Annotated in this window: 53 protein-coding genes (2 of these 53 cut by a window edge); 22 read left to right on the top strand and 31 right to left on the bottom strand. The window is 64.5% G+C overall.

The features are described from left to right. Together BMX78_RS03815 and BMX78_RS03810 are read right to left on the bottom strand one after the other, a co-directional pair. Positions 1 to 285 carry the 5' portion of an alternate-type signal peptide domain-containing protein gene (locus tag BMX78_RS03815; protein WP_091417087.1) on the bottom strand. The gene continues 258 nt to the left of window position 1, outside the view, so the window shows 285 of its 543 coding nt (coding positions 1–285); its start codon is at positions 283 to 285; its stop codon lies beyond the left edge, outside the window. A gap of 209 nt (positions 286 to 494) precedes the next feature. Then, on the bottom strand, positions 495 to 1889 hold the full coding sequence (locus BMX78_RS03810; RefSeq protein ID WP_170850674.1) for a sensor domain-containing phosphodiesterase: 1395 nt from the start codon (positions 1887 to 1889) through the stop codon (positions 495 to 497). 355 nt (positions 1890 to 2244) lie between these two features. Here BMX78_RS03810 and BMX78_RS03805 point away from each other — a divergent pair, with 355 nt between their 5' ends. The 4 genes from BMX78_RS03805 to BMX78_RS03790 all read left to right on the top strand — a co-directional run bounded on the left by BMX78_RS03805 (position 2245) and on the right by BMX78_RS03790 (position 7451). Further along, complete coding sequence (locus BMX78_RS03805; RefSeq protein ID WP_091416591.1) at positions 2245 to 2751, top strand: SRPBCC family protein; 507 nt, start codon at positions 2245 to 2247, stop codon at positions 2749 to 2751. Between the two features lie 343 nt (positions 2752 to 3094). Beyond that, positions 3095 to 4183 carry an EAL domain-containing protein gene (locus BMX78_RS03800; RefSeq protein ID WP_091416588.1) on the top strand — a complete coding sequence of 363 codons (1089 nt, stop codon included), beginning with the start codon at positions 3095 to 3097 and terminating at the stop codon, positions 4181 to 4183. An 87-nt stretch (positions 4184 to 4270) separates the two neighbouring features. Beyond that, entirely contained in the window at positions 4271 to 6727 is a 2457-nt protein-coding gene (locus tag BMX78_RS03795; protein WP_091417084.1) for a sensor domain-containing protein, read from the top strand. Between the two features lie 40 nt (positions 6728 to 6767). Then, the gene (locus BMX78_RS03790; protein ID WP_139204868.1) at positions 6768 to 7451 is read left to right on the top strand and encodes a hypothetical protein; all 684 of its coding nucleotides are present in this window, start codon (positions 6768 to 6770) and stop codon (positions 7449 to 7451) included. A 331-nt stretch (positions 7452 to 7782) separates the two neighbouring features. Here BMX78_RS03790 and BMX78_RS03785 read toward each other — a convergent pair whose 3' ends face one another. Beyond that, positions 7783 to 8010, bottom strand: coding sequence for a hypothetical protein (locus tag BMX78_RS03785; protein ID WP_139204867.1), 228 nt, complete (start codon positions 8008 to 8010; stop codon positions 7783 to 7785). 148 nt (positions 8011 to 8158) lie between these two features. On the opposite strand from BMX78_RS03785, the gene BMX78_RS03780 reads away from it, so the two are divergent. Continuing rightward, a complete protein-coding gene (locus BMX78_RS03780) occupies positions 8159 to 8635 on the top strand; it encodes a hypothetical protein (protein ID WP_139204866.1) in 477 nt (158 codons plus the stop codon). A 280-nt stretch (positions 8636 to 8915) separates the two neighbouring features. Here the strand turns inward: BMX78_RS03780 and BMX78_RS03775 are convergent, their stop codons facing one another. Further along, a complete protein-coding gene (locus BMX78_RS03775; RefSeq protein ID WP_091416577.1) occupies positions 8916 to 9698 on the bottom strand; it encodes a response regulator transcription factor in 783 nt (260 codons plus the stop codon). Between the two features lie 952 nt (positions 9699 to 10650). On the opposite strand from BMX78_RS03775, the gene BMX78_RS03770 reads away from it, so the two are divergent. The 6 genes from BMX78_RS03770 (at position 10651) to BMX78_RS03745 (ending at position 16339) form a co-directional block, all read left to right on the top strand. Further along, on the top strand, positions 10651 to 11460 hold the full coding sequence (locus BMX78_RS03770) for a hypothetical protein (protein WP_139204865.1): 810 nt from the start codon (positions 10651 to 10653) through the stop codon (positions 11458 to 11460). Between the two features lie 48 nt (positions 11461 to 11508). Then, positions 11509 to 12132, top strand: coding sequence for a hypothetical protein (locus BMX78_RS03765; RefSeq protein WP_091416573.1), 624 nt, complete (start codon positions 11509 to 11511; stop codon positions 12130 to 12132). Between the two features lie 292 nt (positions 12133 to 12424). After that, positions 12425 to 13081 (top strand): AfsR/SARP family transcriptional regulator, encoded by a 657-nt coding sequence (locus BMX78_RS03760; protein WP_286138765.1) that lies wholly within the window; start codon positions 12425 to 12427, stop codon positions 13079 to 13081. A 42-nt stretch (positions 13082 to 13123) separates the two neighbouring features. Then, complete coding sequence (locus BMX78_RS03755; RefSeq protein WP_091416568.1) at positions 13124 to 14707, top strand: alpha/beta hydrolase; 1584 nt, start codon at positions 13124 to 13126, stop codon at positions 14705 to 14707. A gap of 34 nt (positions 14708 to 14741) precedes the next feature. After that, complete coding sequence (locus tag BMX78_RS03750) at positions 14742 to 16070, top strand: S8 family serine peptidase (protein WP_091416565.1); 1329 nt, start codon at positions 14742 to 14744, stop codon at positions 16068 to 16070. A gap of 38 nt (positions 16071 to 16108) precedes the next feature. After that, complete coding sequence (locus tag BMX78_RS03745; protein WP_091416562.1) at positions 16109 to 16339, top strand: hypothetical protein; 231 nt, start codon at positions 16109 to 16111, stop codon at positions 16337 to 16339. Positions 16340 to 16377: 38 nt separating this feature from the next. Here the strand turns inward: BMX78_RS03745 and BMX78_RS03740 are convergent, their stop codons facing one another. The 10 genes from BMX78_RS03740 to BMX78_RS03695 form a co-directional block, all read right to left on the bottom strand. Beyond that, positions 16378 to 18240: a DNA/RNA non-specific endonuclease gene (locus BMX78_RS03740; RefSeq protein WP_091416560.1), complete on the bottom strand. Its 1863-nt coding sequence runs from the start codon at positions 18238 to 18240 to the stop codon at positions 16378 to 16380. 128 nt (positions 18241 to 18368) lie between these two features. Continuing rightward, positions 18369 to 20432 (bottom strand): DUF8189 domain-containing protein, encoded by a 2064-nt coding sequence (locus BMX78_RS03735; RefSeq protein ID WP_170850673.1) that lies wholly within the window; start codon positions 20430 to 20432, stop codon positions 18369 to 18371. After that, on the bottom strand, positions 20425 to 20808 hold the full coding sequence (locus BMX78_RS03730; protein ID WP_091416554.1) for a hypothetical protein: 384 nt from the start codon (positions 20806 to 20808) through the stop codon (positions 20425 to 20427). Before BMX78_RS03730 ends, BMX78_RS03735 begins: the two co-directional genes overlap by 8 nt. A 174-nt stretch (positions 20809 to 20982) precedes the next feature. Further along, positions 20983 to 22179, bottom strand: a complete 1197-nt coding sequence (locus tag BMX78_RS03725) for an ROK family transcriptional regulator (protein WP_170850672.1) — start codon at positions 22177 to 22179, stop codon at positions 20983 to 20985. Between the two features lie 34 nt (positions 22180 to 22213). After that, positions 22214 to 23374 (bottom strand): glycerate kinase, encoded by a 1161-nt coding sequence (locus BMX78_RS03720; protein WP_286138764.1) that lies wholly within the window; start codon positions 23372 to 23374, stop codon positions 22214 to 22216. Next, the gene (ggh, locus tag BMX78_RS03715) at positions 23371 to 24705 is read right to left on the bottom strand and encodes a glucosylglycerate hydrolase (protein WP_091416548.1); all 1335 of its coding nucleotides are present in this window, start codon (positions 24703 to 24705) and stop codon (positions 23371 to 23373) included. The genes BMX78_RS03720 and ggh overlap by 4 nt, the downstream gene beginning before the upstream one ends. After that, positions 24706 to 25785, bottom strand: coding sequence for an ABC transporter ATP-binding protein (locus tag BMX78_RS03710; RefSeq protein ID WP_091416545.1), 1080 nt, complete (start codon positions 25783 to 25785; stop codon positions 24706 to 24708). 70 nt (positions 25786 to 25855) lie between these two features. Next, on the bottom strand, positions 25856 to 26713 hold the full coding sequence (locus BMX78_RS03705) for a carbohydrate ABC transporter permease (protein WP_091416544.1): 858 nt from the start codon (positions 26711 to 26713) through the stop codon (positions 25856 to 25858). Next, positions 26710 to 27603, bottom strand: a complete 894-nt coding sequence (locus BMX78_RS03700; protein WP_091416541.1) for a carbohydrate ABC transporter permease — start codon at positions 27601 to 27603, stop codon at positions 26710 to 26712. Before BMX78_RS03700 ends, BMX78_RS03705 begins: the two co-directional genes overlap by 4 nt. Continuing rightward, the gene (locus BMX78_RS03695) at positions 27603 to 28943 is read right to left on the bottom strand and encodes an ABC transporter substrate-binding protein (protein WP_091416538.1); all 1341 of its coding nucleotides are present in this window, start codon (positions 28941 to 28943) and stop codon (positions 27603 to 27605) included. The genes BMX78_RS03700 and BMX78_RS03695 overlap by 1 nt, the downstream gene beginning before the upstream one ends. A 324-nt stretch (positions 28944 to 29267) precedes the next feature. Between BMX78_RS03695 and BMX78_RS03690 the strand changes: the two genes are divergently transcribed. After that, positions 29268 to 30083 (top strand): MBL fold metallo-hydrolase, encoded by an 816-nt coding sequence (locus BMX78_RS03690; RefSeq protein WP_091416537.1) that lies wholly within the window; start codon positions 29268 to 29270, stop codon positions 30081 to 30083. 27 nt (positions 30084 to 30110) lie between these two features. Here BMX78_RS03690 and BMX78_RS03685 read toward each other — a convergent pair whose 3' ends face one another. From BMX78_RS03685 to BMX78_RS03675, 3 genes are all read right to left on the bottom strand, one after another. After that, complete coding sequence (locus BMX78_RS03685; RefSeq protein ID WP_091416534.1) at positions 30111 to 31058, bottom strand: DUF6454 family protein; 948 nt, start codon at positions 31056 to 31058, stop codon at positions 30111 to 30113. A 131-nt stretch (positions 31059 to 31189) separates the two neighbouring features. Next, complete coding sequence (locus tag BMX78_RS03680) at positions 31190 to 31753, bottom strand: hypothetical protein (RefSeq protein ID WP_091416531.1); 564 nt, start codon at positions 31751 to 31753, stop codon at positions 31190 to 31192. 195 nt (positions 31754 to 31948) lie between these two features. Continuing rightward, positions 31949 to 33031 carry a glycerophosphodiester phosphodiesterase family protein gene (locus BMX78_RS03675; protein WP_091416529.1) on the bottom strand — a complete coding sequence of 361 codons (1083 nt, stop codon included), beginning with the start codon at positions 33029 to 33031 and terminating at the stop codon, positions 31949 to 31951. A 386-nt stretch (positions 33032 to 33417) separates the two neighbouring features. Here BMX78_RS03675 and BMX78_RS03670 point away from each other — a divergent pair, with 386 nt between their 5' ends. Next, positions 33418 to 34290, top strand: a complete 873-nt coding sequence (locus BMX78_RS03670) for an AraC family transcriptional regulator (RefSeq protein ID WP_091416527.1) — start codon at positions 33418 to 33420, stop codon at positions 34288 to 34290. 81 nt (positions 34291 to 34371) lie between these two features. Here the strand turns inward: BMX78_RS03670 and BMX78_RS03665 are convergent, their stop codons facing one another. From BMX78_RS03665 to BMX78_RS03640, 6 genes are all read right to left on the bottom strand, one after another. Then, a complete protein-coding gene (locus BMX78_RS03665) occupies positions 34372 to 35721 on the bottom strand; it encodes a glycoside hydrolase family 32 protein (RefSeq protein ID WP_091416524.1) in 1350 nt (449 codons plus the stop codon). A 30-nt stretch (positions 35722 to 35751) separates the two neighbouring features. Further along, the gene (locus tag BMX78_RS03660) at positions 35752 to 37116 is read right to left on the bottom strand and encodes a glycoside hydrolase family 172 protein (protein ID WP_091416521.1); all 1365 of its coding nucleotides are present in this window, start codon (positions 37114 to 37116) and stop codon (positions 35752 to 35754) included. Positions 37117 to 37148: 32 nt separating this feature from the next. Further along, positions 37149 to 38033, bottom strand: a complete 885-nt coding sequence (locus BMX78_RS03655) for a carbohydrate ABC transporter permease (protein WP_091416518.1) — start codon at positions 38031 to 38033, stop codon at positions 37149 to 37151. After that, a complete protein-coding gene (locus tag BMX78_RS03650; protein WP_139204864.1) occupies positions 38026 to 38982 on the bottom strand; it encodes a carbohydrate ABC transporter permease in 957 nt (318 codons plus the stop codon). Before BMX78_RS03650 ends, BMX78_RS03655 begins: the two co-directional genes overlap by 8 nt. Continuing rightward, positions 38979 to 40283, bottom strand: a complete 1305-nt coding sequence (locus tag BMX78_RS03645) for an ABC transporter substrate-binding protein (protein WP_091416512.1) — start codon at positions 40281 to 40283, stop codon at positions 38979 to 38981. Before BMX78_RS03645 ends, BMX78_RS03650 begins: the two co-directional genes overlap by 4 nt. 69 nt (positions 40284 to 40352) lie before the next feature. Beyond that, positions 40353 to 41369 (bottom strand): LacI family DNA-binding transcriptional regulator, encoded by a 1017-nt coding sequence (locus BMX78_RS03640; RefSeq protein WP_286138788.1) that lies wholly within the window; start codon positions 41367 to 41369, stop codon positions 40353 to 40355. A gap of 218 nt (positions 41370 to 41587) precedes the next feature. Between BMX78_RS03640 and BMX78_RS03635 the strand changes: the two genes are divergently transcribed. Continuing rightward, entirely contained in the window at positions 41588 to 42169 is a 582-nt protein-coding gene (locus BMX78_RS03635; RefSeq protein ID WP_091416505.1) for a hypothetical protein, read from the top strand. On the opposite strand, the gene BMX78_RS03630 is transcribed toward BMX78_RS03635, so the two are convergent. Continuing rightward, a complete protein-coding gene (locus BMX78_RS03630; RefSeq protein WP_091416502.1) occupies positions 42166 to 43167 on the bottom strand; it encodes a LacI family DNA-binding transcriptional regulator in 1002 nt (333 codons plus the stop codon). The two genes, BMX78_RS03635 and BMX78_RS03630, sit on opposite strands and share 4 nt — an antisense overlap. A 1052-nt stretch (positions 43168 to 44219) precedes the next feature. Between BMX78_RS03630 and BMX78_RS03625 the strand changes: the two genes are divergently transcribed. The 4 genes from BMX78_RS03625 (at position 44220) to BMX78_RS03610 (ending at position 47008) form a co-directional block, all read left to right on the top strand. Next, positions 44220 to 44957 (top strand): glycoside hydrolase family 16 protein, encoded by a 738-nt coding sequence (locus BMX78_RS03625; RefSeq protein ID WP_286138763.1) that lies wholly within the window; start codon positions 44220 to 44222, stop codon positions 44955 to 44957. 127 nt (positions 44958 to 45084) lie between these two features. Then, positions 45085 to 45951 carry an SGNH/GDSL hydrolase family protein gene (locus BMX78_RS03620; protein WP_091416498.1) on the top strand — a complete coding sequence of 289 codons (867 nt, stop codon included), beginning with the start codon at positions 45085 to 45087 and terminating at the stop codon, positions 45949 to 45951. 122 nt (positions 45952 to 46073) lie between these two features. Beyond that, a complete protein-coding gene (locus BMX78_RS03615; RefSeq protein WP_091416495.1) occupies positions 46074 to 46388 on the top strand; it encodes a hypothetical protein in 315 nt (104 codons plus the stop codon). 353 nt (positions 46389 to 46741) lie between these two features. Beyond that, positions 46742 to 47008 (top strand): hypothetical protein, encoded by a 267-nt coding sequence (locus BMX78_RS03610; RefSeq protein WP_211482542.1) that lies wholly within the window; start codon positions 46742 to 46744, stop codon positions 47006 to 47008. A gap of 100 nt (positions 47009 to 47108) precedes the next feature. Here the strand turns inward: BMX78_RS03610 and BMX78_RS03605 are convergent, their stop codons facing one another. From BMX78_RS03605 to BMX78_RS03590, 4 genes are all read right to left on the bottom strand, one after another. Then, complete coding sequence (locus BMX78_RS03605) at positions 47109 to 47723, bottom strand: copper resistance CopC family protein (protein ID WP_091416489.1); 615 nt, start codon at positions 47721 to 47723, stop codon at positions 47109 to 47111. 88 nt (positions 47724 to 47811) lie between these two features. Further along, positions 47812 to 48489, bottom strand: a complete 678-nt coding sequence (locus BMX78_RS03600; RefSeq protein WP_091416487.1) for a hypothetical protein — start codon at positions 48487 to 48489, stop codon at positions 47812 to 47814. 4 nt (positions 48490 to 48493) lie between these two features. Next, a complete protein-coding gene (locus BMX78_RS03595; RefSeq protein WP_091416484.1) occupies positions 48494 to 48871 on the bottom strand; it encodes an ArsR/SmtB family transcription factor in 378 nt (125 codons plus the stop codon). Beyond that, positions 48831 to 50132 carry an MFS transporter gene (locus BMX78_RS03590; protein ID WP_091416482.1) on the bottom strand — a complete coding sequence of 434 codons (1302 nt, stop codon included), beginning with the start codon at positions 50130 to 50132 and terminating at the stop codon, positions 48831 to 48833. Before BMX78_RS03590 ends, BMX78_RS03595 begins: the two co-directional genes overlap by 41 nt. 131 nt (positions 50133 to 50263) lie before the next feature. On the opposite strand from BMX78_RS03590, the gene BMX78_RS03585 reads away from it, so the two are divergent. Next, entirely contained in the window at positions 50264 to 50776 is a 513-nt protein-coding gene (locus BMX78_RS03585) for a peptidase (RefSeq protein WP_286138762.1), read from the top strand. Positions 50777 to 50806: 30 nt separating this feature from the next. On the opposite strand, the gene BMX78_RS03580 is transcribed toward BMX78_RS03585, so the two are convergent. Beyond that, positions 50807 to 51205 (bottom strand): DUF7793 family protein, encoded by a 399-nt coding sequence (locus tag BMX78_RS03580; protein WP_091416479.1) that lies wholly within the window; start codon positions 51203 to 51205, stop codon positions 50807 to 50809. A 500-nt stretch (positions 51206 to 51705) separates the two neighbouring features. On the opposite strand from BMX78_RS03580, the gene BMX78_RS03575 reads away from it, so the two are divergent. Together BMX78_RS03575 and BMX78_RS03570 are read left to right on the top strand one after the other, a co-directional pair. Next, on the top strand, positions 51706 to 52332 hold the full coding sequence (locus tag BMX78_RS03575; protein ID WP_091416477.1) for a TetR/AcrR family transcriptional regulator: 627 nt from the start codon (positions 51706 to 51708) through the stop codon (positions 52330 to 52332). Further along, the gene (locus tag BMX78_RS03570) at positions 52329 to 53933 is read left to right on the top strand and encodes an MDR family MFS transporter (protein WP_091416474.1); all 1605 of its coding nucleotides are present in this window, start codon (positions 52329 to 52331) and stop codon (positions 53931 to 53933) included. Before BMX78_RS03575 ends, BMX78_RS03570 begins: the two co-directional genes overlap by 4 nt. Here BMX78_RS03570 and BMX78_RS03565 read toward each other — a convergent pair. Both BMX78_RS03565 and BMX78_RS03560 read right to left on the bottom strand, forming a co-directional pair. After that, positions 53893 to 54660, bottom strand: a complete 768-nt coding sequence (locus tag BMX78_RS03565; protein ID WP_091416471.1) for a YcnI family copper-binding membrane protein — start codon at positions 54658 to 54660, stop codon at positions 53893 to 53895. The two genes, BMX78_RS03570 and BMX78_RS03565, sit on opposite strands and share 41 nt — an antisense overlap. 13 nt (positions 54661 to 54673) lie before the next feature. Next, positions 54674 to 55192 carry an Hpt domain-containing protein gene (locus BMX78_RS03560; RefSeq protein ID WP_286138761.1) on the bottom strand — a complete coding sequence of 173 codons (519 nt, stop codon included), beginning with the start codon at positions 55190 to 55192 and terminating at the stop codon, positions 54674 to 54676. Between the two features lie 169 nt (positions 55193 to 55361). On the opposite strand from BMX78_RS03560, the gene BMX78_RS03555 reads away from it, so the two are divergent. After that, positions 55362 to 55707, top strand: the beginning of a protein-coding gene (locus tag BMX78_RS03555) for an acyltransferase family protein (protein WP_285249828.1). It continues 854 nt past the right edge of the window; the window shows 346 of its 1200 coding nt (coding positions 1–346); its start codon is at positions 55362 to 55364; its stop codon lies beyond the right edge, outside the window.

The following is a 55707-nucleotide window of genomic DNA, read 5'->3' as shown; positions in this document are numbered from 1 at the left end:
TGACAGGTTGGCTGCGATGTTGTCACCGTCCAGGGTGATGTCTACGGTCTGGGTGTAGGTGAGCGTGTCCCCGGGGACTATCTGGTAGTTATTGATGTTGGGAATGGTGATGGGACCATCCGCCGCTGCAACTGTCCACACGCCTTCGCTTGCGACCAGGTTGAGATCACCCGATGCAATGGTGCCGACCTCGGCGTTCTGCTGGACATTCCATACGGCCAAAGTGCCGCCGCCACCGATCAGCAACATCACGCCTGCAGCGGTAACGATGGCGCCCTTAGTCATTTTGTTCAAAGTACTTGTCCCCTCAAAAGTTACGGAATTTCCGGATACACATCATGCTGGTGCACGTTTCACAGGTTTCCCGGCGGTACTTACCAAGGAAAGTCTCAGGAAAAATCAAGGGAAAACCTGCGGAATCAGCGATTAAAGAAGAAAACCCGTGCTCTCAGCGCCACAGCCAGGCCTCTTTGGAAGCCGAGTGGCAGCGTTGGCTACGGAAGATTGGGTTGCTCTCTTGACTGACTGGAGGGGGTGTTGTTTGCGCCAAGCCCGGACCACCGGTTCCATTCCTCGACAGCGACGGTGGGCCGGCCCAGCATATAGCCCTGGGCTGCGGTCATGCCCAAATCGCGTACTGTAGCCAGTTCAGCTTCGGTTTCGATTCCTTCGGCGATCAGGGAAGCGCCGATCTCTGCCGCGAAGCCGACCATCGCCGCACCCAAAGCTCTCAGACCGGCATCAGCGTTGATTCCCGCGATGACCTCCCGGTCGAGCTTGATCAGCTCCGGCTTCAGTTCGACGATGTGGCGCATTGACGCGAACCCGGCACCGGCATCATCTATTGCCACCTTTAAGCCCCCGCAACGTAGCGGTGTCAGGGCTTCCCCGAGTTGACCGTAGTCGGTCACTTCATGATGCTCGGTCAACTCCAGCACGATCCGGCCCAAGGGAAGGCCACAGGTCTGCAATACGCCGGTTACCCGGCTATCAAGACAGGCACGGGGTGAAAGATTGACCGCCACATAGAGATCTTCCGGTAGTGACGCTGCGGCGGACAGGGCCGATTGCAGTGCAACGATTTCCAGGTCCACTCCCAGCCCGACAGAGGCGGCTTCAACAAACCATGCCTCCGGTGAAATCCCGGGATCCTCAGCACTCAGGAACCTGGTCAGCGCCTCGGCCCCAATGACCCTGCCGGTGTCCAGCGCACGGATGGGTTGGAACGCTGTCAGGAGAGTTCGGGAGGTGAGCATGGCTGCAACTCCGGCGCGGGCTTCTTCGGCCGCAACGGCAGTGGCCTCAGGTACATCCAGGGCACGGGTGGTGCCCTCGAAGCCACAAACTTGCCCCTGACCGTCAAGGATTGGCCTGCCCGAGACCTCAACGAGGACCCGTCCGCCGTCCCGGTGTCGGCAGACGGTCACGAGACCGGACCATGATGCGTCAGGAGCCTCCAAGCTCGCCCTGTTCTGCAGGGCCTGGGCCAGGTCATGAGGTTCAATAAAATGACTGAAGTGCCGGCCCACGATTTCGGAGGGCTCATACCCGATAAGTTCGCGGGCCATCGGACCGGAGAAGGTGAACCGGCCATCCGGGCCTATCGTCCACAACCATTCCCTGCTGGTGGCAAGCACAGCACCCAGAAGGCGGGACGTTCTGGAGGCGTTGGAGCGTGCCCGGCTCTGCCTACGCAGCAATGCCCACACCAAGTAACCTGCCACCAGCAATACCCCAACTGCCAGCACACCCATGCCCCAAGGCTCCCTGATCACGACCGCCGGCAAGGCAAGTGCGAGGACCACCCCGGCCAAGGAACACGAATACAACATCCACCATCGCGACATGAACGGCCACGACCAGGGTGCCAGCCCGTCAGGAACTGTCATGGGGGACAAATGTTCCTTCGCCCCGTGGGGTCGACCGCCCCTTGTGGGCCCCAGCATCAGTGGCGCCTCAGGTGGTTCCCGTTTCGGTCCAGTGCTAGCGGTCTTCGGTTGAATGCGCAGAGGCATCGGAACGTTGCGAAAAGACCGATTGCTGTGGCTGCTGATTGGAGCCATGGTTCCCCCCGGAGACCAAAACTACTGCTAAGAGCTTACATAGTGCCACGTCAACGCCCGTCATGCTTCCGGCCCGTTTCAGCCAGATGTGATGGTTTGGGCCCAAGATTGCTTCTGGAAATGCTGCCAATGTTTGTTCTGCTGCTTTGTTGTCACCGCTCGTAATGAAAGAATTCCAACCATGGGTCCTTGGTTTGAACGTCAGAAGGCGACGGCGCCTGCAGTTGCAGACTCCATCCACTATGTCTCCGCGGTGACCGTCATTAATGCCTCCCGCCAGCAGGTCTGGGATTTCATCAAGCCGCCCGAAAACAGTGTTTTCCTGTCCCCTGATGTTGTTCGCGGTTTCACGGCTCCTGGGCATGAGGGGGCCGGTGAACTCCAGATTTTCATTTCCGTGCTCGACGGCGTGGAACATGTCTCAGCATTGGAAGTCGTGCAGGAGATCCCACACGAACTTGCTGTAACGAGGTCCGTGGGTGGCGACGATCCGGCAGCACGGGGGCGAACAAGCCTGCAGATCGGTGACGACGGTGCGACGACGCTGCTCGAACATGGCCAATACTTCACCTTGCCGGGCGACGCGGCCGGATGTTTCGAGCAATATGAGCGGCACTACAAGCACTTTTGCCGACAGTACGTCGAGCGGGTAAAAGTATTCCTTGAGCAGTCACAGGTGGGCATCTGATGCTCTTCACGACGGCTTTGCCTGCTTGCGTCCCGTGAAATGACAGGTGCCTAAAGCTGATGGCCCAGTTTTCAGGTTCGGGTAAGAACAGACAAAATTTCGGTCATTACTCTCGTTTAGTTCATTGCAGCACTGTCCCTGACACGGCACTGGAGACCGTGATCGGCCGGGCCAAAGTCCTGCTGCCGGACAATAATGCAGACAATAAGGGAATTTTGATTCTTTCTGGTTGTATTCTTTGTTCAAGCTGATGCTGCGCTTGCAAATTCTATGAGAGAGAAGTGCGGATTAGGCCAAGGTGCCGGGCTCAGCCGGCGCCTCCAAACCAAAAAAGGAATAGCCGATGTCTAGGGATGAGTTCGCTCTCCCAGCGTTCACCGGCGCAGAAGAAATGCCGGGCCTGGGGGGACCTGATTCGACGCCACAGGCGGCAGAGAATATTTCGCTGCGTTCTCAGGTGATGGAGCTGATTGACGATGTCCTCTCTGACCCTGATCCGGCGGGCGAATGGGCCAGAGTGCAGCTGCGGAAGCTTCTGGCCTCATATCCGGACAACCCCGAACGAGCGTTTCTTGAGCATCTGATCGGGACGCGGAAGCACGGCACCGGGCAGCAATCTCTTCCTGGCGGCGCGGGCCGGGCCCCTGCCGGTCGTCTAGTTATTCATGGCACTCAGGATCCCGGAATGACGAAGAGGATCGAGTCGGTCCTGGGCAGCAGGTTGTTGCTGACGGCGTTCCAGCCGATCCATGAATTAACGGAAGGAAGAGTCGCCGGCGTTGAAGCCCTCACACGCTTTGTCAGCAGCGACGGGGCCGACGCCGACATTTGGTTCCGGGAAGCCGACGCCGTAGGCCTTGGCCTCGAATTGGAGATAGCAGCACTGCAATGCGCCGTAGCAGCGGGGCGGATGGTGCCTTCCCACCTCTTCGTCGCATTCAACCTGACTCCCGCAACTTTGATTGAAACCCGAGTTCAGGACCTGCTCCAGAACTCCGGATTGGCGATGGACAAGATCGTCATTGAACTCCGGGGCCAGGCAACTGACAAGCAGTGGGACTGGATCATCCGGTGGGTGAAACCACTGCGTCGAATGGGATTGCGGGTAGCGGTCGATGGTTCCGGATCGGGCTTCACCCCTGCGGAACGGATTCTTAGCCTTCAACCCGACATCATTAAACTCGATCGTACATTCATCGATGGGATCCTCGAGGGACCAGATCCAGATGAGCCGGCCGTCGTCGGCCTGGCCCGGGAGGTTGGGGCCGTCCTGGCGGCCGAAGGTATCGAAACACAAACCGAACTTGCGGCGGTGATTGACGCTGGCCTGACTGCAGGCCAAGGCTACTTGATGGGCCGGCCGTCGGTGCATCCGCTGGACTGGTCATCGTGGGTGATCCAACCGAACGCAGGGGTGACCGTTGAGACATAGTGACAGTCCAGCGCGCTCCGCCGTCAGCCGGCAGCAACTGAAGCGATGAACGAGTGGGCCGGATCGGGGACAACTCGAGGGGAGCAAATGGCGCAAGGACAGGATGACCTGTTAACGCAGTCACTGCTGCTCGATGAGATCGGCCAGTCTGTGATCGGGATGGACAGCAAATGGCGGGTTACTTACTGGAACCGCGCTTCAGAGCGTTTATACGGGTTCGCTGCCTCCGAGGTGCTGGGAAAGACGCCCCTTGATCTGGGTGTCGTCGGTCATTTTCAGACAGCTGGGCCGGGGCCGACGGGTGAGGAAATCGCCGAGCGGGTAGCCCTTGGCAAGGACTGGTCGGGCGAATTCTGGGTGCGGGACCGGGCCGGCAGGGAGTTCCCGGTCCATGGAACCATCAGCCCGATCAGGGGCCGGCATACCGTGCCGGTGGACATCGTGGCCATTTCGAAGGACATTACCGACCGGAAATATACTGAGGCTATGCTGCGCCGGCTCTCAGCGATGGTCGAGTCCTCCGGGGATGCGATTATTGGCGCTGACATGGATGGAAATATCACCAGCTGGAATGCGGGCGCTGTCAGGATGCTCGGCTGGAGCGCGCGGGAAGCAGTCGGGCGAAGGCCTGATCTCTTCACGACCCGGGCGCAAGAGGACGCCGATGAGCGCGTGGCTGAACGGATCCGCAGCGGCGTCTTCGTCCCCGGCCTGGAAGCACGGTGGCGGCGTAAGGACGGGTCATTCATCGATGTGGAACTGACGGTGTCCCCGGTGTACGGGCAGGACGGGAATCTGGCTGGAGCTTCCGGAATCGCCAGGGACATCACCGAAATCAAACGGTTGCGGTCAGAAGCTGCCGCGGAACGCCGCCGGCTGCTGGCAGCCCAGGAGATGGCACATGTGGGCAGCCTGGAGTATTCGGTCGCTACAGGAGCCACGTGGCATTCGGAAGAGTTCGCCCGCATCGTGGGTCTGGGGTCCAAAGATTCTTTGTCACGGGAATGGATGTTGGCGCGGACCCACCCTGAGGATAGGGACCGGGTTCGGCAGGTGTGGCGGAGCTTGTACGCGGGTTCGGGATTCGCGGACATCGAGTATCGAATTGTCAGACCTGATGGAGGGCAGCGGTGGATGCATTCGAGAATTCGAAGCGTGGATGATCCGGAGGGGAAGCCCCTGGAGTTCCTGGACACGGTCCTGGACATTACCGATCGTAAGAAGGCCGAGCAGGTCCTGGAGTGGCAGGCCCGTCATGACGCCCTGACCGGGTTGCCCAACAGGTACCTGATTACCGAGGTACTTCAGGACTTCCTTGACCACGGTTCGCGTCCGGCGGTGATGTTCGTTGACATCGACCGGTTCAAACTGGTCAATGATGGCATAGGCCATAGTGGCGGGGACACGATCCTGATGCTCCTTGGTGAACGTCTGATGAAGGCCGTCAGCGCGGGCGACACCGTGGGTCGCTTCGGGGGTGATGAATTCATCATCGTCTGCGAGAACAAGGGCATGCGCGCCGCTCAGGTCTTGGCAAGGCGCGTGCGGGAATGCATCAGGGCGCCGTTTGAGGTCGAAGAGCGGAAGATTTTCCTCAACGTCAGCGTCGGCATCGCCCTGGCCGGACCCGAGGACACAGCAGAGTCCATGCTCGGCGGTGCGGATACCGCGATGTACCGGGCGAAATCGGCCGGCGGTGATGCGTCCGTGGTCTACCACTCTAGGATGACTCGACGGGCCACCGGGCGGTTGGACCTGGAATCTGACCTGCGGCTGGCCTTGGACCGGGGGGAAATGCGCCTGGACTACCAGCCGATCATCAACCTGGTCACGGAGACCCCGCTCGGGTTCGAGGCGCTCCTGCGTTGGGACCACCCCGACCATGGCATGATACCCCCGGACACGTTCATTCCCGTCGCGGAGGAGACGGGCCTGATCGTTCCGGTTGGCGCCTGGGTCCTTCAGGAAACCCTGCGCCAGGTTCAGCAGTGGCGTGACCAAGTGGAGGGGGCCGCGAATCTCTCGGCGGCGGTGAACATCTCTGGGCGTCAGCTGGTGGCGCAGGATTTCCCGGACATCGTGGAGGCGGCAATCCTGGTCTCCGGCATAGATCCGGCAGCGGTACATCTGGAAGTGACAGAAACGGTTCTCATGGACGAGCCGGACCTGCCCAGGGAAACCCTGCAGCGTCTTGCGCGTCTGGGTGTTGGCCTTTCCATCGATGACTTCGGAACCGGCTACTCGTCGCTGAGTTATCTCAAGTGGCTTTCCGCCCGGACGTTGAAAGTCGACCGGACCTTCATTCAGGAACTCGGAGATGACCCCCACGGGGGCACAGTCATCGAACTCGTCGTGGGTATGGCGAAAAGCCTCAAACTCGACGTCATCGCCGAAGGCGTTGAAACCCTCTCCCAGCTCAATGAACTCCGGCGGATGGGCGTGACCCGGGCCCAGGGTTACCTCTGGAGCAAACCGATTCCCTCAGAACGCGTCCCGGCGTGGTTGAACGGAAGGTTACGGAAACCGGCACAACAGCCGCTGTGACGCCTGATTCTTATCTCATTGAAGAGGAGCAGTTACTGCTTTGACGATCTCCCGGCCGCCCATGGCTGCTCTGCCTGACACGCCCGATACGAGGTTGTTGGCTGACCTTACCAGCCATGCCAGCGATCTTTCGGAGGCCTCCCATGCCCTCGGCTGCGCCCTGAGCGCCGGTGAGGGGTCCGAGTTGTGGATGCCCCTCACCTCACACGCGGTGACCGCCTATGTCCGCCCATTCATTCTCTCCAATGTCCGCAAGCGCATTGATGAAATGCCGGGGGTTCCGCCGATCCCTGCCGCTCTCCAGGCTGTTCACGGCGTCATTAGGAAGTATCGGAACACGACCATCGCGCACTCTCAATCAAATTTGAGCCTTCCGCTTCCCGTGGCATTCCTGGACAGTCAGGGAAAGGGGGTTGATGTGTTGGGTCTGTCGCTCATCCATCCGATGCCGTTGGCCCTGGCCGAGCAGTTCACGGGCCTCATCGCCGTGGTGGAGGGCATGGTTGAGATGGCAACGGAACCAGTTCTTGCCCGCCTGCGTTCCTGGTTGTCGGACCAGACTCCGGAAATTATCAGCGGTTGGGAGTTCCCCGAATTTCTTGACGCTGCAGACTCGGATTTCACGGCTTCACAGCGAAGAAGACGAACACCGCGTTTCACAGCCTATTGGCGAGTTGAGCAGTGGAGTGACGAGAAACTGACCAGCGAGAACCAGGGGTGCTAGTCCTCTACCGTCGCATGGTTTTTCGGAATAGCGGCAGCGTTTGCCGTGCCGGAAATTATCAAAGAGAAGCCCGTCGATGGGGGATCGACGGGCTTCCCAGTAGCACAATAGGACCGCGTAATTTGAATGTCGAATAGACAATCAAATTCAAAACTGCGGCAAAAGGAACTTGAGTTCCAGAGTGCAATTGAAGTTGCCGCCGACTGCTCAACGGACACTCGCCTCCAATCTTTGCTTCTGTACCTCAAGTTTCCATCAAGATGTCCGCATGAAGGCAACAGGGTTGGAATTCACCGGGAGCCCGTGCCGGCAATATTCCTCCCAAGGTATTTCAACTGGAGAACCCTAACGCCCAGGCGCTGATGTCGCCGGGTGTGAAAGTGATGGCAGGTAGTCGGGTCTGGAGTGCTTCCCTCAGCCGAGCTTCAACAAGGAAGTGGGGCATCCCGTCCGTCGTGCCCCGGACGTCACCGATGACTCCTTCAAGGCGGAGCAGAAGCCCATTGAGCATGGTGTTGGCGGCGTCATCAACTGCCTCGTGGTGAAGCTCTTCTTCCATCAGGATTCCCTTCCGGATAAGACAGCAGGCTTGGAGGTAAAGGACTACCCGGATTGCCCGTGAGAACATGGTAGCGGCCGGAGGGCATCTGCCATGGCAGCATTGCCCACGGCCATCTCGTGGCTGTCGTGGGAATAAGGGTGTGTCATTGGATATCGAAGTGGAGGCCTGGCGGGTGGATCCTGCCACCCTTCGTGACGTTGTCCTGAACCGGGCCATGATCGAGAGCAGGCTTGATGACTGCACGGAACTTGAACGTGTGTGGATTCTTTCGATGCTCGGACGCGTTCAGGAAGCCGTGGCGGAAGGTAGGCTGCTGCTGTCTCACTCCCAGGACCGGTTCAGGCCCCTGCTGGTTCTCGCGCATGCCTACCAGCGGCAGTACAGGTGGCATAAAGCCGCCAAGCTGCATGAAGAAGCGTTGCGGATGGCCGGCACAACCATTCGGGAAGCCCTGGTGCGACATCAAATCGGCCGTCGCCTCTTCGATGAAGCCAGATACCGCGACGCCGCTGCCGAATTCGAGTGGGCGCACGATCTCTACCGCACTGCCGGGCGGGCCCGCCCGGCAAAGGCAGCGCATCAAGCAATGCTCCGCGCCCGCCAGCTCGCCCGACAGTACTGACGCAGGCGTGTCTGGGCGTAGGGGGAAGCTGCGGCCAGAGCCTGTCCGTCATCGCCTGTTCTACTGCTAGTTCGGGGAGACCCTGCCTCCCGGCGCGGACTTGCCGGACGTTGGAGGTTTCCTTCCGGACGGGCTGGAGGTACGGCAGGAGCTCCGCAGGCAATTGATCGGCGTTGCGGATCCGTCCGGGAACTGATGTTCATGGGCGGGCTGCAGGTTGAAAACTTTGGGGCACAGTATCTCCAGCACCGGGGATAGAGCTTGTCACAACCTAGACGGGTCAGGCCGGCGCGTCCGGAAGCCGGCGGGCGGCCAGCCGGTAACCGGCGCCTCGGACCGTTTGCAGCCACCGCGGCGATTCGGGATCGTCCCGGAGCTTCCGGCGAAGATTACCGATATGCACCTCGACCGCGCGCTCATCGGAGTCGCTGATATAAGCATCCTCGGGGTAATTGTTCCCCCGGACCGCCCGAATGAGGTCAGCGCGTGAGAGGACGGCACCGGAAGCGCGGAGCAGCTCGTGCAGAAGGTCGAATTCGCTCCGCGTCAACTGCAGCGGCGCCCCTCCCAGCGTGGCGATACGGGTCCTGGGGTTCAACGTCAACCCGTCATGGTCGAGGACCGGGCCGCCGGTAACAGCCAGGGGCGCGGGCGGCAGCGGCTGCGGGTCTTCCTCGGGTTCAACGTTTGTGGTTCTTGGCCTGCGCATCATCGCCGCGACACGTGCCCGCATTTCCCGGGGCCGGAACGGCTTGGTGATGTAATCATCCGCGCCGCCCTGAAGAGCGGCCAGCAGATCAGGTTCCTCGGTCCTTCCCGTTAGCATCACGACATACGCGTTGCTGAACCGGCGAATCCTTCGCAGCACCTCGAAGCCGTCAATATCAGGCAGCCCGACATCCAGGGTCACCACATCGGGCCGCTTGTCCCGCACCACCTCCACACCATGTCGGCCGTCCTCCGCCGTGTGCACGATAAAGCCGGATTGAAGGAAGACCCCCTCCACGAGATTGCGCAGATCCAGGTCATCTTCGATGATTACAGCCACACCCAGGTCGCCCACGGCCCTCCCGTTTCGGTTGACTCCGCACTGGCCCAGCGCCAGCCGGTATACAAGCCCACCCCTAAGGTACAAGGAACAGGCAGAAAAGCTTGATTAAGTCTTGAGGATCCTAACGGCATACTTTGAGCTTGACTGTGTAACCTACTCCTCCTCGCGCTAGGATCAGCGAAAATGGCCTATGAAAGGCGCCTTTCTTGGATTTTGTCCACTATCTGACCGGTCTGCTGGTCTTCCTCGGATCATCACTTGTCCTCGCTTTTACCGCCCACCTAATCCTGATACGGCGGACAACGCGAAAAAATGCTGCCCTCTCAAACCGGGAGCAATAGACGATGCCGTACATCGATATAAACCCTCATCGACAACGACCGAAATGGCTCGGCTACCTCATACTCGCCGTTCTGGCAGTCCTGACCGCAACCGTCATCATCGCTGCCTTCACCGCTAATAGTTGAGCGGCACCACTTCTTAGCAGCGCATGCCCAAAGCGCCTACCTCCAGTCGATATGCGTGGGCGGGGCCGGGACCTCATTGGCCTGAGGTTGTGGGTTCAAAGGGCGTTTCCGTCGCTCTGCTGAAAGGCATGCGGACAGTGACCTTCGAGAATCAAGGGCGCAATGGAAGACGAGGGGGTCCTTCTTCGTGAGCAAGCCAAGCGTAGTGCCCGATGACTTTTAGCTCCGCGAAAACACGCCATTTATCACTAAATCTCACGCAGTAACGCCCTAGTAACGGCCTGTGTGAGCAAATGCGAAATGCCTACCAGGCATGAGGAGCAAGAGTGAACTCGGGCAGGGTTCCGGGACGCCGGCCGGACGCGCAGCGCAGCCGTGGATCGCCCCTGCCTGCAGCAACCCGGCTCAACACTGTCTGGCGGAAGTCGCCTTCAGCTCCCACGACGGGAGTGGATCTCAGCCACTCAATAATTCAGTGGTTTGCCATTATTGCGCCCTTGACCACTGTCGCCACCGCGCTGGCATTTTGGTTCGGCTGGACCATGACGGCTACCCGCACCGCATATTTCGGCATAGATCAAAGTATTCTCGAATACTCCACCGTGGACTATCTGCTGCGAAGCGCCGACGCGATCATCGTGCCTGCGATAACCATTCTTCTCATCAGTGTGGTTTGTATTGGAATTCACGCCCTTACACTCAACATAGTTGGCCGGACCGGCGTACACAGATACATTCTCTTCGGGGCGTGGATAGTCCTCTCCGGCGGCGTTCTTGTCACCACGCTCGGCGTGTGGGTAATGTTTGAGGAACCTCCTTTCGTTACGCCTTTCCTCTTCGAACCGGTTGCCCTGGGCAGCGGCGTTGCGGTCAGCGCCTACGCCTTTTGGGTCCTTCGGAGGCTGGCCACACCAAGCGGCCAAAGGCTCAGATATCTGCCCATGTGGGAGAAACTCGGCTACGTGTGCACTGTGCTGCTGGTGGTTCTGGCGTTGTTCTGGGCCTGCTCGCTCTACGCCGCAGCGCTGGGTACAGGCAGGTCCCGCGAATATGAACGAGAGCTGGCCAAACGCCCCTCCGTGGTTGTTTACAGCGTCCACTCACTGGCTCTGGCGGGCCCGGTCCGGGAGGACAGGATTCCGGACCCGGACGCGAAATATCACTTCAAATACACGGGATTGAAGTTTGTCACCAGGAGCGCTGACAAATTCTTTCTTCTTCCCGAAGGCTGGCGGCGTGAGAGCGGTGTGGCAATCATCCTGGAAGAAAATCCGGAATATCGAGTCGAATTCGTTCCAGGAGGCTAAGAGTTGAGACATCCAGCAATGGAAATGTGCGTTGCATGCCTTCTTGGCGTGGGCGTTCTCACTTCCTGCACAGGTCCATCCGGAGGTGCCCGGAATACCGAGGACTCACAGCCGGTAGTTGAGAACCGGGTGCGGATTGGCGAGGACACCTGGATAGTCCAGACCGCGCAGACCAACCCCGTTGCTGTTGCCGGCACTGTTGAGTCGATCGAAGTCACCAACGGCACTGATTCTGAAGTTAGCGTGCCCGACGTCGGCCTAAACAACACGGCGTTCCGCGTCATTTTCAACGGCTGCACGGGAATCCTGAAGCCAGGTAAAGCGTGCGTGGTGCGCGGGGAATGGACCACCACCCAAGTGCGGGAGGCCAACCTGGAAGTATCCGTGGCCGAACCGGAGGCTCCGGAAGGATCAGTGAGGAAGGGCATTTCAGTCCCGCTCCCAGCGGCCGGGGCCGCCACCGCCGGCAATGCAACCCTGCCACCCACCACAGGTTCCATGTCCGGGCCCGCGCCGTCGCCGTCGACCACCTCTCCGTTCCCGCCGTCGCCGTCGCCGTCGGCAAGTTCAGGGACCGCTACGCCGGCGCCTGTGACCACCACCGTCAGACCCACCACGGGAACGCCTGCAGTTGGGGCACCCCAACGGCAACTTGCTCCAACCCTGAGGTAAAGCTGCTTTCCCCCTATGACACCTTTTTTGACCGGCAGGAGAGAGTGCACTCTCCCTATCGAAGAAGGGGGTAGCAGCTTATTGACAGCACTGTTCGTACTGAGGATGCTCATTCATACCTGCCTCATCCTTTTGACAAATCGGAAATCAGGTTTCCATGGGCACCGTGGGCTGTGGGGAACTAAAACTGGACTTACTTCGGTCCTGGCGGCTCCGCCGGGACGACGAAATTCTCCATGTTGCAACACGCCAGCAACGGCTGATCGCTGCCTTGGCCGTGCATGGACCAGGCATGCGGGGGTATCTGAGCGGCCTGTTGTGGCCGGAGTACCCTGACGCCAGGGCGCTGGAAAGCCTGCGCGTCACGGTGCACCTGATTTCCCGCCAGGTGCCCGGGCTGCTGGTCAACGGCGGAGCAATGCTGTCCCTGGACGAGCGGGTGGACGTTGATGTGCAGCGCATCCGGTCCCAGATCCAGGCCCTGCAGGAAGACCGGCACACCGGGAACGGCGCCTCCTTCTTGCATGAACTGCGCGACGCCGAACTCCTCCCCGGCTGGTACGAGGACTGGGTGGTCTTCGCACAGAACCGCCTGACGGAGGAGCGTTTCCAGGCCCTCGCCCTGCTGGCCCGGAAGTCCCTCGCCGCAGGTGACTGTGAAACGGCAGCGGAAGCTGCCCACGCCACACTGGAAATTGAGCCCCTCTACGAGCGTGCCGTTTCGTGGCTCGTTGCGGCCGAACTGCAGCGCGAAAATCCCGGCGCAGCCCTGCGGGCCTACGAACGGTACCGGGAGCAGCTGGAGAAGGACATGGGTCTCCTGCCCTCCGGATCCCTCACCGCCCTCGTTGCCGACCTCCTTGACCGCCAGGCCCATCCGGTGGCAGACCGCCTGATTGCGGCCGCCGGTTCCCTGCTGGGCGGGCGTCCGGCGCTCAACCCCACCTAGGCAGTAACGCAGCCGTAACGGCTCCCGTGCTGCACTCTCTCCATGGGAAACACCCTTCACGACGGCCGGCTCCCGGTGATCTACGTCCGCGGGTTTGCGGGCACCGGCTCCGCGATCAACAGTGCTGTTGACGACCCCTTCTACGGATTCAGCCAAGGCTCGGTCCATGTCCGTGCCGATGGCGGCGGACGGGCAAAATTCCACCAGTTCGAGTCGCCCATGCTGCGCCTGGTGGCAGACCACCACTACGAGGTGCCGGTCCACGGGGACCAATGGGCCTTCCTGAACAGCGCGGACGCCAAGTCCGTGAATCCGGCCTCGATCTGGATCCACCGCTTCTACGACGACGCGGCGGACACCTTCGATGAGGAGGCCGAAAACTTCACGTTCGAGGAAGCGGCAAAGGACCTGTTCGGCATGATCAAACTGGTGCTGGAGAAAACCGGTGCCCCGAAGGTCTTCCTGGTGGCGCACTCCATGGGCGGACTCATCTGCCGCTCACTCCTGCAGCGCGTCATCCCCGAAAGCGTGGCCGGCGACGACGGCGGGATCGACCCTGCCGCAGGCGCCAGATACGTTGCCAGGGTGTTTACGTACGCCACTCCGCATGGCGGCATCCGGTTCGCCGTCGGCCTGGGCCTGTTCGAGAAACTCCGGGACGCCACACGCTTCCAGGGGGCAGACATCTTCGGCCCTGACCGCATGTATGAATACCTCACGCCACCCGCGCTCCGGCGGATCCAGACGCGTGAGAGCTTCCATGCCACCGAGATGCCCGACGACGGGTTCCCCGTGGACGAACTCTTCTGCCTGGTGGGGTCCAACCCGGAGGACTACGACGTCGCCATGGGCCTCTCCTCCAAAGCCGTGGGTGCCCGCAGCGACGGGCTGGTCCAGATCGACAACGCCGCCGTCAAAGGCGCGGTGGTGGCGGTGGTGCACCGGAGCCACAGCGGACGCTACGGGATCGTCAATTCAGAAGAGGGCTACCAGAACCTCCAGCGCTTCCTTTTCGGCGACCTCAAAGTTGAGGTGGAGCTGGTTGGCTTCACCGTGGGCAGGGCCGACCCGCCGGAAGTCGAGTACCAACTCGACGTGGGCCTGGCCATCCGGGGGCTGCCCGTCCTGGTCCACGAACAAAGTGCTGCCCACTTCTGCCCGGTCCAGATCGAGCACTGGAAGGAAGGGGACCCCATCGACTCACCGGTCCCGCTTTTGACCACGTTCCTTTCGTCCGCGGCCCCTCGCCCGCGCGTGGACGGAAGGGAAGTACCCCGCCTGCGCCAGGCGCTCAAGCTGACGCTGATGTCCATCATCGAAAAGGACGGGCATTTCTTCTTTGCCGACCACCTGGAGCAGACCGAGGACTGGCAGGACACACTGCTGGTGGACATCGAACCGCCGTCTGAGGCCCGGCCCTTGCCCAAAGCCTGGGCAGCGTGGAACAGCACCATTCCTGGCGCCCTGCGCAACTGGGACGCCGGCGATGCGGACCAGCTGAAGGACACCGACCCCACCCCGAACCGCTGGCAGGGATTCATTCCCGTTCCCGCCATGTCCAGGAGCCTCCTCGGACAAAAAGCCGGCCTCCGCCTGACAGTGACCCCCAGGACACTGGTCCTCTAAAACCATCCATCCCCCCGCTCAAAGGAGACTTGAAATGATTGACCCCAATTCCTTCCCAGCGTCCGAGAGCGCGTCCGGGTCCGTGCCGGAGGCGGACTATTCCGGTGCCGAGACTACCGGCCGGTTCATCGTGGTCTTTGCCCGGGAAGAGGGCAGCGCGTCCTCGGTGCTGGAATCGGCAGGACTGGCCAACGTGGCGGACTCGCGTGACTTCAAGGACCGCGAAGTGGATGTGTCCGAAACCAGCGGCGCGGACGCCACATTCTTCAGTTCCCTGGGCATCGCGGTGGTTTCGGCGGCGCCGGAGCAGATCGGCGCGCTGCAGACCACCGAAGCGGTGCAGGGTGCCGTATTGTCCGTATCGCCGGAACTGATCCACCACGTCCTCCCGGCAGGTCCCACCGAATACGTCAGGGGCTACCGCGACGCTGTCCTGGACCTGGACGCCCGCCTCAACGGCGGAAACGGTCAGGGCGCGGCAGTGGCGGCACCCCCAACGGTGCCCATCTTCCAGGACACGGCCCAGTTCACGTGGGGGCTGCAGGCGGTCCAGGCCCACTCATCCCAGTATTCCGGGCGCGGGGTCAAGGTGGCCGTCCTGGACACCGGCTTCGACTCAACCCACCCGGACTTCGCCGGACGCAACATCACCACCCGTTCCTTCATCCAAGGGGAACCCGCCACGGACGGCCACGGGCACGGCACGCACTGCATCGGCACATCCTGCGGCGCCAAGTCCCCGTCCACGGGGCCGCGCTACGGCGTGGCCTACGAAGCGGAAATTTTCGCCGGCAAGGTGCTCAGCAACGCCGGGTCAGGCAGCGACGCCGGGATCCTCGCCGGCATCGACTGGGCGGTGACCAGCGGCTGCGCCATCATTTCCATGTCCCTCGGGGCAGACGTGCCACAGGTCCATCCGCCCTATGTGGCGGCAGGCGAACGGGCATTGGACGCCGGGACGCTGATCATCGCCGCCGCCGGAAACAACGCCAAGCGGCTCCAGGGCAACTTCGGTTTTGTGGGCACCCCGGCCAACAGCCCCTTCATCATGGCCGTGGGCGCTTTGGACCATCAGCTGGACGTTGCCTTCTTCTCCGCACGCAGCCTCCCGGTGCGGGGCGGGCAGGTTGACGTTGCCGGCCCGGGCTGGCAGGTCTACTCGTCCTGGCCCATGCCTACCCGGTACCGGAGCATCAGCGGCACCAGCATGGCAACCCCCCACGTTGCGGGAGTTGCCGCCCTCTGGGCACAGGCCACCGGTTATCGGGGAAGGGAACTCTGGTCCTCGCTGGTCCAGGAATGCGACCGGCTGATGGCACCGTCCGTGGACGTTGGCTCCGGCCTGGTCATCGCCCCGCTGTGAGCACCGCTCTAAACACCGCGATGAGGATAATCTGAAGCATGGTCAACATCAACATCACGGTGGACCCGGAGCACGTGTCCGCCATCGCCGATGTCGCGGACGCCCTGCGCGCCCGCGGCATGCAAGTGGAGCAGGTGCTGCAGATGGGCTTCATCACCGGGTCCGCTGAGGATGACAGCCTGCCCGCCCTGAAGTCCGTGCACGGCGTGCAGTCCGTGGACGAGGACCTGGGATACCGGCTCCCGCCGCCAGAGGCAGACATCCAGTAGGCGAACGGCCTACCCTCGGGTGCTCACCACTGGACGGCTCACCACAGGATGTCAGACGGATCCTCCAGCGGCCGCCGGTCACCCACCGATTCCGGGACCACAAGCGTGTCAGCCTGCCGCAGCGTGTCCGCGAACTGCAGGCTGGTCCGTTCCTCGATTTCGGTCACGGCAACCTGGAAAACCCGGAATTCGTCGAGTTCGAGCGCTTCCACCTGGATGAGGTTCTGGGTCAGGAGGAAGGCCCTGCTCTTGAGCTGTCCCTGCTCCACGAACGCGATGATCTTCCAGTACTCGCGCGGCAGGCGGGTACCCCGGTAAGCGCGGTCATCGTCCTGGAGGACCGGCCCGCCGAACACACTGACTTTCAGGTCGTCGACGTCGACGTCCGCGAACACCGCGTCCTCAATCTTTCCCCAGACCCCGTTCTTGCTGCTTTGGTTGAAATCGTCCATCTGCGGGGTGATGTTGGTGAAGTAGAACGAGTCCTTGTTGGCCCGGGCGGCCTCCTCCAGAGGTCCCCAGACCAGATCGGCGCGGCGGGCGATGTGCCCACGGTCCAGCCGGTTGCCGCTGTACAGCTCGTCACCGGTCTGGACGTCGGCCGGGACGCGGGGGTCCTTGACGAAATTGATGCCGGCCCGGCTGAGTTTTACCAAGCCGGCGCCGTCGATGTTCCACGCCACCCAGCGGGCAAACCGCCGGGACTTACTCATCGAGAGTGAAAAGTGGGTGTACGGGATGACCTCCGAGCCCGCGAGCTGGACAGCGTCACTGTCCAGGCCGGCGGCAAGGGTGGGCAGGCCGATGTGGGGGCCCAGGAAATCGCTGCCGAACCCTTCGGGGACATCCTCGGTATCCTCAGGAGCTGCTGCCGGCGGACGGAGGGTGATCTCCAGCTTTTCGAACACGGACTGGGGCAGGCAGGCCAGGGCGTGCTCGTCAGGGCTGTCGCCCGATTCCCCGCCGAAATGCAGGCCCGCCAGAACGGTGGTGAGCCCGCCGTCGGGGGTCTTGAAAATCCAGGCGGACCCCGAATCTCCGCCGCGGCTGATTTCCCCGTCCGCCGGGGGATTGTCCGGGTCCGGGCCGATTTCGAAGCCGCCGATGGCGTGCGTTCCCGCGGACCCGTAACTCAGTTTTGCGATCACATCCACCCGGCGCACCTTGCCATGGGTCACCCCCGTGGTCCGGCCGCTTTTGACCACCTTGTCCCCGATTTCGGGTTCCCCGAGCTGGTCCGGGGTCACGTCCAACGACTGGATCGCCGTAGTGAATCCGCGGTCCTCGATGGTTGCCACAGCGCAGTCTCCGGCGACGCCCAGGTGGGAGCGCACCAGCTTGCCGAGCCCGTTGGCGTCCACCCGGTTGTCGTCGTGCGGGCCCGGCTGGACCACCGCGTCGCCAAGGGCGCCGGACTCGCCGTGCAGCACATGCCAGTTGCTGAGGATCATGGGTGTGCCCTCGTGCCTGTCGTACACGATGCAGCCGATGGTGCCGGCGCTGGACCGGAAGTGGCCCACACTGACCCCCGGCCGGATGGGATCGAGCCGGACTTTGGTGGCCGGCGGCTCCACCTCGGCGACCGCCCGGAACGAGGGACGGTAGTTCCGCTCAATAACATCAGTGGGCACGGCAACCCCGTCCACCACGATTGCTTCCGGTATGGGGGTGGTGTTGAGGGCCTCCAGGGCTTCCGGCGCAGCCTTCTCACCCACCGTGAACTGGAGGGCAATCTCGCCTGTTTGCTTGCCGTCAACCACTTTGTGGCCCACACCGATCGAGGTGATGTTGGGGTCCTCGAGGTAGGCGGCGCCTCTGGTCCTGATGAACTGCCGCAGCGAGGCCAGCAACTGCTCTTCGTCAGGTGTTGCTTCCGGGGAGGGGCGGTCGGTGGTGTTCATGCCATGTCCATTTCCTGGTGGTGCTTTTACTGCCGGCCGCGGCGGGCCATCCCCGGGTGCGTGGGAGGTGACGTACGACGGCGGCCGCGGGCCGCCGTCGTACCTTACGGTTCCTGCCACCCGCCTGCTCAGGCGCTGACGGACATGCCCAGGGCCGGCATGGCGCCTTCCTTGTCAGGCGTGCCGGGCTTGCCCGTGGGCTCCTTGGGTGGGGCGTCCATAACCCCCGTGGGCATGGCCGCTGCAGCGGGCTGCTTGTGGCCGTTGGTTGTCACGCTCCCGGCCATGGTTCCGGTTGGCATGTCCACCGTTTCGGGGACCACTGCCGCGGAGGCTGCGTCCGCGCCGGCCTCCTCCGCCATGGCGGCAGCACCTGAAGCGCCGGTGGAATCTTCGGTCAGGAACGGGCTGTTCTGCCACATGTGCCACAGCGCGTTGTCCGTGCCCCGGACGAAGACCTCCAGCCGGCCGTCGGCGTTGTTCCCCACGGTGATGTTGGAGGTGAGGATGCCGCCCAGGGACGCCCAGCCGGACCAGCCGCTGTTGGGGGCCGTTTGCCACATGTGCCACAGGGCGTTGTCGGTGCCGCGGACGAAGGCCTCGAGGCGGCCGCTCGCGTTCCTGCCTACGGCGATATCGGAGGTGAGGATGCCGCCCAGGGAGGCCCAGCCGGACCAGCCGCTGTTGGGTGCTGTCTGCCACTTGTGCCACAGGGCGTTGTCGGTGCCGCGGACGAAGACCTCGAGCCGGCCGTCGGCGTTGCTGCCGGTGGTGATGTTGGAGGTGAGCACGCCGCCCAGGGACTGCCAGCCGGCCCAGTTGCCGTTGGGTGCTGTCTGCCACCGGTGCCAGAGGGCGTTATCCGTGCCCCTCGCGAAGATTTCGAGGCGGCCGTCGGCGTTCCTGCCCACGGAAATTTCGGAGGTGATCACGCCGCCCAGGGAGGCCCAGCCGGCCCAGTTTCCGTTGGGCGAAGTCTGCCACCGGTGCCACACAGCGCCATCGGTACCGCGGGCGAAGACCTCGAGGCGGCCGTCCGCGTTGCGTCCGGTGGCCGGCGGGCCCGTGATCACGCCGCCCAGGGAATTCCAGCCGGACCAGTTGCCGTTGGGGGTGGTCTGCCACATGTGCCAGAGCGCGTTGTCGGTGCCGCGGGCGAAGATTTCCAGCCGGCCGTCCTGGTTGTTGGCCACGGCGATCTCGGTGGTGATCACGCCGCCCAGGGAGGCCCAGCCGGACCAGTTTCCGTTGGGCGCGGTTTGCCATCGGTGCCACACAGCCCCGTCGGTGCCCCGGACGAAGGCTTCCAGCCGGCCATCCTTGTTGTTGCCCACGGAGATGTCCGAGGTGAGCGTGCCGCCCAGGGAGTTCCAGCCGGACCAGGCCTGCGGTGCTGCCGGGTACAGCGCCCGGTATCCGTCGATGTCGTCCTGGGTGAGGGCGCGTTTGGTGAAGTTGGACGCCACGGTGGGTGCCATCACGGAATTCGCAACGCTCGAGTGCAAGAGGCCCACGATATGGCCGAGTTCGTGGAGTGCCACCGTTTCGATGTCGAAGGCGCTTGCCACTGCGCCCACGCTCCACACGTGCTCGCTGTCGTCGAAGTGCACCGGCTTGGGCAGCGTGTTGGTGATGACGCTGCAGCCGGGAGGGAAGTCTGCGTGGGCCAGGATGCCGCCCACCATCGAGTGGTCCGGGTCCGCCGCGGGCCGCCATCCGATCCGGATGTCCGGGCTGGAACCGAGGGCCACTTCGGTGAACGTCAGTCCGCCCAGGTTTTGCCAGGTCTGGATGGCACGCCTGATGGCGTCAAACTCGGCGGTGCCGCCGACGTCGTCGGTTCCGGTGTCGAAAGCGAACGTCAGGGTTCGGTCGGCCCAGGCACACGCGGTGGAGAAGGCCAGGCCGTCGCCGCGCATGTCCGGAAGCCCGCACCGGGGCTGCATCATCGCGTCCCGGGTGGCGTCGTCGAACACGCCGGTGACCGGCAGGTGGAAGAACTCCTGGAAGTTCCTCAGGGCTCCTTCCGTGGGGTCGTCCAGGACGCCGATGTCCCGTGCGGTGGATTCGGCCAGGTAGCCGAACCGCTCAAGGTAGGCCTGGACCTTGCTGAAGCCCGGGTTGCCTTCACCCGCGGCCGTGTTTGAGACCGCCGCGAGGTACGGGGCGGCGGGGTATTGCTCGTCAGACATGAGACTCTCCTTCATCAGTTCGGATGCTTCGCAGGATCTGCAGGGCGACGTCCCTTTCACCGTCTGCCGGTTGATGGACGACGGCGGTGGCGCGGCCGGGGATGGCGACCGCAACGGTGCGGGTGCCCTCCTCTTCAAACACCACAAAGTCAGCGGATTGGCTGGCCACAGCCTCCTGCCAATGCTCGTAGCCGGGCTTGTCCGCGTAGCGGGTGAGGGGGTCGGCGAAGGGGCTGGCATCCACGGTCAGCCGCATGCCGGCGCCCTCAAGGGTGGCGGCGCCGCCCTCGATGCCGTGCTCCTCCGACGGGGCAAGCTGGGCCGGCACGTCCAGGGCCAGGCCCGCCATCCGGACCGAACTCCAGGGCTGCCTCATCACACCGGCCTCACACGCGGGGGAACCACAGGTATGAGTCCATCAGGCGCGCGTTACTGCACCGTTACTGGTCCGGCCGGGGGTGGGTGGAGAAATGCGCGGATGATGCGATGGGGTGAGCGTGCGGAGGCGGCAAGTGCCGCCGCCGCACACCCTGCTCCCTATGAATGGAGCCTAAGCCGAAGCAGTCACACTGGTGCCCGCGCCTGCCTCGTGGGTTCCGGCGTCGATCGCCCCGGGGGAGAAGACCTTTCGCATCACCAGGGTGACCAGGCCCTGCGATGCGGAACGGTCCCCGGGATCGCCGGCCTCGATGGCCAGCCCGTCCGCGATGCGCTCCACCACTGTGGACATCACCGTGGCGCTGACCTGTTCGACGAAGGCCGGGACCGCGCCGATGATGCCGCCGATGACCAGCCGGTCCGGATTCAGCGTGGTGATGGTGGCGGACAGCGCCAAACCCAGCACACGTGCGGCGGAGGTCAGGGCCGGCGTGACGGCGGGATCCCCGGCCCGGCCGGCCTCGCTGAGCGCAGTGAGGCTGGAAGGCCCGTGCCCGCTCAGGCGCTCGGCAATTGCGCGGCCCGAGCTGTACGCGGCCAGGCAGCCGTGGCGGCCGCACCGGCACAGCGGACCGTCCTCCGCCATCCGGATGTGCCCGATGTCGCCGGCCGCGCCGCGGGCTCCGCGCAGGATGGACCCTTCCACCACTATGCCGCAGCCGATGCCCGTTCCCACTTTGACGTACACAACTGTTTCCGCGTCGCTGACGCGTTCGCCCAGCGCGGCCGCCCGGGCATCATTTTCGACGGCGAAGGGCACATTCCAGGCGTCTGTTACCGCCCGTGCCACGGCGTCGCGGGGCCAGCCGGGGATGGTGGTGGCGTGCGCAACGTAGCCCGTCTCCGCCTCAACCGGTGTGGGCAGGCTGACGCCCACCCCCACCAAAACCTCGCCGGACCCCTGGGCCAGCAGGGCTTTCCCCGCGTCAATGAGGGGCGCCAGCACGGACCCGGCCGGGCCACTGATGTCCTGGGTGCTGGTGATCGAGCGCAAGGCCTCGCCGCGGATATCCGTGACACACACCGTGGCATGCGTCTGGCCAAGGGCGATGGTGAGCACCACCCGGCCCCGGTCATCGAACCGGATCTTGCGCGAGCGGCGTCCGCCCGTGGCCTCCAAGGATTCGGCCTCGTAGATGAATCCACGGCGCAGCAGGCTCTCCAGCCGCTCGTACAAGGTGGCGCGGGACATGCCGGTGGCGGCCAGCAACTGCTGGCGGGACAGCCCGCCGGTGGACCGGATCAGCTCCAGGAGGTGCCCGTGAGAGGTCGCCCCGCCCAGGCTCGCCGGCACCCGTTCCACCGTCATGTCGTCCTCCCGTTTTTCCTCAAAACAACTTACTTTATACGGGGAAGGAAGCGTGTGCCCTGATCCAATCCCGCGCGAGCTGCTCAGCGGAGTCCTCCAGCAGGCCCGCCGCCTGCGCCATGCAGCGGGCAACATCCGGTTCACGCTCGGTGAGGGCGTAAGCCTGGCTGATGCCCTTTTGGGCCAGCTCGCTGCGTCCCAGGCGCCGCTGCCCGCACACTGCCACGGTGGGAACACCCGCTTCCCACGCCGCCTGGGCGACGCCCGCCACCGCCTTGCCGTTGAGGGTCTGTTCATCAAGGCAGCCCTCCCCGGTCACCACCAGGTCGGCGCCGGTCAGGGCCGCCAGGGCATGGCGGTACCCCGCGATGTCCATTACGACGTCGATCCCCGCCCTGGTGGTGGCACCCAGGATGCTTTGGGCGGCAAAGCCCAGGCCGCCGGCTGCCCCGGCGCCTGGCACGTCCTCGGCCCCGGCGGGGACCCCGGCTGCCTGCAGGACCTGCACGTAGTGCCGGAGTCCTTCTTCCAGCAGTTCCACGTCCGCCGCGGTAGCGCCCTTTTGCGGCGCATAGACGGCGGCGGCCCCGTTGGGACCCAGGAGCGGATTGTCCACATCCGCGGCCAGGATGATCCGGCAGCCGGCCAGCCGCGGATCAAGCGTGTCGAGGCCGACGGCGGCCAGGCCGGCCAGTGCCGAGCCGCCGCGTTCCAGCGGTGACCCGTCAGCCCGCGAGAGGGTAGCGCCGAGCGCCTGCAGGAAACCGGCGCCACCGTCCGTGGTTGCACTGCCGCCAAGGGCCAGGACAATGGTCCGGGCACCCGCATCAAGGGCCGCCCGGACCAGCTCGCCGGTGCCGAACGTGGTGGCGAACAGCGGATCCGGGACCCCTCCGGGAAGCTGAAGCAGCCCTGACGCCCGGGCCATTTCCACAACGGCGGTACCGTCGTCGCGGTTCAAGGCAAATGAGGATTCCACCCGCTGCGCGCCCGGTCCCGTGACCGTCGTCGTTATTTCCTCAAAACCCGCGTTCAGCGCCACCGCAACGGTGCCGTCACCGCCGTCGGCTATGGGAAGCGCCACCACGTCCGTCCCGGGACGGGCCCTTTTGATGCCTGAGGCCACTGCCGCGCAGACTTCGGCGGCCGTAAGGCTGCCCTTGAACTTGTCACACGCCACCAGCACTGGGGTCACGGGCGGCCCAGCCATTCCAGGGCAGCCGCCGCCGTCCATGCCTGGGCCAGGCTGCCCAGGGGCTCCGCCGTGAACGGCTCATAGTATTCGGCGAACGTGAGGTCGGACAGCTGCTGCAGGGACTCGGTGCGCAGAGCCTCGTAGAGGTCCCGCTGCCCGTCGCGGGCGCTGGCCCAGCCCAGCAGCAGGTTCAGGAACGGCCACACCGGGCCGCGCCAGTACGTCCGGGGCCTGAACGCCGCGCTGGCGGGCGAGGTGGACGGCGGCAGGGCAAACTTCATGCCGGGAAACCCCATCCAGTCCTTGCCCAGCAGCAGTTCGCGTTGGCTGGCCAGGAGTGCCGTGTCGCCGCCGGCCACCAGCGGCGCGAAACCGGAGACCGTTTCGGTGGAAATCCACTTGCCGGCCAGGACATCGTAGTCCCTGGCCAATCCCGTTTCCGGATCCACGGTGGAAGCCACGCCGCGACGGAAGCGCGCGGCCATTTCACGCAGTTCAGCGGCCTCGGGGCGGCCGATCTCCTGGGCCAGGGTGGCGAGGACCTCGGTGGACGCTGCCATGATTCCGGAGAAGAAGACGTCCCGAACCCGGAAGTCCACGATCTCCTGGACGGCCTGGTCATCAAAGCCCACGGACGCCATCTGTTGGACCAGCCACAGATACTTTGCGTACTCGGCATCGTCCGGGCGCTCCCTAAGATCCGCCACATGGAGGGTGTCCCGGCGGGTGAAGGGCTCCAGCTCGCCGGGCTGGATGGCCGCATACGGGCCGTCCCAGCGTGGTGAATTGTCAAAGCCCGATTCCCAGCCGTGGTGGATCTCCACCAGGCCCACCCCGTCCGGATCGCGGACCTCGGCCAGCCAGCGGTGCCAGGCCAGCCAGCCGTCGAAGGACTCGCGAAGGAATTCTTCGGCCGCCGCCTGGTCGCTGCCGCCGTTCTCCCGGCCCCGGTCCAGGATGTGCTGGAGGGCGATCACGTGCACGGGCGGCTGGCAGATGCCGCTGCTCTTGACACCCTCCGGGAGTGCCTCGGCGGTGACTGTGCCCCAGCGGTCGAAGCCCGGGAAGTAGCGCTCTTCGTCGTCGCTGAACACAATATGGGGGATCATTCCGCTGGACCACTGCGCGGCCAGCAGGGTCCGCAGTTCGGTGATGGCGCGGGGTACGCTCACCCTGGCGAGGCCGATCGCGACGAACGCCGCATCCCAACTCCACATGTGGGGATAAAGGTCCGGCGCCGCCGTCGTCATGGTGCCCAGGTCGTTGCGCCGGAGCACTTCCATCGCCGCAGCGCGGAGCTCGTCGGTGCTGACGTGGGGGTGGGCGTTCATTTAGTTGGCCTCCAGTGCCATTGAGGTTTCGCGGTCGTAGAAGCGCATCGTGTTGGGGGAGAAGCCCAGCCAGATGGTCTGGTGCGGTGCGGTCCGAAAGCTCGGCGGGGCCTGGACCTTGAGGGTCTGGCCCTCCACGTCCACGGTGAGCAGGATGGTGGAGCCCATCGGTTCCACCACCAGCACCGTGGCGGCGATGTACCCGGACTCGCGGTCCTTGGCCACGGACACGTTTTCGGCCCGGACACCCAGGACAATGTTGTGGTTCCCGAAGGACCGGAGCAGGGACGGCGCCATGAGCCGCTGGTCCCCGACCACCAGTTCGCCGTCAGGGGTCACTGCGGCATCCACGAAGTTCATGGGCGGGGAGCCGATGAAGCCGCCCACGAAGCGGTCGCTCGGGGCGTCATAGACATCCAGCGGATCGCCGAGCTGGGCAATCCGGCCCTTGCGCATGACGGCAACCTGGTCGCCGAGGGAGAGTGCCTCGCTTTGGTCGTGGGTGACGTAGACCGTGGTGGTGCCCAGGTCCTGCACGATCTTCTTCAGCTCCGACCGGAAGTTCAGGCGCAGCAGGGCGTCAAGGTTGGACAGCGGCTCATCCATGAGCAGCACGTCCGCGTCCACCACGATGGCCCGGGCCACGGCCACCCTCTGGCGCTGGCCGCCGGAGAGCTTAGCCGGCAGCCGGTCCAGGTACGGGGTCAGCTGCAGCAGGTCCGCAGCCCACTGGACTTTCTTGTCGATTTGCTCCTTCGGCACCTTGGCCATCTGCAGCCCGAAGCCGATGTTGTAACGGACGGAGCGGTGCGGGAAAACGGCGTAGGACTGGAACACCATGGAGATGTTGCGCTTGTTCGGCGGCAGGTAGGTGACGTCGCGCCCGCCGATGGAGACCGCGCCGGAGTCGGGCAGTTCAAGCCCGGCCAGCATGCGCAGCAGCGTTGTTTTGCCGCAGCCGGACGGGCCCAGGAGCACCGTGAAGCTGCCGTCGGCAATGTGCAGGGAGACGTCGTCGGTGGCCCGTTCGGTGCCGCCTGGGTATGTCTTGACGAGGTTGGAAATGGTGATATCAGCCATGGGATCGGCTCCTTGGGGGATTCTGGAAGCTGGGAAGTTTGTGGATGCCGGGAGGACCCGGCTGGCCGGGTCAGCGGATGGTGGAGCCCCACATGTTGGTGAGGTACCGGCGCATGAAGGCGATGAAGATGATGGACGGGATCACCAGCGCGAAGCCGCCGGCAAACCGGTAGGCCAGCGGCGAATCGGCCAGCGAGGTGAGCACCTGGGCCGGCAGGGTGCGGTGGTCCAGGGTGAGGATCGATGCGCCGAGGACCTCGTTCCAGGACATCACGAACGTGAAAATCGAGGCGGCGGCGATGCCGGGAAGGGCCATGGGCATCACCACCCGCATGAAGGCGCTGAACGGGCTACAGCCGAATACCCGGGCCGCCTCCTCTACGTCATGCGGGACGCCAAGGAACACGCTGGCGGATATGAGGATGGTGGTGGGCAGTGCCAGTGCGGTGTGCAGCAGGATCACGCCGTAGGTGGTGTCGTAGATGTCCACGGTGAGGAAGAGCCTGGCGAGCGGGACGGACAACACCACGATGGGCAGGGCGCGGGTGAAGAGCAGGAACAGCTGGTACGGCTCCTTGCCGGGAAAGGCGAACCGGGCCAGGGCGTAACCGGCCGGGACGCCGATCAGCGCGGAGAGCAGCAGGGTGCCGACGCCGACAATCAGCGAGTTGCCGAGTGCACCGAAGACGCCGGTGGAGCCAAGGAACGCGTTGAGCGTTTCCAACGAGAAGCTGGTGGGCAGCAGGCTCAGCGGGAACTTATTGAGGGATTCGCGGGTGGACAGCGCCGCCAGGGAGATCAGGTAGATGGGGACCAGCATGAACAGGGAGACGGCGAGGCAGGCGAGCTGCAGCAGGACCCTGTTCCGTTTCTGGCGCTTCAGCGGTGCGGTATCGACTGTTGCGTTGGCTGCGGTTGCCTGGCTCATCGGGTGCCTTCCTGAGTCTTGTCGCGGAGAGCCCGCAGGTAAAAGATGGACGTCAGCATTGACACAGCCAGGATCACCAAGGCCAGGGCGGCAGCGACATTGGGGTTCTGCAGCCCCGTGTACCAGCGGTAGGTTTCACCCACCACCAGCGGAAAGTTCTGCCCGGTCAGGGCCTGTGCCACCGCGAACGTCTGGAACGCCAGGATGGTGCGGAGGATCAGGGCCACCTGGAGGCTGGGTTTCAGGAGAGGCAGGGTGACGTGGCGCAGGCGTTGCCAGAACGTTGCCCCGAATACCTGGGCGGCCTCGTCGTAGTCCTTCGGGATGCCCTGCAGGCCTGCCACGACGATCACCAGCACGAGCGAGGTTGCCCGCCACAGTTCTGCGATCAGGACACAGATGAACATCGTGGTCTGGTTGTCATAGGCCAGCCAGGAGATGCCCTCGATGCCAAGCCATGACAGGGCCGAGTTCAGGTAGCCGCGGTCATTGAAGATGGAGAGCCATACCAGGCCGGCGGCGAGGTCGCTGAGGGCCAGGGGGATGGCCCAGACAAAGAAGTGGACCTTGTTCAGCCGCGGATTGGCGCGCAGGAGCAGCGCCATGGTGATGGCGAAGGCGAACTGGATGGGGATCATCACAGCGATCAGCAGCAGCGTGTTGCGCACGGCCGGCCAGAAGTACGGGTCCTGGACCATGCGGTTCACGAACTCGAGGGTGAAGCCTTGCTCGTTCCGGAAGGCTTGCAGGACGCCTTCCACCACAGGCCAGCCCAGGAGGAGGGTCATGAAGAGGATGGAGGGCCCGATCAGCCAGACCGCGGCCGGGACGCGGCGGCGCCGCGCGGGGGCGGCGGCTTTGGCGGGAGCCGGGGGCGCTTGGACGGTCATTACGCTACCTCGCATTTCGCGGAGACGGGATCGGGCGCCCAGCACGGGACGTTGAGTTCCTGGACGATGGTGTTCAATTCCTTCGCCTGCCGGTCCAGGACAGGCTGGATGTCCTGGTTGTTCAGGCAGACTTCCTGGAAAACGTTCTTGAAGATCTGGGACACCTCACCCTCCTTGGCTCCCAGGCCCACTGGCGGCAATGCCAGCAGCGCGCCCTCGGACCGCTGCTGCAGCCGGACGGCCCCGGCTTCGAGGGCGATGGCGCCGGCCAGGTCCGTGGGGAGTTCGGTCTGGACGGTGGGGAAGAAGGCATTCTGCCGCAGGGTTTCCACCTGGGTCAGCGGTTCGGACAGGCCGCGGATCACCTGCTCGGCCAATTCGCGTTCGGTTCCACCCGTGGGCAGGGCGAGGCCGGCCACGATCAGCATGTAGCCACGGCCTTTGGGGCCTTGGGGGGCAGGCACCATGAGCCACTCGCCGGGGTTGTCCGCTGGGGCCTTGATCAGCCGGGCCACGTGGTCCCACGCCACCAGCACTTCGCCCCGGCCCAGGGGTTCCTGCATGGCGTCGAAGTTAGTGGATGCAGGCACCATGTTGTCCCACAGGTCCTGCATGTATTTCCATGCCTCCACGGCGTCAGGGCTGCGGAACGTGGTGATCTGGCCGCCCGTGAAGCTGGGCAGCAGGAATCCCTGGTAGAAGCGGTGGTGCAGGCCCTTGGGGCCGGCCGGCATGCCGAACACGGGGCGTCCGGCGCCCTGCTTGGCTGCCTTGGCCCACGCCAGGTAGTGCTCATAGCTGAGGTTGTTGACGTCCACTCCGGACGGCAGCCATTCGAGGGCCTTCTTGTTAATGGCCACAACATAGGTTGCCTGCATCCAGGGGACGTACTTCGCCGAGGAGGTGCCCGCCTTGGTTAGTTCCAGGATCTCCTTGGCGAACCCGCGGCCGGCCAGGTCCGAGAGGATGCTGTCCACGTTCTCCAGCGAACCTGCCAGCGGCGCCAGCTCACCGTGTAGCCCGCCGAGCAGCGAGGTGCGGATGTTCTGGGCGGACGTCTGGGTTTTCACCGTGGAGGCGAAGACGCTGGGATCGACCGCGTTATAGGCGACGGGCACCCGGAGGGATTTCTTCAGGACTTGCTCATAGCGCTGCTTTTCCTCGACAGGCGTGAACTGCGTGGACAGGAAACTCACGGTTCCGCTGCCGGCGGCTGCTCCGCTGGTATCGAAGCCTGCACATGCGGACAGGAAAGGGGCCGAGAGGGCTGCCCCCAGGCCGGCCAGCAGCATGCTGCGGCGGGAGGGCAGGTGGTTTGGGGAGGGGAATTGGTGGTTCATGCACTACTCCATTCGAGTGCGCGGCTCTGCGGCACTTTCGTTTAATCATTAGACAGAAGTTTGAATGTGTCAAGGGTCACGACGTATTGAGGGTGCGGCCGGCCGCCCAGGCGGTGCCGGGTGCGGCCGCGCGGCACCTCTTACGGTTCCAGGAGGCTCCGGCCACCGAACGGCCTCACGGGGTTTCATTCCCCACCCGTTCCCTACCCTCGCAAGCTCGGCCAGGGATCCCTGCAGGCGTGGCCCCAGGCTCAACCAAGGGCCGGTGGGTACAATCGACGCCTAGACGAACGAACACTGCTTTGCCGGAGGTACGGAGAAACAATGTCGGAATGGCTCGAAGTCGGCGCGAACAACTATGTGCTGGTCACCGAAGGATCGCTGCTGAACACCGGACTGATCGTGGGATCCGAGCGGGCCATGGTGATCGATACCGGCTGCGGCCCCCGGCAGGGGCGGGAGATCCTGGACGCGGTGCGGGAGAAGACCCAGCTGCCGGTCGTCGTCGTCAACACCCACGCGCATTACGACCACTTCTTCGGCAACGCCGTGTTTGCTGAAGCAGGCGTCACCGAGTTCTGGGCGCACCAGAACTGCGCCACTGAAATCGACGCGCGCGGGGACCTCCAGCGCCGCTTCGTGGGGACGCTGGAGCCGGAGATGTCCACGGGCGAAGGCGAGAACGTGGAGCTCGTGGTTCCCAACGCCCTGGTGAAGGACCAGCCGGTGCTGGTTGACCTCGGCGGGCTCACCGCCACCCTGTTCTACCTGGGCCGCGGCCATACCGACGGCGACCTGCTGGTGGGCACCCCCACCACCCTGTACGTGGGCGACCTCGTGGAGCAGGGCGCCCACCCGTCCTTCGAAGACTCGTACCCCGAGGAATGGGCGGACGCGCTCCGGCACATCTCAGCGCTCCGCCACCGCTACGAGTTCCTTATCCCCGGGCACGGGAAGCCGTGCAGCGACCAGTTCGTCAAGACCATGGCCAACACCATGACCACCGCGGTCCGCCAGGCCCGCGGGTCCATCCGGGACACCCCGGACGATGCCACCAAGGCCATCCCGGTGCTGCCCTACGGGCCGGAACAGTCGCGCTGGTTCATCAAGCGGCTGCAGGAGACCCGCCGGGAGAACTAGGCGGGCCTCCTGCACTGGCTGCCTGGTTCAGGGGCGGGCTTCGAACACGAACAGCTCCGTGCCGGCCGCTTCTTCGCCGTCGTCCGGGGCGGCGAACAGGCGCAGCACGCCGCCGTCGGACTCCAGCGCGACCGGGTTGCGGGTGATCGAGTGCCCTGCCGTGGAGAACTTCTGGAAGGGGACCTCGTGGACGATCGTTCCGTCCGTGAGGTTGGTCAGGGCGAGGCCGCCGAGCTCGAACGGCTTCCCGTCAGCAGTTTTGAGACCGGTGATGCCTGAGCAGAGCTGGTGACCGGCGCCGGCGTACTCGCAGTCCTGGTAATCGATGAAGTGGCTGGGATTGGCCTGGGTCCCCAGGAGCCGGCCCTGGTTGTTCCAGGTGAACAGCTTGCGCGAACCCCAGCTGACACCGCTGATCCGGTTGGTCTTGCGATCGGCCACCACGCCGCCCACGTGGTCCGCCTGGCGGAACTGCTCGGTGACCTCGTAGGTGTCCGGGTTGATCGTGTAAACGATGGAGCTGCTGTTGGGCCGGTACTCGGCCACCGGAACCCAGACATTCTCGCCGTCGAAGTCCGTACCACCGGGGTGATAGATGCTGTCCTCGCCCAGAACGATGTCCTTCAGCAGCTTGCCCTGCCGGTCGATGACGAAGACGTGGCCGCGGCCCTTGCCGGTGCTGCGGTCGTACCCGTCAATGGGGGAGGGATAGCGGACGGTGGGTTCGAGGATCTCGACGCTGCTGAGGAAGATCTTGTCGCCCACCAGCGACATGCCCTGCGGGTGGAAGGTGGGGAAGTCCAGCTTGAGCTTTTGGACCTGGTCCCACTGGGTGTTGCGGTCCACCTTGGTGAAGGCCTCTGCTTCTGCTGTGAGGCCGTCCGGGTTTTGCCCGTTGGTGGCCACAGCGGAGGTTCCGGCGGTCAGGGTGGCGGCGGCGACTGCGGCGGTGGCCAGGGCGCGCTTCATCTTCATGTCTGCTCCAGGTGCGTTGGGGTGGCCCGGGTGCCGGGCGCGATCCAACGTAGCGGCCCTGGGTGGCACAACAGACAACGGCAGGTGTCAGGCGGGTGAAGCAACCGGCCAGCCCGGGCATCCCACGGGAGTCAGCTCTGGCGGACGTAGGCCCCGGTACGGCAGAGGCTGTCCAAATAGTCAGCCAAAGCAACAGGTTCGCCTTCGGGGCCGGCAATCATCAGGCTCCCGTGCGGGGTGAGGACCAAACCATCGCCGCGGGGTTCTTCCGCAACTTTCAGGGCGCGGATGAACTGCTCATAGCTGTCAGCCACGCTCGGGCAGCGGACAGGCACCAGCCTGTGGGCGTTGCCTGTGACCTGCACGGGATGGTTGCGGGCCAACCGGCCTGAGCCGTCCAGCACCACCTCGGCCACCGCGGTGTTGGGGGCCGTTTCCGCCAGCGCACCTTCCAGTTCCAGCCTGCCCAGGACGTAGGCGGGGGCCCATTGCCGCCCGTGTGGGTCGGTGACCGGGATAGGCCTCACTCCGGCGGCCCGTAGCGTCGCTACCACCGTTCCAACAAGCTCAGCGAGGCGCGGTTCCACCCGCATCCGCAATTGGTGGCCGGAAACCGGGAGCAAATCGACGAGGGGCGGCGGGGTGGCTTCGTGCCGGTGGAAAGCACGTCCGAAAAAGCCTGCCGAAATCGCCACGCCGGTCTCCTGTTCCAAGCCACGCCGCCGGCGGCTTCACACCAGAGTGAGGTGCGCCGCTGCCCGCTGTCCAGCACTTGATGCCCTAAACGTGTTTGTTGCGGCTTAGGAGTTGGGCGCGGCCGGGAGGAACCTGGAAAAGGGAATGCCCCTGTCCCGGGTAGTGGGGGCAGGGGCATTCAGTGGTTGGTGGAGTCAGCTCGCTGCTGAGGCGCCGGGCTCCAGGGTGAACTGCTTGGGCAGCTTCAGGGACCGCTCGGCCATGACCTCGCGCAGGCGGTTGGGGTAGTCGGTGATCAGTCCATCCACGCCGGTGTCCATGAGGGCGCGCATGGTGGGCTTGTCATCGACGGTCCAGGGGATGACCTGCATGCCTTTGGCGTGGGCGCGGTTCACCATGTCGGCCGTGACGTAGGGGACGTAACCGGCGTCGGTGACGGTGCCGTTCTGGGGCGTGCCGTGAACAGGGGAGATGGCGTCCACGCCGAGGGAAGCGGCTGAGTCCACGAGGTCACCGCCGAAGTCATCCGAGTCGATCCCGCCGAGCCACGGTGAGGCTCCGGGCTTGCCGGCCTGCAGGAAGTCCTTGTTGGTCAAGGCGACGGTCCGGATGCCGGGCTGGCGTTCCTTCACCAGGCGCAGTGAGCCCCAGTCGAAGCTCTGGATGGAGACGCGGCCGGCCATGTTCGCGGCGTTGATTTCGCGCAGTGCGACGTCCACGAACTGCTCGCGCGGTGCCGTTTGCTCCGGGGCGCCCGCTTCAACTTTGGTTTCGATGTTGAACTTGACCTGGCTGGCACGGTACTGCCGGGTGAGGTCGAAGACCTCGGCGAGTGTGGGCATCTTGGCGCCGGGGGATGCCTGCTGGCCCGGGAACTGGGGCAGGGTCAGCGACCCGCAATCCAGGCTGCGGACCTGGGCGAAGGTGAGGTCCTTGATGTATTTGCCCACGTACGGGAACTGCGGATCTGCCGGGGTGACCGGGGCGGTGTCCTGGCACTTCTGGCCGCTGATCTTGCGGTCATGGGTGACGACTTCGCGGCCATCCTTGGTGATCTGCAAGTCGAGTTCGAGGGTGCTCACCCCTGTTTCGAGCCCCTTGGCGAAGGAGGCCAGGGTGGATTCGACGGTGAGGCCGAGTCCGCCGCGGTGAGCCTGCAGGTCGAAATGGTTGTCCGTGCCGTTGGGGTTGGTGTCCGCTGCCTGTGCGGGAAGGGGTGTTCCCAGGGCCAGGCCGGCAGCGAGTGCAGCCGCGGTCAGCAGCTTGGTGTGCTTCATGGTGAATTCTCCACGTTGATGTCATCGGTAATGAGCACGCACCACTGTTCACCCCCGTTCAGTACCGAAGAAAGCCGGCAGGCAGCGGTCAGGTGACAGGGCGGTGAACGTGATGCGAACCACGCCGCCCTGCGCGCTCCCCCTGATAACGCGGGCGTACGACGGCGGCCGCGCGCCGCCGTCGTACGCCGTGCGCTCAGAGCGTCCTCGGTTACTCTCCTATTCACTCTGGTAGGTGAATCAGAAGGCCAGACCTCGGGCTCGCCAAGAGGGCTCCGGCGGCCTTTTCTGCCTCATATTGCCGGGCTCCTGATCTTTTCGGGCAGGGATAGTTGGGTTGCGTGAACCCTGTTCGCCATACCGTAGAAGGGAAGGGGGAGGATGCCGTGCAGGAATGGAACCGGGCCGTTGAGCTCATTGAGGCGGACCTGACCGCGCCGGTCGACGTCGGCGCGCTGGCCCGCGTCGCGCTCACGTCGGAATACCACTTCCGGCGGATGTTCGCCTCGCTGGCCGGCATGCCCGTCTCCGAGTACATCCGGCGCCGGAAGCTCACAGCTGCGACGGCCGAAATCATCGCGGGCCAGGGGGTGCTGGACGTCGCAACACGGTACGGGTACGGGTCCGCCGAGGCGTTCACCCGGGCCTTCAAAGCCATGCATGGGCTTAGCCCCTCACAGGCACGCCGCCCCGGCGCCGTGCTCCACTCACAACCGCAATTGAGATTCCACCTTCGAATTGAAGGGAGCGCAGGCATGAAACACCAGATCGTCAAGAAGGAGGCCTTCCGCCTGATTGGCCTCAGGACACGGATCCGGCTCGTCTATGAAGGACCAAACCCAGGTATAGAGGCGTTCGAGCGGGGACTGGACCCCTCGGTGCGGCCACGCCTGGCCGAGCTCTCCGACACCGAGCCGCTCGGTCTCGTGGCGGTCACCGAGAACATCGAGGAGCCGGGTACCGAGGGGAGCGAACTGGATTACTGGCGTGCCGCGGCATCGTCGCAGCCGGTGCCGGAAGGATTTGACTCCAAGGAAGTCCCGGCCGGCCTGTGGGTGGTCTTCGAGACTGAGGGAAAGTTCCCCGAGGCCCTGCAAAAGCTGTGGGCCGACGCCGCGGCCGAATGGTTCCCCGCCAACCCCTACCTATGGGCGCCAGGACCACAACTGCTGAGCGTCCAGCCGGAACCGTACGGTTCGAGGGGCCGCGGACAGCTGTGGATACCGATCGAAGCGAAAACTGCTCCGCCTGCCGCCTAGCAGCGCCAGCGTACGGGCTGGTGCTGCCAGGCGGCCGGCAGAGTCCTTGAATCCCAGGGACGAGCTGGAACCGCTGGCGCTTTAGCGACCTGTCAGGGCTGGCTGTGCTTTTGCATGGTCATCCTGCGGGGTTTCCACTGAGCCGACCATCGCCAGGCTCAGCTCCTGCGGACCGGTCACGGTAAGGGTTACCGCCGCGGCCGTGATGGGCAGCGGAACCGCCATGATGCCCTGTTGGCCGGAGATCTCCAGCACTCCGGCGTCGATGAGGACGCGGACGTCTGTCCCCTCAGCAACCGGGAGGAATACCCCGTTGAAGTCGGCGTTTCCGGGCGCCGTCACCTCCAGGCCGGCCCCGTTGTGGCGAAGCGCGGCCAGCTGGCCGTCCGGGCTCCCGAAGCAGATGACCGTCCCAGCGGCGACTGTACAGCGAAGGTCCGCGCCGCCGTCGAGCACGGTTTCATAGGCACCGCCGCCCAACTGCTCCACGCGCGCGGCCTGCGTGTAGTTGGCGAGGTCGGCGTGGGCGGTGGCCACCAGGGTGTCGCCGTCCAAGGTGAGTGTGTGCGGGACGCTGAGGGCGCTGGCCCACTGGCCGTCGGGGCTGATGACGCCGCGGACCCAGAAGATCAGTGCCGGCACACCGTCCTTGTCCCGGAAGAAGGAGGGCGCGTAGTAGCTCTTGCCGTAGCTGAGCTGGCCCCAGGAACGTGCGGTGAACGTGCCGTCGGAGTAGCTGCCCACCCCGTAGGCCACGTAGTGCAGGACATCGTCCTCCCAAATGGACGTGACCAGCACGTGCGAGCCATCAATCTCGAACAGCTGCGGGCACTCCCACATGGTGCCGGTCCACACCGGTTCCATCTCGGCGCCGGAACGCTGCGCGGCGATGCCGTCCAGGGTCCACTGCTTCAAATCAGGGGAACTGTAGGAGACGGCGGCTGCCGTGCCGCCCTCAAGCCCGGCGCCCACGAACATGCGCCACTGCCCGCCGTCGCGAAACACGAACGGGTCCCGGTAGGCCACCACGCCCAGCTCGGGGGCGGTCATCAACTTTCCGCCCTTGGTCCAGCTGTTCCAGGAAGCGTCGTCCGGGGTGGCGGTCCGCACGGTGCCGATGCCGAGGTCCGGCTCTGCGACGGAAGTGTAGAACATGGTGGCGGCGCCACCGGCGTCGGTCACGATGGAACCGGACCAGACGCCGTCGTCCCCGTCACCAGGCGCGACGGCGACACCCTGCTCCGTCCAGGCGACCATGTCCGGGGACGTGGCATGGCCCCAGTGGCAGTTGGACGCCCAGGTGGTGCGGCCGGGGACGTACTGGTAGAAGAGGTGGTACTGGCCGTCCTTCCACGTAACGCCCAGGGGATCGTTGATCCATCCCTCGGCGGCAGTGAAGTGGAAAGCGGGCCGCAGTTCGTGCGCATTCATGCTGGTCCTCGTTGTTTGCGGTAGGAGTGGTCAGGAGATCGGGACACTGTTGGCTGCATGGAACCTTTGCCGGATGTCCCGGGCCTGCTCCGCGTTGGCCTTTTCCCACTGGTCTATTTCGGCGCGCCGCTCGTTCCGGACGGCGTCGCGGGCATCGGTGAATTTCTGCATCCGTTCGGCGGCGGCGTCGCGGGCAGCCTGCTGCGCGGGCGTCAGCTCCGGCAGCGGGAGTTCCTCTACCTGGTCACGGGGGCGCAGCGGCAGCCGGTCCTCCACGGCATCGATGTCCAGGACGGGAGAGGGGAGTGTCTGGTACCAGTAGGCGGTGGAAGACCAGTCATCGGAGAGGTGGTTGGCGTGGCCGTGCTCGAACGTGACCTTGATGCGCTTCTGGAACCGGATGGGATCGGTCATGTGGAAGCGGTAGCTGTGGTGGAAGCCCGGCACGTTTTCCTCATGGACCATGGTGCCGTTCATGAGGAAGGCGTTGTGCTGCATGCCCCAGGCATGGCCGAAATAGTCCTCCATGCCGGTGCCGTGCAGGCTGGGCGGCCAGGTGTCGTCATCGATGAAGATCATGTCATCGCCCTCGCCCCACCAGGAGCCCTGGAAGTGGCGCACGGCCAGGTTGCAGCCCACATAGTGGCCCTGGCCCTCGGTCTCCAGCACAACGTAGTTATCTTCCCCGGTGAGGTTGGGGATGGCCACTTCGATGCTATTGGTCTGCAAGTCCGGGCCCCAGCCGGCGTTGGGCTTTTGCCGGCGCCAGTGGGCGTGGAAGTACGCGGTGTCTTCCGGGAGGGGCTCGGTGTACAGCTCGTAGTCAATGTAGAAGTACTGCAGGTAGGGGATATCGTTCTGGTTTTCGACCGTGATCCGGGCCCGGGAGTTGAAGGGCATCTCGAAGTAGCTGTTGAAGGCCGCGCTGCCGCCGAAGGTGTTCACTTCAGGTTCTTTGGCGGAGACGGAGAGCGGCAGCGAGTCGTAGGAGCCGGAAAGTGAGTTGAGCAGCCCGAAGAAGTCGCCCAAGGGTGCGATGACACTCGGGGTTTCCTGGTCATCCCAGTACATTTTCAGGACGATCTTGCGGTAATAGTCCGGGTCCACCACTTCCCAGCTGACGCCAAGGGCGTTGTGGATTTCCAGCATGGGGACACCCACTAGTTCCGGTGAGATCTGGCCGGGACCGGGCTGGATGCGGCAGGACTGGGTCATCCAGATGTGGGTGATGGCGCCGGGGCCTTCGAGGTCCGCCAGGACGCGTTCCTCTCCGGGCATGATGATCCAGTTGTCCCGGTTACGGCCGGTCTGGTCCCAGCTGGAGGCTCGGGCGGTGCGGGCCGTGGAGAGCTTGGTCAGGCTTGAGAGCAGGCCGGAGCGCGACGATGTTGCCATGGTAGATGTACCTTTCGGGAAAGTTGTTTGGGTTAGCCCTTGACGGCTGACTGGGTGAGGCTGGCGATGATCCAGCGCTGGGCCACAAGGAAGACGATCAGTGCCGGGGCGATGGCGATGGTGGTCGCGGCCATCACCTGGGCCACGTTGCCGGCGCCGTAGGGACCCAGCATCAGGACCAGGCCCAGCGGGAGGGTGGCGGTGTCGGTGCTGTTGAGGAAGATGGACGGGGCGAAGTAGGCGTTCCAGCTGCCCAGGAAGGTGATGACGCCGAGGGTGCTGACCGCGTTTTTGGCCAGGGGAAGGGCGATCAGCCGGTAGGTCTGCCAGGCGGTTGCCCCGTCCATGCGGGCGGCGTCGATGATTTCCTGCGGCAGGCCCAGGAAGAACTGCCGCAGCAGGAAGACTCCCAGGGCGCCGGTGATGCCGGGCAGGATCAGGCTGAGCGGATTGTCCAGCAGGCCGAAGGTCCGCATGAGCAGGAACAGCGGAATGATGGTCACCTGCGCCGGCACCATCAGCGAGGACAGCAGGCCCACGAAGATCGAGTTGCGGCCCGGGAATTCCAGCTTGGCGAAAGCGTAGCCGGCCATCGGTGCGGTGATGATCATGCCGACGCTGACGGCAATCGCTATGACCGCGCTGTTGAACATGTTCCGCAGGATAGGCACTGGTCCGCTGACCGCTGCCGCATAATTTCCCCAGTCCCATTCGGTGGGCAGCCACTGCGGCGGCAGGTCGTAGGCGTGGCTGGCGTCCCGGAGGGACGTGGTGAACATCCACAGGAACGGGGCCACCATGCCGACGGCGCCCAGGACAAGCAGCCCGACGGAAATGGACTTCGCAACGCCGGCGCGCCGCCGCCGTCGTACGTCCTGTCCTGAAAGGGTGCGGGAGGGGAGGACGGCGTTACTCATTGTTCACCCATGATTTCCTGAGGCGGAACTGCACCATGGTCACCAGCATGATGATCAGGAACAGCGTCACCGCGATGGCTGAGGCGTAGCCCATGTCGAACTTGTTGAAGGCCACTTCGGCGATGTACATCACCACGCTGCGGCTGGCATCGCCGGGGCCGCCGCGGGTGAGCACGATGATCGATTCGTAAATTTGGAACGCGCCGATGATGGTGATGGTGATATTGAAGAACGTGGCCTGGCTGATCATCGGCAGCACAATGCGGCGGAAGATCTGCCACTCGTTGGCGCCGTCCATCCGGGCGGCCTCCACCATGTCCTTGGGGACTTCCTGCAGGGCGGCCACGAAGATCAGCATCGCGAAGCCGACGTTGCGCCACGTGTCCACGATGACCACCGACACTTTGGAGAACTCCGCGCTGTTGAGCCAGTCGATCCGTTCCCCGCCCATGGCCGTTAGGTAGTAGTTCAGGATGCCCGTGTCCTTCTGGAAGAGCGCCTGCCAGATGATGGACACGTACACCAGCGCCACCAGGTACGGGAAAAAGTAGGCGGAGCGGAACACGTAGGTCAGCGCCCGGGGGAGCCGCTGGTTGATCAGCACGGCGAACAGGAGCGCGAAGCCATTGATAAGGACGACGGCGGCGCCCACGTAGAGGACTGTGTTGCCGTACGTCGTGGCTAGCCGCTCATCCCGGAACATCCGTGCGTAGTTGTCCAGTCCGATGAACTTGGGTGCGGTGAGGATGTTGTACTTGGTGAGGCTGAGGTACAGGGCCGCGACGAGCGGGCCGAGGACGAAGACCAGGAAGCCGATCACGGTGGGTGCCGTAAACAGGTAGCCGGTGAGGGCTTCCCGACGGCGGGCGGCGCTTCGGTGCCCTGGGCGGTCTCCGCGTCCCGACGGGGGCGCGGGCGACAGTTCGGTTTGGGGGACAATTAGCGTCACTGCTGCAACGCCTCCTCAACATCCTTCTGGGCCTTCTGAAGGGAGGCGCCAATGTCCTGGCCGGACATGATCTCGTCCATGGCCCGCATAAACGCCGGATCCAGCACGTTGTAGGCACGCGGAGCCGCTACCGGCTTCGCGTAGGAAAGTGAGTTGTAGAACTCTTCGGCATGCTCGGGGGAAGCGAGGAAATCCGGGGATGAAGCGGCGGTCCTGGTGGACGGGACGGCGGCGCCGGCGTCGGCCCATTTCTTCTGGGTCTGCTGGTCGGTGAGCATCTTGATGAACTCCCAGGACAGCTCCTTGTTCTTGGACGCTTTGGAGACTGCGAAGGCGCCGGCGCCGAACACGGTGGACTTGGTGGTGCCCTTCGGCCACGGCAGGATGTCGTAGTCGCTGAAGCCTGCCTTTTCGAAGCCGCCGGTGACAAAGTGCCCCGCGCCGGTCATGGCCGCCTTGCCGGCGGGGAACAGCTGGTATGGGTCGGAGCCCTTCGGCTGCGGGGATACACCGTGCTTGGTGACGAGGTCCCGGACCCAGCCCACGGTTTCCTTGACCTTCTCGTCGGTGAGCTGGGCCTTCTCCAGATCATCGCTCATCACGGACGTGTCATTGGAGTACAGCCATGGGGTGATGCCAAAGGAGTAGTACGGCATGGCGAACCCGTATACCTTGTCGGCGCCTGAGCCGGTGGTCAGCTTCTTGGAGATCTCCAGGAAATCGTCCCAGGTCCAGTCGTCGCTGGGGCGTTCAATCCCGGCGGCCTCAAACATCTTGGTGTTGTAGTAGATCACCATGGTGTTGAACGTGTTGGGCATCAGATACGTGGAGCCGTCCTTGCTGAAGCCTTCGAGGAGCTTGGGATCGATGTCCTCGCGCAGGGACTTGGCCTCCGGATCGTTCTTGAGGAAGCCGTCCAGGGGTGTGAACAGCTCGTTGGCCAGGCCCAGCTCGACGCCCTCGGTGGCGATGTTGATGACATCCGGCGCTTGGCCGGCTGCTGCCTGCGTGACGAGCTTGTTGACGTACTCGGTCCAGGTGGTGATCGGCGTGAAATTGTTGTTCACCGTAACGTTGGGATACTTCTCCTTGAAGCGCTCGGCTACGCCGTCATAGACGGCTTTGTCGCCGGGATCGCCCCAGTTGGAAACGGAGATGCTGGCGGTGATGTCCTTGGCCGGAGCGGCGTAGGGACCGTCCGCCGCCGGCGTGGCTGCATCCGTGCCGCTGCCACAGGCTGTGAGGGCCAGCAGGGCAGCGGTTGCCGCTGTGGCCAGGGTCGTGCGGACTGTTTTTCTCATGGAATGCTCCTTTGCATGCTGCGCCCGGGGGAGGTGCGCTGGTGGGATGCGACGTTGGTTTGTATGGGGTTAGTCGGTGGAGCTGTTGCTGGTAGAGCGGCGGAACTCGATCCGGGACTCGAGCCGGAGGATAGTGGCGGGCGCAGCGGGGTTCTCGAGCCGCTGCAAAAGTAAACTCACCGCGCTCTCACCCAGCTGGAACGCGGGCTGGCGCACGGTGGTTATTTGTGGTTGGAACAGGTCCGAGTAGGTGAAGCCGTCGAACGTCGCGAAGGCCATGGAGCCAGGCACCCGGAGTCCTTCGTGCTGCACAGCCCGCAACGCACCTGCCGCCAGGAGGGTGCTGCAGGCGAGGATCGCCGTCGGACGTCCTGAGGCGGTGGCCAGCAGCGGCCGGACACGGTCGAACGTGGCTGCCGCAGTGACTGTGCCTTCGCAGAGAAGTTCGGGTGGTACTGCCATGCCTTTCGTGAGCATGGCGGCCCGGAAACCGTCATAGCGCTCGCGGAGCGAAGACACCCGCAGGTCCCCGGACACGAGTAGGATCCGCTCGTGGCCCTGGGACGTGAGGTGGTCAACCAGGGCTGCCATTGCGGCCTGGTTGTTGACGCCAACCTGGTCCACCTGCCCCTGGTCCCCGCCCAGGTCCGCCAGCCGGTCCAGCAGGACCAGCGGCTTCTTTTCCTTCCTGATCCGCTCCAGCAGTCCGGCGGTTGACCCCGCCACCCGCGCGAGGATGAGGCCATCGACCCGGCGGTCCAGGAGGGCTTCCACCGCTGCGCGCTCCCGGGCGGGATCTTCCGCCGAGTTGGCCAGCAGCAGGGAGAGGCCGTTGTGCGCAGCCGCCTCCTCCACGCCATGCACCATGTCTGCGAATGCCGGCTCACCGGCATCGGAGACCACCAGGCCGATGGAGTCGGTCCTGGCGCGGCGCATGGAGCGGGCCAGCACGTCACGCCGGTAGCCTGTGGCCTTCACAGCGCTCATTACACGCTCTTTGGTTTCCGGCTCGACGTGCCTGGTTTCGTTCAGGACGTGCGACACGGTGGACGTCGAGACGCCGGCAAGTGATGCGACATCGACCATGGTTGCCACTGTGACTCCTTCTAGCGAAACGATTGCGCGAACGTTTCGATACTAGAGACAAACGTTTCGATGTGCAATGGGTCACGTTGAAGTTCTTTGGACGGCGGTTTCCTGCGGGCGGACCGGGGTCCAGGTTCATGGCGGATTCCCGCCCACAGCGAAAGGTCCTCAAGCCGGTGTAGCCTACACAGGGACCAACCAGCCTGAGGGGGCAGAGCATGGATACACCCGGCTACTTCACCACCGCCTATCCCGGCGTCACACCCTTGACCCGCGGATGGAAGCTCATCATCGCGTTGGCCGCTGCGGTGGGCCTGGGTACCTGGGTGGGCCTGGCATTTCTCTGGTCCGCGCTTTTCCTCGCCCAGCCGGGAACACTTGATGTTCTGGAACGGGCACCGACCGATCAGGACGTGCTTGCGGGAGATTATTCGGACCTGGAGCAAGAGGTGTGGTTGGAGGATGTCCGGTACCTGGGTGAGTACAACAACAGCAACTACTTCGTGGCACCGGACCGGCTCGACAGTGCCGGCTTTTGTCTCATCACTGAGCGCGTCCTGGCGGACGGCGGATGGAACGCAAGCTGCGGGCAGCTTATCGACGGCCGGGATGCGCTCACCAGCCTTTCCGACGCGGAAGGCAGGCTGGTAGTCCTCGTTCCGGACCAGTTCGACCACCGGCCGCTGGAGGCTGACGGCTGGGTAACTGTCCACACCAACCTGCTGGTGGAAGTGAACGATGCGAGCGGTAGCCGGACCGGCTCAGAAGGTCCGGATGCGAAGTCCGTCAGCCTGGGCTAGGCGGGTGCTGGGCCGGTGGACGCCCGGTATTCGATCACGGGGGCGAGGCGGACGATGGCCGGTTCACGTGACTTGTCTGCGATCCGCTTGGCCAGGAGCTCGGCCGCCGTGGAGCCCACATCGAAAGCGGGCTGTCGGACCGTGGTGAGCTGGGGTTCGAACAGGTCCGCATAAGCGAAGCCGTCGAAGACTGCGAAGGCAATATCGTCGGGCATGCGGAGGCCACGCTGCTGGATCTGGCGGAGCGCAGCGGCGGCGAGCACCGTGCTGCAGGCTATGACGGCCGTTGGTGGCTTAGCCGCTCCCAAGGCCTTGCGGATTCCGGCGTCGGTCTCCTTGGAGTCGTGAGCTGCGACGGCCAGTTGCTTTGCCGCGGGGATGCCGGCGGCCGCCATGGCTTCGGTGAAGGCTTCGTGCCGCTCCCGCAGGGTGGCCACGCGGGTATCCCCGGCGATCAGCAGGATCCGTTCGTGGCCCTGGGCAGTGAGGTGCTGCACCAGTTCCCTGATGGGCTCGCGGTTTTCCACGCCCACCTGGTCGTAGGGGTCCTCGGACAGCCGGTCCATCAGCACCAGGGGAGTCTCATGGTTGGCAAACTCGCTGATGGCGTCCAGGCCGGAGCCTGCGACGCGGGCCAGGATGAGGCCGTCCACCCGGCGCTCCAGGAGTGCCTGGACGGCCCGCGCCTCGCGCTGCGGATCCTCGGCGGAATTGGCCAGCAGCAAGGTGACTCCCTGGCTGGCGGCTGTCTCCTCGACGCCCCGGATCATTTCCGCAAAAGCCGGCTCGCCGCCGTCGGACACTATGAGGCCGATGCTGTCAGTCCGGGACCGGCGCATGGCGCGGGCCAGCGCGTCCTGGCGGTAGGACGTTTCCTCGATGGCTTTGAGGACCTTCTGCCGGGTCTCGTCATTGACATTTCTGGTGCCGTTTAGGACGTGCGAGACGGTGGAGATGGACACGCCGGCAAGCTTGGCCACTTTTACCATCGTCGTCATTGTCGTCGTCCTCAGGGAATCCTTTACGCGAACGTTTCGCGCAGCCTCCGCCAGTTTACAGATGGGTGGCCGGCCGGTGCCGTGTCAGGTCTGGAAGTAGGTAGCAGTAAGTGCCGTTATCAGGGGCCATAACGACACATGCTGCTACTTAGTTTCTGGAACATTCCTTTGTTCGGGCTCCCATCAGCGGAGCGTGCCGGCTAAATGGATGTCAGCGGAAATTACTTAGCACAACCCCTTTACTCTCCCCGGACCCGTTATTAGAGTTCATAGTCCAGATGGACGCCGGGGGGGCGTCTGGAGAGGGGGCAGTGCATCAAGGCTGATATAAACCAGAAGACACATGACCACTACTGGGAAAGCCCCTCTTAGGAGGGGCTTTCTCCTTTCCAGGCAAGGGCATGGGTCGAGTTTCAGGCCCGGTGATGCACCTGATGTCCAACCGAAAAAATCGAGTAAACCGAGTAGTCGCTCTCAGGTAGCACGCGGAAAAACGAGTACCCGGTACTCATGACCGGCTGTGGCGCCCCTCATAGGGTGGACCGGACAGGGGGATGCGGGCGCCGCACAACGGTTTCGCTTGAGGTTCCCTGCCGGACCATGCATGGGAGGACAACTATGCAAGCGGGGATCTACATCCAGGGAAGCCACCCCGGCCGGAACCACAGCTGGGCCGTGTGGTGGACAGCCGCGGCTAAATGCACTGACTCCTTGTGGGGGAAGTGACAGCCGTGGATAGACGTCAGCGCCATGCGAGGACCCGGATCCTCGTCCTGCTAATAGCCATGTTCGCCCTTACCTGCGGCACCATCGGCGTTGCTTCCTATTCAGCGCCCACCCCGGACGTGGAAGCGAAGGGTCCGCCGTCCAGCCGGAGTGCTGATACGCCAAGTGCAGCACCTACCCAAAGTGAAAGTCCAGTGCCCACGCAAAATGCTGAAACGGCGACTACGGTACCCGCGGACCCGGTTCCCAGTGTTGCACAGCCAACTGTTGAAATCCCCGCTCCGGCACCAGAGCTTGTTCCTGAATCCGCGCCTTCCCCTATCTCCTTGACCCTGCCAGTGGGCGACCTGCCGGGGTGGAGGCAGGTCTTTGCGGAGGACTTCAGCGAGGGGGACGTCGGACTGGGCGCCTTTCCGGGCATCTACGGCGGACGGTGGAGCGCGAACTACTTCGACGGCACGCCGGATACTGCCGCGCAACTGCAGCCAAAGGGCGCCCGGACATCCGGGTACTTCCCGTCCAAAGTCTTGAGTGTCCATGACGGCGTCCTGGACATGTTCCTGCACTCCGAAAACGGGGTGGCGATGGGCGCTGCACCGTCCCCGATAGTTGGGGGAGCCGTCCGGCGGCCCTGGAACAGCCAGGTGTACGGGCGCTACTCCGTGCGCTTCAAAGCCGAGGTCCTGCCGGGATTCAAATTGGCCTGGCTGCTGTGGCCGGACAGCAAGCAGTGGCCACAGGACGGGGAGATCGATTTCCCGGAAGGGGACCTGGGGAAGGTCATCTACGGCGCGGTGCATGGCGTCCAGAATGGCATCCATGAGGTCGAAGTCCGCCGTCCCAACGTTCCTTATGGGGACTGGCACATAGCCACTACCGAGTGGGGCCCGGGCGGCATTGAGTTTTTCCTGGACGGGCGTTCCATCGGTGTTTCCTCTGCCTTCACCCCGAGCACGCCAATGCACTACATCCTGCAGACCGAATCCTGCTCGCCCGACTGCCCGGCGCCCGAAACCAGCGGTCATGTCTACGTTGACTGGGTCGCTATCTGGGAGAGGACCTAAATAGCTCAAGATTCCCGCCTCGGGAAGGTGAGCGTACGACGGCGGCCGCGCGCCGCCGTCGTACGCCTCACTAAGGGGGTGGTCACCCGGGCCCGGGTAACAGGTCTGGAGGGTTCCCGCCGGTAGTATGTGCCGGGTGACAAGGAACGGCGGGCGCCCCAGCATCAGCAAACAGGAGTGGATCAAGTACGCTGCGCTCTTTGTGCTGGCAGTGGCAGCCTTCGGGGTGGCGGCCATCGCCCTGATGGGTCCGCGCAACGTGGATGACGCTCTCCCGCCGGCGCCAAGCCTGCCGGCCGCCACGAGCAGCGTTACTCCGTCCGCCACCGCCGCTCCCACGGGGACGGCGACCGCCTCTCCTACGGCTACTGCCACCGCAACATCCCAGGCACCGGGAATCGAGCTGCCCGCCGAGCCCGTGGTGCTGATTCTTGGCGATTCCTACACAGCCGGCGTGGGTGCGGGCCGGCCGGACCAGGGGTGGGCCTACCTTGTTGCCGGGCAGCTCGGATATCCCACCAACATTGACGGGGTGGGCGGGACAGGGTTCGCCTGGGGCGGTGGCGCCCGGGACGATCAGGGCGGCGAGTACGAAGTCCGGTTGCGGAACATCGCGGCGGACCCCGCTTTTGTTCCCAATGTCCTTATTCTCCAGGGCGGCCAGAACGACTCCCAGATCACCAATCCGGACGAAGTCAAAGCTGCCGCCACGCAGACCATTGAAGCGGCGCGCAGGTTCTGGCCGGGCATCCAGGTGGTGGTGCTGGGACCGTCCGCACCGCAACCCCTCGCGGAGGACCTGCGTACCGTGAACAGCGCTGTCCGGGACGGTGCCGCGGCGGCCAGCGCTCCATTCATTGACGCCGTCGAGGCCGGGTGGTTCACCACCGCGAACAGCCCGAATTATGATGCCGACGGCGCCCACCCCAACACCGCCGGGCACGCCTACCTTGCCGGGAAGTTCCTGGAAGCCTGGAACCGACTGACTCAGTAAACGGGACTCCGCGTCCCGGCCAAGTGGTTGTCAGGGAAACATCACCTTAATGACACCTTGCCGCCATCTTGGGACGGAAAACTGGAGGTGGGGAGAAGTCTCGGCAACCGGAAAGGACAGTCATGGCAAGCAATGGCCGTGTGGTGGTGGAATCAACAGATGAACTCGCGTCAGGCGATGGCATCGAAGCGTTCCGCAAGGACACCCTGGTCCATCGAGGCCCCGTCACGGACACGATGCCGGAGTGCGGGCTGTTCTGGATCCTGGATACGGTGACCGGAGGCCGGCGGCTCCTGGATATGTCCGAACTCTCCATCTTCCGCCTCCCCTCGCCAACCGAGGAGCCGGCGCTTCCGGACTTCCTCCATGGCGGCCGCCGCCCGGAGGGTGGAACCGTGGCAACGTCCTACTGGCGCGACGCCACTCCGCTGGACTAGCCGTAACATATGTCCGCTTTCCGCCGCCTCTGAGCAGGGCGGAGAATCTCCATCGACTTTCCTTTGCCCAAGCCATTTACTGGCCCCGGTCCCTTGATTAGAGTCAGTTCTTGTCATAGTCCGGATGGGCGCCGGGGCGTCCGGGAAGGGGGAGTGCATCACCGCTGACCTACATCAGAAGACAATTGACCACTACGTTGAAAGCCCCTCCCAGGAGGGGCTTTCCCTTTGACTTCATCGAGGAGGCAGCAATGCTGGCGTGGACGACAATCTCTTATGGCGCAGCCCTGTCTGCGGTTGCTGGCCTGGTCTTTGTTTTTCTCCTGGGCCGTGAAAGGCGCCCCGGTACGTTAATGGCCGTGGCTGTTGGCGCCTTTGCCGGTCCCTTTGCCTGGAACGCCGTCCTGCGGGCGGTTGATGCTCCGCAGTTCTTCGTTGACGCGCCGCTTCCGGTGTTCCCCGTCAGCTGGCAGGATACGGGCTCGGGTGTCTTTGCCTTCGCCGTGCTGGCGCTGGTTTTGGGTATGGGCCCGCTTCGGTCAGCACCGGCCCAGCGTGTGATCCTCCTCGCCGGGCTTGGCTCCATCGCGGCGCTTGTGGTTGATGTCTTCCTGTACTGACAGCGCGGATGCGCAGGTCAGTCCCATCACGAGGTGGCCGCTGGACCGCCAACGGCGGAGGGCCCGCCCGGCCTTCTGACCGGACGGGCCGCTTTGGTTGCTAAGTGGTGCGGCCGCTTGCGGCCTTGGCGCGGCGGCCGATGAGGTAGGCGCCGGCGGCCACAAGGATCAGCAGGACCGCGCCGACCCCGATAAACAATCCTGTATTGTCCGGTGTCTGGGATGCGGCAGGAGTCGATGCCTGCGTCTCAGGCCCCTGTGGTTCCGTTGCCAGGGCCGCCGGCGTGGAGACCGACGGAGCCATAGCTGCCTCCGTGGATGCAGGGTCGCCGGCGAAAGTGAAGGTGAACTGTCCTTCGATCGGATGTCCATCGGCGGAAACGGCGCGCCATTGCACGGTGTGCTTACCTGGGTGATCGATATCGGCGGCGGTGGTCAACGTGGCACCGCTGACGCTGATGTCCCCGCTGCTGACGGTGTGCCCGTCCGGGGCGGTGACCTTGATGATGTTGGAGCCCTTGAGCTGGGTATTGGGCGGATTGTTCAGGGTGATGGAAACCCTGCCCGGGCTGGCGGTCAGGATCTGGCCATCGGAGGGGCTGGTGGAGGCCAAGGCATCGTGGGCGTGGGCGGGGGCGATTCCGGCGAGGGTGGAAAGGGCGAGTGCAGCAGTCATGGCACCGGTCCTGCGGGCACCGCGGAGTGAAAATTTCAAGGGGATGTCCTTTCGGGACAGCCTGGCACCGGGTTCCGGGCAGGCAAGAAGAAGTGTGGAAACGGGACGGGGCGGCGTCGGGCCAGCGTCAGGCGCTGGCGGGGCCGGGAGCACATGCCGGCGGGCCGCGCAGCAGCCGGGTCCTCAAGCTGGGGTGCAGCGGCGGAACGCAGGAGGTTGAAAGCGGCGTTGGCGCTGCCCATTGCGGGACCATTCGGCGGCGCAGTTCGATCGCTAGCGGCGCAAGCCATGCCAGCATGCGCCACAGCACTGTTTCACCACGGGCGAGCAGCAGGGCTGTGGCTGCCACAGCGAGGATGTGCGCAGCGGCCATGAGGGCGCCGGGCAGGGCAGGGATATGCAGGGCCAGGGCTCCGGACCCTGCCACCGCACAGTCCGGGAGGCTCTGGACCTGGTGATGGCCGTGCGCGGCGATCTCCGCGGGGTCGCAGTGGTAAACGGGTCCTGGCAGGGAGATGAAAGCGGCGTGCAGTGCCAGCTGCCCGGCGGCCAGGGCAGTGCTGATCGAGGCGAGGCTGAGCTGCCGACGGGCCAGCGCCGTGACCGGGAGCAGCACCAGAACTGCCAGGAGGCCGAGCACTGGGGCCGGTGGGAGCTGTCCTCCGCCTGCAGTGTGTGCGGCGGTCGCGAGGCCGAGGATCAGCCCACTGACGATGAGTGCGCGCGGGAGCGTCAGGGGTGCGTGCGCGGGCGGGACGCTGCCTTCCTGGTCCGGTGTCGCGCGCGGGCTCTGGGATGCGGGCATGGAATTAGTCGTGGGCAGGTTCGCCGGTGAGCTTGTGGTCGGCGTGATTGATCGTTTCCCGGATCAGCCTGATGAGGTGCCCGTCGTGCAGCGAGTAGATGACGTGCCTGCCATCCTTGCGGGTATCCACCAGGCCGCTAAGCCGCAGCTTGGCAAGGTGCTGGCTGACCACGGTCCGCGGCACGCCGGATGCGGTGGTGAGTTCAGTAACGGTCTTGGGACCGTCGGCGAGCTGCCATAAAAGGTGCAGGCGCGTGGGTTCGGCGAGCATCCGCAGCGTCCCCGCAGCTGATTCGAGCAGCTGCGGGCCCGGGGCTACGTTGTGGACGAGGGACGGCTTTTCAGGCGCGGGGCTGAGGCCGTGGTCCGGCTGGCTGCTCATTACCCTGCTCCAAACTCTCGATGGTCCCGGCGATCTGATTGCTCCCGGCTTCGCGGGTGTGCCGGGGCCAGGACAGGAAAGCTCCTGCAGCACCTATCATCGCAAGAACTGTCAAGGCGAGCGAAGCCGTGCCCAGCCCGGCCGCGGCCCCGGCGAGGCCGGCGAGCGGGTAGCTGATGATGTAGCAGGCATGGGAGAGGGAGAACTGGGCGGTGAACACGTAGGGCCGGGTCTCCTCGGTGGATGCTTCCCGCAGCAGCCGCGAGGACGGCGTCAGGATGGTTGAATTGCCGGCGCCGAGCAGGAACCACAGCCCGAGCAGCCACCACCAGGTGGAATCACCGGCGGGCAGGAACAGCAGGGCCGTTGCTCCAGCCAGGGCAGCCGGGATGAGGGTTGCGCCGGTCAGCATTACTACCCGGTCACCGAGGCGGTCCAGCAGCCGCGGAGCGCCCAGGGCCACCAGCATGGAGCCAATGCCAAAGCATGCCAGTGCCAGGGCCAGGTCGGTATTGGGGCGGTGCAGGACATCCCGGACCACCACGACGCTGTTGACCAGCACGAGCGCTGTCGGGGCGGACACCACCAGGTTCAGGGCCAGCAGGGACCGCAGCCGCCGGTTCCGCCAGAAGATCCGGGCGCCCAGCGTGGTCCGGTGCCACAACGACGACGGGGCGCCGGCCTGTGGGCCGGTGGCCGGCAGGGTGGTGAGGATGACCATGAGCGCGGAGAACAGGAACCCGCCTACGGTGCCGAGGAACAGGTTGTTGTAGCTGAGGACACTCAGCAGCAGGGCCGCGATCGCAGGTGACGCCAGCGATTCCAGGTCGTAGGCGAGCCGGGACAGCGACAGTGCCCGGGTGTAGTCCCTCTCGTCCTTCAGCACGGCCGGAATCAGGGATTGGAAGGCCGGGGTGAAGGTCGCCGAGGCGGTCTGCAGCAGGAAAATGACCACGTAGATCTGCCATGCCTCGGTGATGAACGGCAGACACAGCGCCATCGCCGCCCGGATCAGGTCGGCACCGATCAGCACCGGCTTCTTCGGCAACCTGGCCACCAGGGCATTGATCACCGGCGCGAACCCCACATACGCGAACATCTTGATCGTCAGTGCCGTGCCCATCACCGCACCGGCATCCTTGCCCGCCAGGTCAAAGGCCAGCAACCCCAAGGCCACCGTCAGCAAACCCGTGCCCAGCAAGGCCACCACCTGCGCGGCGAACAGTCGCCTGTACGTCACATCCCGCAAAACCGACAACATCACAAAGCCCCTCCAAGTGCATATGTGCACATACGTGCACTTAATGAGGTTATCCTAGAATGGCCTCGCTCCGCGACACTCCCGTTGAAAGGCTCTTCCGATGACCGCCCTGAACCTCCGTGGCCTCAATCTTGGGTGCTAGCGGCCGCAAGAGCGGGGCGGCCGGACCGGATTATCCGCCCCGGCAGCAGGGCGGCAGGGAGTCTTCCCAAGCGGCTAACACGAGTGCTGATATCCCGGGCCACGGCAGGTTCTACCTCACTGATGCGGCCCTCGAAATGATCGCGGTGTTCGGCGGAACGCTGCACTGCTACATGGGGCCCGGCGGATGCCGGAAGCAAGGCCTCTACTTCTCCCGGACCCTGCCCCGCAATCACCTCGCGTGCGAACTGCAGCCCGGGGATGCAGGTGACTTCGGCGCTGTGAGCTCGGGACTGGCAATCAGCGTCAGCAACGATCTTGCCCCTAAGGTGAATGGGGCCGTCCTGGACTTCGGGCTCTACAACAAGATGCAGCGTTTCGTCTGGCTGTCACTGCCGGCCGTGAAAGGGCCGCAATGCACCTGCCTTCGCTCCACGGGGATTCCAGCCGGCAAGCGCTCCGCGTGCCTTGATGATGCGGGAACCGGCCTGACCGATCTTTAGTAAACGAAGTGCTGTAACTCCTGTGGCCCTTTACAAGCCGTGGTCGGGACCCGGCACGGGCGCTGGAAGAAGCCAGGACAGGGCCTCATTGCGGGAGGTGAAAAACCGGGTGGGACACGGGAGGGTGCGCCGTGCCATGGCGAAGTTGGCAATGACACGGTTAACCGGGCTCGAGCCAAGCAGGGCAATTCGTGAAGCTGCACACTTGTGGCTGAAGACGGATTTGGCCTGACGGGTCACAGCCTGAGTGTTCGTTATGTCGATCAACATCGGGTACTCGCCACCCTCGGCAAGCTCATTAAGCTGTGCCATCGCCGCGTGTACATCGGCGGCCACCAGTACGGTTCCCGGCTTCCACACGAGGTGGAAAACCCCGTCGTCACCGAGTTCCAACGTGCCCTTGCCGCCGTCAACAGTGATTGGCTTCATCTTTTACTCTCCCCCCAGAGTCTGTGTAGCCCAGCCTAACTGCCCGCTTCAATGTTCGCAGCGAAACGACACGTCCGCGGTAGCGGTAACGGTTTTCCTAGGAAGCGGCGGGGCGATGTGTGGCGGCAAGTGCGGCCAGGTCGAGGATCAGCCGCCGCACCTCATGCTCCCGGCTCCTGAAAGGCCGGCTCTGTTGCGCGGCACGGGGTCTTTCCAGGCGTGTCTTGGGCGGAGCGGGGATGGGGGATGCCCTTGGCGGCTCCACTGTCTGAGCTTCTTGTCCCGCGAGCGGAGTATCCGAGGCCATCCCGTCCCCCTTGACGTAGTAGTTCCTGCTGCGCTTAGAGCCACTCTAGGAAGCCAAGTCAGTTGGCGGAAGCGCATAAGTCCATCATCGGGATTTATTGTGTCGATCTTGAGCTTCCCTTGGGGGTATGCATCTGCCCGGTCCTGAAAAACATGCAGTTGTGCAATCTTTGCAGTTATGCAAAAATAAACGCATGCCCCCCACTTCTTCCCCCTCCCTTCGTGAGCGCAAAAAGGTCGAAACCTGGACTGCCATCCATGAAGCCGCAGCCTCGCTGGCACAGCAGCGCGGCCTGGAGCACGCCACTGTCGAGGCCATCGCGGAGAGCGCGGGGGTCTCGCCCCGGACATTCTTCAACTATTTCCAGTCGAAAGAGGACGCCGTGCTCGGCCTCCACGAGCCGGTCCTGGACGCGGCTGAGGCGGCGAAACTGGGCGGGGCACAAGACTTCCTGGAGCAGGTCACCCTGCTGCTGGTCGCCGTCGCCCGTTCCTCCATCCGGGACACGGACAACGCCCGGCGCCGGCTCATCCTGAAGCGGCACCCGCACCTGTTTGCGCGGCAGATGGAGTACATGGCCAAGGCCGAAGCCCTGGTGTGCCAGGCCGTGGCCGGCCACTTCAGCCGTGACCCGGACTGGGCCGCAGGTGCTGAAGGCTTCAGCCCGGAGGAAACCGCGCGGATGACCGTGATGCTCGCGGCAGTCCCCGCCAAGTTCCGGGCAAAATCCACCGATTTCGATCCCGCCACCGGGCTCACTCCCAAAGACCTAGCGCCCGCGGTGGCGCTCTTCCACCACTTGCAAAGGAAACTCTCATGACCACGGCCCCTCCGCCGGAAACGGCGCAGGCCCCGCAGAAGCAGCACATGGTGCTGCTTTTTGTGGGCCTGATGCTCTCCATGCTGCTCTCCGCCCTCAACCAGACCGTCCTGAGCACCGCGCTGCCCACCATCGTGGGCGAACTCCACGGCGTCAGCGACATGCTCTGGGTGATCACCGCGTTTATCCTCACCTCCACCATCAGCATGCCCATCTACGGCAAGCTCGGTGACCTGATGGGGCGCAAATCACTCCTGATCGCGGCCATCCTGCTGTTTATGATCGGCTCCGTGGTGGGTGCGCTCGCCAACGACATGGGCGTGCTGATCATCGCCCGCGTCATCCAGGGCCTGGGCGGCGGTGGCCTGATGATCCTCTCGCAGGCGGTCATCGCCGACGTGGTCCCGGCCCGGGAACGCGGCAAATACATGGGCATGATGGGCGGCGTCTTCGCCATCGCCTCCGTGGCCGGCCCGCTCCTGGGCGGCTGGTTCACTGAAGGTCCGGGCTGGCGCTGGGTCTTCTGGATCAACATCCCGCTGGGACTGCTGGCCCTGGCCGGCGCCGTGTTCTTCCTCAAACTGCCCAAGCACTCCGGCAAGCCCAAACTGGACCTTGGCGGGATGGTGCTGATGGCCATCGCCACCACCTGCCTGGTGCTGTTCGCTACGTGGGGCGGCAGCAAGTACGAATGGTCCGATCCCATCATCATCGGCCTGATCGCCGGCACCGTGGCCAGCGCCGTGGCGTTCGTCCTGGTGGAGCGGCGCACGGCTGAGCCCATCATTCCGCTGCACCTGTTCAAGGACCTCAACTTCAACCTTTCCACGTTCGCCGGCCTGCTGATCGGCGTGGCCATGTTCGGCGCCATCGGCTACCTGCCCACCTACTTGCAGATGGCCTTCAGCGTGAACGCCACCGAATCCGGCCTGCTGATGATCCCCATGATGGGTGCCCTGCTGGTGGCCTCCGTGGGATCCGGCCAGCTGGTCAGCCGGACCGGCCGGTACAAGTGGATGCCCATCGCCGGTTCCCTGCTGGTGGCGGTGGCCCTGGTGCTGCTCTCCACCCTCAAACCCGGCCAGCCGCTCTGGGAGATCTGCGCCTATCTGGCCGTGATGGGCCTGGGGCTGGGCCTGAGCATGCAGATCCTGGTGCTGGTGGTCCAGAACTCCTTCGCCCTGCGCGAGGTGGGCACCGCGACGGCGTCGAACAACTTCTTCCGCCAGATCGGCGCCACCCTGGGTTCAGCGGTGGTGGGTAGCCTGTTCGCCAGCCGCCTGGCCGAACTCCTCACCGAGCGCATGCCGGCCTCCGCATCCGGCGGCAACGCCCGCGGCGGATCGAACTCGCTCACCCCCGCGCTGGTCAACCAGCTGCCGGCGGAGATCCGGGAGCTGATCATCTCCTCCTACAACGACGCCCTGACCCCCATCTTCATCTGGATGGTCCCGCTGGCGCTGATTGCCGCCGTCGTGCTGCTTTTCGTCAAGGAGAAGCCGCTGGCCACGGCCGTGGAGCACGACGTCCTCTCCGAGTCCATCAGCGACGGCAACATCCTCATAGCGGCCGACGACGAGTCCCCGGCTGTATCCCGCTAGGCTGCGGTTTCCGCGGCGCCCGCGTACGGACGAGGGCCGCGGTTCCCAGCGCCAGGCCCAGGATGCCGGTGCCCAGCCCGGCCAGGCCAAGGGTGTTGTCCGCGGCGGGTGACACCTCCGTGGTTGCTGACAGCCCTGCTGGTTCAGCCGGGGCCGCGGGGCCGTGGCCGTCCTGGGCTGCTGTGGTGACAAACGAGGGCGCCGGGTGCTTCGGTTCCTCCTGGCCGGGGGTTGCCGGATCTGCCCAGTCCACCACCGTTCCGTCCGAGTACCACTGGGTTGCAGGCAGGGCCACGGTGGTTCCGGCCGCGGGAAGCCGGCCCACCGAGATCGAAAAGCTCTGGTATTCGCGCCGGCCCAGCTGGTGGGCCGCGTCCGCTGTCCAGGTGACGGCGGAGGCCGCCTTGGAGATGGTGGCACCCTCGATGGTCACGGGGGAGGGCAGTGCGGCCTCGGTGATCTCTGCGGTCCAGCCCTCCATGGGTTTGACGGACACCGAGGTGAACGGTGTCCCGGTGGGCAGCGCCACCGCAATCCTGGTGGTTTTGGCCGTGGCCGACTCGTTGGGCACCTTGAATGTCAGCTGTGAGTAGCCGCCGGCAGCGGGCGACGACGGATCCACACTGACGTGCGCGAAGGACGGGCCTGCGCCGGCCAGCAGGAGTCCGGCTGCCGCGGTGAAGGCGGCAGCGGTGCTCGCGGCCGTGCGGTGGCGTGCAGTTGTCATGGGGAGGTGCCTTTCAGCTGGCCGCGCGCGTTTCTGACGGGGAAGCTGCACTGGCCTTTTTGAGGTGCGCTTCGAGGATGTAGGTAGTCTGCCCGGCGCGCTGCCTGATCTGCGGCAGGTGGTCCGCAGCGAGCCAGGGCAGGACGCCGGACGGGTCACGGTCACGGGTACCTTCACGCACCGCCAGTTCCAGATCCCGGGCGTGGCCGGCAAGGCGTTCGGCCCCTACCTGCAGGCTCGCGGTCTTGAGGCTGAGGACGGCATCGATGGCACCGGGGAGGTCTCCGGTGGTCAACGCCAGCCGCAACCTGTCGATCCTCAGGGGAAGGGCGGCGACGAAGTTTTGGACGAATACCCGCCACACTTCCTCATAGTTGTCCAGGTCCGCGCACAGCTTGTCCAGCACGGCATGATCCAGGAGGGGGACGCTGTCCAGGAAGGGCCGGGCAGGTTCCTGGAAGCCCGCCAGCGGCGAAGTCCCGCCGGTGTCGGGGCCAACCAGGGTGTGCAGCGGTGCTGTGGTTGCTCTCATGCTGGAACGGTATTGGGCGGATGTTGGGGGAACCCTGCAACCGTTGCCAAGGGCAGTCCTAGTGTTTTCCAAGGTGTGGGTTCGGAGGTTCCACCCAGCCTGCACCCAGCGCAGTTATGGAAACGTTATATATGCTTGCTTAGTGGTTTTTAGGTCAAGCAGTGGAAATGTGTCAGCTCCCGGACGTCCGGACGTGCCCCCATCCGGGCTTATTTCCGGGCGCAAACACGCCCTGGACGGGCTGCGGACCATTGCCGTGGCGTTTGTGTTCCTCTTCCATGCGGCCACGGGCTTGGCCCCTGGCGGATCCATCGGTGTGGACGTCTTCTTCACCCTCAGCGGCTTTGTGATCACCCTCCTGATCATGAAGGAGTACCTCGCCACCGGCGGGCTGCGCCTGGGCATCTTCTACGCCAAGCGCCTGGCCCGGCTGTGGCCCGCGCTCCTGGCGGTGTGCGCAGTGGTTGTCACTGTAGGCGTGGTGTTTCCGGCGTCGAAGTGGGGCGGCCAGGAAG

The sequence above is a fragment of the Arthrobacter sp. OV608 genome (assembly GCA_900110595.1).
GTDB lineage: Bacteria > Actinomycetota > Actinomycetes > Actinomycetales > Micrococcaceae > Arthrobacter.
Note: the sequence above shows the minus strand (reverse complement) of the source record. Positions and strands in the feature narration are given on the sequence as shown.

What these genes read in the sequence shown, in the direction of transcription:
- BMX78_RS03800 (WP_091416588.1), top strand. Translation starts at nt 3,095, where the DNA reads ATGTCTAGGGATGAGTTCGCTCTCCCAGCGTTCACCGGCGCAGAAGAA.
- BMX78_RS03620 (WP_091416498.1), top strand. Translation starts at nt 45,085, where the DNA reads ATGTGCCGGGTGACAAGGAACGGCGGGCGCCCCAGCATCAGCAAACAG.
- BMX78_RS03630 (WP_091416502.1), bottom strand. Translation starts at nt 43,167, where the DNA reads ATGACGACGATGGTAAAAGTGGCCAAGCTTGCCGGCGTGTCCATCTCC.
- BMX78_RS03730 (WP_091416554.1), bottom strand. Translation starts at nt 20,808, where the DNA reads ATGAGGCAGCCCTGGAGTTCGGTCCGGATGGCGGGCCTGGCCCTGGAC.
- BMX78_RS03640 (WP_286138788.1), bottom strand. Translation starts at nt 41,369, where the DNA reads ATGGTCGATGTCGCATCACTTGCCGGCGTCTCGACGTCCACCGTGTCG.
- BMX78_RS03600 (WP_091416487.1), bottom strand. Translation starts at nt 48,489, where the DNA reads ATGCCCGCATCCCAGAGCCCGCGCGCGACACCGGACCAGGAAGGCAGC.
- BMX78_RS03565 (WP_091416471.1), bottom strand. Translation starts at nt 54,660, where the DNA reads ATGACAACTGCACGCCACCGCACGGCCGCGAGCACCGCTGCCGCCTTC.
- BMX78_RS03695 (WP_091416538.1), bottom strand. Translation starts at nt 28,943, where the DNA reads ATGAACCACCAATTCCCCTCCCCAAACCACCTGCCCTCCCGCCGCAGC.
- BMX78_RS03655 (WP_091416518.1), bottom strand. Translation starts at nt 38,033, where the DNA reads ATGAGTAACGCCGTCCTCCCCTCCCGCACCCTTTCAGGACAGGACGTA.
- BMX78_RS03560 (WP_286138761.1), bottom strand. Translation starts at nt 55,192, where the DNA reads ATGAGAGCAACCACAGCACCGCTGCACACCCTGGTTGGCCCCGACACC.
- BMX78_RS03610 (WP_211482542.1), top strand. Translation starts at nt 46,742, where the DNA reads ATGGCCGTGGCTGTTGGCGCCTTTGCCGGTCCCTTTGCCTGGAACGCC.
- BMX78_RS03725 (WP_170850672.1), bottom strand. Translation starts at nt 22,179, where the DNA reads ATGACGGTGGAACGGGTGCCGGCGAGCCTGGGCGGGGCGACCTCTCAC.
- BMX78_RS03740 (WP_091416560.1), bottom strand. Translation starts at nt 18,240, where the DNA reads ATGAACACCACCGACCGCCCCTCCCCGGAAGCAACACCTGACGAAGAG.
- BMX78_RS03700 (WP_091416541.1), bottom strand. Translation starts at nt 27,603, where the DNA reads ATGACCGTCCAAGCGCCCCCGGCTCCCGCCAAAGCCGCCGCCCCCGCG.
- BMX78_RS03795 (WP_091417084.1), top strand. Translation starts at nt 4,271, where the DNA reads ATGGCGCAAGGACAGGATGACCTGTTAACGCAGTCACTGCTGCTCGAT.
- BMX78_RS03635 (WP_091416505.1), top strand. Translation starts at nt 41,588, where the DNA reads ATGGATACACCCGGCTACTTCACCACCGCCTATCCCGGCGTCACACCC.
- BMX78_RS03760 (WP_286138765.1), top strand. Translation starts at nt 12,425, where the DNA reads ATGCGGGGGTATCTGAGCGGCCTGTTGTGGCCGGAGTACCCTGACGCC.
- BMX78_RS03710 (WP_091416545.1), bottom strand. Translation starts at nt 25,785, where the DNA reads ATGGCTGATATCACCATTTCCAACCTCGTCAAGACATACCCAGGCGGC.
- BMX78_RS03685 (WP_091416534.1), bottom strand. Translation starts at nt 31,058, where the DNA reads ATGAAGATGAAGCGCGCCCTGGCCACCGCCGCAGTCGCCGCCGCCACC.
- BMX78_RS03690 (WP_091416537.1), top strand. Translation starts at nt 29,268, where the DNA reads ATGTCGGAATGGCTCGAAGTCGGCGCGAACAACTATGTGCTGGTCACC.
- BMX78_RS03785 (WP_139204867.1), bottom strand. Translation starts at nt 8,010, where the DNA reads ATGGAAGAAGAGCTTCACCACGAGGCAGTTGATGACGCCGCCAACACC.
- BMX78_RS03665 (WP_091416524.1), bottom strand. Translation starts at nt 35,721, where the DNA reads ATGAATGCGCACGAACTGCGGCCCGCTTTCCACTTCACTGCCGCCGAG.
- BMX78_RS03675 (WP_091416529.1), bottom strand. Translation starts at nt 33,031, where the DNA reads ATGAAGCACACCAAGCTGCTGACCGCGGCTGCACTCGCTGCCGGCCTG.
- BMX78_RS03590 (WP_091416482.1), bottom strand. Translation starts at nt 50,132, where the DNA reads ATGTTGTCGGTTTTGCGGGATGTGACGTACAGGCGACTGTTCGCCGCG.
- BMX78_RS03805 (WP_091416591.1), top strand. Translation starts at nt 2,245, where the DNA reads ATGGGTCCTTGGTTTGAACGTCAGAAGGCGACGGCGCCTGCAGTTGCA.
- BMX78_RS03595 (WP_091416484.1), bottom strand. Translation starts at nt 48,871, where the DNA reads ATGAGCAGCCAGCCGGACCACGGCCTCAGCCCCGCGCCTGAAAAGCCG.
- ggh (WP_091416548.1), bottom strand. Translation starts at nt 24,705, where the DNA reads ATGAACGCCCACCCCCACGTCAGCACCGACGAGCTCCGCGCTGCGGCG.
- BMX78_RS03660 (WP_091416521.1), bottom strand. Translation starts at nt 37,116, where the DNA reads ATGGCAACATCGTCGCGCTCCGGCCTGCTCTCAAGCCTGACCAAGCTC.
- BMX78_RS03705 (WP_091416544.1), bottom strand. Translation starts at nt 26,713, where the DNA reads ATGAGCCAGGCAACCGCAGCCAACGCAACAGTCGATACCGCACCGCTG.
- BMX78_RS03615 (WP_091416495.1), top strand. Translation starts at nt 46,074, where the DNA reads ATGGCAAGCAATGGCCGTGTGGTGGTGGAATCAACAGATGAACTCGCG.
- BMX78_RS03575 (WP_091416477.1), top strand. Translation starts at nt 51,706, where the DNA reads ATGCCCCCCACTTCTTCCCCCTCCCTTCGTGAGCGCAAAAAGGTCGAA.
- BMX78_RS03810 (WP_170850674.1), bottom strand. Translation starts at nt 1,889, where the DNA reads ATGACAGTTCCTGACGGGCTGGCACCCTGGTCGTGGCCGTTCATGTCG.
- BMX78_RS03735 (WP_170850673.1), bottom strand. Translation starts at nt 20,432, where the DNA reads ATGTCTGACGAGCAATACCCCGCCGCCCCGTACCTCGCGGCGGTCTCA.
- BMX78_RS03570 (WP_091416474.1), top strand. Translation starts at nt 52,329, where the DNA reads ATGACCACGGCCCCTCCGCCGGAAACGGCGCAGGCCCCGCAGAAGCAG.
- BMX78_RS03645 (WP_091416512.1), bottom strand. Translation starts at nt 40,283, where the DNA reads ATGAGAAAAACAGTCCGCACGACCCTGGCCACAGCGGCAACCGCTGCC.
- BMX78_RS03755 (WP_091416568.1), top strand. Translation starts at nt 13,124, where the DNA reads ATGGGAAACACCCTTCACGACGGCCGGCTCCCGGTGATCTACGTCCGC.
- BMX78_RS03745 (WP_091416562.1), top strand. Translation starts at nt 16,109, where the DNA reads ATGGTCAACATCAACATCACGGTGGACCCGGAGCACGTGTCCGCCATC.
- BMX78_RS03580 (WP_091416479.1), bottom strand. Translation starts at nt 51,205, where the DNA reads ATGAAGCCAATCACTGTTGACGGCGGCAAGGGCACGTTGGAACTCGGT.
- BMX78_RS03750 (WP_091416565.1), top strand. Translation starts at nt 14,742, where the DNA reads ATGATTGACCCCAATTCCTTCCCAGCGTCCGAGAGCGCGTCCGGGTCC.